At 64.6% G+C, this 56,765-nt stretch carries 52 protein-coding genes, 2 tRNA genes and 1 pseudogene (2 of these 55 cut by a window edge); 29 read left to right on the forward strand and 26 right to left on the reverse strand.

What is annotated here, in order from left to right; all coding sequences use genetic code 11:
• A protein-coding gene (locus tag NDO75_RS26605) for a ribonucleotide-diphosphate reductase subunit beta (protein ID WP_310909561.1) crosses the window boundary here: on the reverse strand, window positions 1-793 show its 5' portion. The gene continues 107 nt to the left of window position 1, outside the view; the window shows 793 of its 900 coding nt (coding positions 1-793); the start codon lies at window positions 791-793; the stop codon falls past the left edge of the window.
• Window positions 794-880: 87 nt separating this feature from the next.
• On the opposite strand from NDO75_RS26605, the gene NDO75_RS26610 reads away from it, so the two are divergent.
• Together NDO75_RS26610 and NDO75_RS26615 are read left to right on the forward strand one after the other, a co-directional pair.
• Window positions 881-1,516 (forward strand): helix-turn-helix domain-containing protein, encoded by a 636-nt coding sequence (locus tag NDO75_RS26610; RefSeq protein WP_310909562.1) that lies wholly within the window; start codon window positions 881-883, stop codon window positions 1,514-1,516.
• Between the two features lie 74 nt (window positions 1,517-1,590).
• Complete coding sequence (locus NDO75_RS26615) at window positions 1,591-3,828, forward strand: AAA family ATPase (RefSeq protein ID WP_310909625.1); 2,238 nt, start codon at window positions 1,591-1,593, stop codon at window positions 3,826-3,828.
• An 82-nt stretch (window positions 3,829-3,910) separates the two neighbouring features.
• Here NDO75_RS26615 and NDO75_RS26620 read toward each other — a convergent pair whose 3' ends face one another.
• Complete coding sequence (locus NDO75_RS26620; RefSeq protein ID WP_310909563.1) at window positions 3,911-6,142, reverse strand: CDC48 family AAA ATPase; 2,232 nt, start codon at window positions 6,140-6,142, stop codon at window positions 3,911-3,913.
• Between the two features lie 210 nt (window positions 6,143-6,352).
• On the opposite strand from NDO75_RS26620, the gene larC reads away from it, so the two are divergent.
• Window positions 6,353-7,708, forward strand: a complete 1,356-nt coding sequence (gene larC, locus NDO75_RS26625; RefSeq protein WP_310909564.1) for a nickel pincer cofactor biosynthesis protein LarC — start codon at window positions 6,353-6,355, stop codon at window positions 7,706-7,708.
• Between the two features lie 134 nt (window positions 7,709-7,842).
• Here larC and NDO75_RS26630 read toward each other — a convergent pair whose 3' ends face one another.
• Window positions 7,843-8,418 carry a hypothetical protein gene (locus tag NDO75_RS26630; protein ID WP_310909565.1) on the reverse strand — a complete coding sequence of 192 codons (576 nt, stop codon included), beginning with the start codon at window positions 8,416-8,418 and terminating at the stop codon, window positions 7,843-7,845.
• A gap of 727 nt (window positions 8,419-9,145) precedes the next feature.
• Here NDO75_RS26630 and NDO75_RS26635 point away from each other — a divergent pair.
• From NDO75_RS26635 to NDO75_RS26645, 3 genes are all read left to right on the forward strand, one after another.
• A complete protein-coding gene (locus NDO75_RS26635) occupies window positions 9,146-10,666 on the forward strand; it encodes a hypothetical protein (protein ID WP_310909566.1) in 1,521 nt (506 codons plus the stop codon).
• A 577-nt stretch (window positions 10,667-11,243) separates the two neighbouring features.
• Window positions 11,244-12,425, forward strand: coding sequence for a CAP domain-containing protein (locus tag NDO75_RS26640; protein WP_310909567.1), 1,182 nt, complete (start codon window positions 11,244-11,246; stop codon window positions 12,423-12,425).
• Between the two features lie 152 nt (window positions 12,426-12,577).
• Entirely contained in the window at window positions 12,578-12,742 is a 165-nt protein-coding gene (locus NDO75_RS26645; protein WP_310909568.1) for a hypothetical protein, read from the forward strand.
• A 54-nt stretch (window positions 12,743-12,796) separates the two neighbouring features.
• Here NDO75_RS26645 and NDO75_RS26650 read toward each other — a convergent pair whose 3' ends face one another.
• Both NDO75_RS26650 and tnpA read right to left on the reverse strand, forming a co-directional pair.
• On the reverse strand, window positions 12,797-14,035 hold the full coding sequence (locus NDO75_RS26650; RefSeq protein ID WP_310909569.1) for a transposase: 1,239 nt from the start codon (window positions 14,033-14,035) through the stop codon (window positions 12,797-12,799).
• On the reverse strand, window positions 14,032-14,421 hold the full coding sequence (gene tnpA / locus NDO75_RS26655; protein ID WP_310909570.1) for an IS200/IS605 family transposase: 390 nt from the start codon (window positions 14,419-14,421) through the stop codon (window positions 14,032-14,034). Before tnpA ends, NDO75_RS26650 begins: the two co-directional genes overlap by 4 nt.
• 144 nt (window positions 14,422-14,565) lie before the next feature.
• Between tnpA and NDO75_RS26660 the strand changes: the two are divergent.
• Window positions 14,566-15,012, forward strand: a pseudogene (locus tag NDO75_RS26660) (hypothetical protein); the annotation flags it as partial.
• Between the two features lie 135 nt (window positions 15,013-15,147).
• On the opposite strand, the gene NDO75_RS26665 reads toward NDO75_RS26660, so the two are convergent.
• The gene (locus NDO75_RS26665; protein ID WP_310909571.1) at window positions 15,148-15,888 is read right to left on the reverse strand and encodes a hypothetical protein; all 741 of its coding nucleotides are present in this window, start codon (window positions 15,886-15,888) and stop codon (window positions 15,148-15,150) included.
• A 703-nt stretch (window positions 15,889-16,591) separates the two neighbouring features.
• Here NDO75_RS26665 and NDO75_RS26670 point away from each other — a divergent pair.
• Window positions 16,592-17,368 carry an AAA family ATPase gene (locus NDO75_RS26670; RefSeq protein WP_345784934.1) on the forward strand — a complete coding sequence of 259 codons (777 nt, stop codon included), beginning with the start codon at window positions 16,592-16,594 and terminating at the stop codon, window positions 17,366-17,368.
• Between the two features lie 54 nt (window positions 17,369-17,422).
• Here the strand turns inward: NDO75_RS26670 and NDO75_RS26675 are convergent, their stop codons facing one another.
• On the reverse strand, window positions 17,423-18,580 hold the full coding sequence (locus tag NDO75_RS26675; protein WP_310909572.1) for a CBS domain-containing protein: 1,158 nt from the start codon (window positions 18,578-18,580) through the stop codon (window positions 17,423-17,425).
• Between the two features lie 106 nt (window positions 18,581-18,686).
• On the opposite strand from NDO75_RS26675, the gene NDO75_RS26680 reads away from it, so the two are divergent.
• Window positions 18,687-19,007: a lycopene cyclase domain-containing protein gene (locus NDO75_RS26680; RefSeq protein ID WP_310909573.1), complete on the forward strand. Its 321-nt coding sequence runs from the start codon at window positions 18,687-18,689 to the stop codon at window positions 19,005-19,007.
• Between the two features lie 81 nt (window positions 19,008-19,088).
• Complete coding sequence (locus NDO75_RS26685) at window positions 19,089-19,838, forward strand: CAP domain-containing protein (protein ID WP_310909574.1); 750 nt, start codon at window positions 19,089-19,091, stop codon at window positions 19,836-19,838.
• 103 nt (window positions 19,839-19,941) lie between these two features.
• Here the strand turns inward: NDO75_RS26685 and NDO75_RS26690 are convergent, their stop codons facing one another.
• The gene (locus NDO75_RS26690) at window positions 19,942-21,159 is read right to left on the reverse strand and encodes a transposase (protein WP_310909575.1); all 1,218 of its coding nucleotides are present in this window, start codon (window positions 21,157-21,159) and stop codon (window positions 19,942-19,944) included.
• A gap of 277 nt (window positions 21,160-21,436) precedes the next feature.
• On the opposite strand from NDO75_RS26690, the gene NDO75_RS26695 reads away from it, so the two are divergent.
• Together NDO75_RS26695 and NDO75_RS26700 are read left to right on the forward strand one after the other, a co-directional pair.
• Window positions 21,437-22,219, forward strand: coding sequence for a YihY/virulence factor BrkB family protein (locus tag NDO75_RS26695; protein WP_310909576.1), 783 nt, complete (start codon window positions 21,437-21,439; stop codon window positions 22,217-22,219).
• Window positions 22,220-22,321: 102 nt separating this feature from the next.
• Window positions 22,322-23,041, forward strand: coding sequence for a hypothetical protein (locus tag NDO75_RS26700; RefSeq protein WP_310909577.1), 720 nt, complete (start codon window positions 22,322-22,324; stop codon window positions 23,039-23,041).
• Window positions 23,042-23,104: 63 nt separating this feature from the next.
• Here the strand turns inward: NDO75_RS26700 and NDO75_RS26705 are convergent, their stop codons facing one another.
• A complete protein-coding gene (locus NDO75_RS26705; protein WP_310909578.1) occupies window positions 23,105-24,013 on the reverse strand; it encodes an AEC family transporter in 909 nt (302 codons plus the stop codon).
• A gap of 153 nt (window positions 24,014-24,166) precedes the next feature.
• On the opposite strand from NDO75_RS26705, the gene NDO75_RS26710 reads away from it, so the two are divergent.
• Window positions 24,167-24,376 (forward strand): hypothetical protein, encoded by a 210-nt coding sequence (locus NDO75_RS26710; protein WP_310909579.1) that lies wholly within the window; start codon window positions 24,167-24,169, stop codon window positions 24,374-24,376.
• A gap of 88 nt (window positions 24,377-24,464) precedes the next feature.
• On the opposite strand, the gene NDO75_RS26715 is transcribed toward NDO75_RS26710, so the two are convergent.
• The 3 genes from NDO75_RS26715 to NDO75_RS26725 form a co-directional block, all read right to left on the reverse strand.
• On the reverse strand, window positions 24,465-25,259 hold the full coding sequence (locus tag NDO75_RS26715) for a hypothetical protein (RefSeq protein WP_310909580.1): 795 nt from the start codon (window positions 25,257-25,259) through the stop codon (window positions 24,465-24,467).
• A 63-nt stretch (window positions 25,260-25,322) separates the two neighbouring features.
• On the reverse strand, window positions 25,323-26,765 hold the full coding sequence (locus tag NDO75_RS26720; RefSeq protein WP_310909581.1) for a selenium-binding protein SBP56-related protein: 1,443 nt from the start codon (window positions 26,763-26,765) through the stop codon (window positions 25,323-25,325).
• Between the two features lie 616 nt (window positions 26,766-27,381).
• A tRNA-Val gene (locus NDO75_RS26725) sits at window positions 27,382-27,456 on the reverse strand.
• A gap of 190 nt (window positions 27,457-27,646) precedes the next feature.
• Between NDO75_RS26725 and trpD the strand changes: the two genes are divergently transcribed.
• From trpD to trpG, 4 genes are read left to right on the forward strand one after another with little or no spacing between them, the layout of a single operon-like run.
• Window positions 27,647-28,666 (forward strand): anthranilate phosphoribosyltransferase, encoded by a 1,020-nt coding sequence (gene trpD / locus NDO75_RS26730; protein ID WP_310909627.1) that lies wholly within the window; start codon window positions 27,647-27,649, stop codon window positions 28,664-28,666.
• On the forward strand, window positions 28,663-29,319 hold the full coding sequence (locus NDO75_RS26735) for a phosphoribosylanthranilate isomerase (RefSeq protein ID WP_310909582.1): 657 nt from the start codon (window positions 28,663-28,665) through the stop codon (window positions 29,317-29,319). Before trpD ends, NDO75_RS26735 begins: the two co-directional genes overlap by 4 nt.
• Window positions 29,320-29,324: 5 nt before the next feature.
• Window positions 29,325-31,019 carry an anthranilate synthase component I gene (trpE, locus tag NDO75_RS26740; RefSeq protein WP_310909583.1) on the forward strand — a complete coding sequence of 565 codons (1,695 nt, stop codon included), beginning with the start codon at window positions 29,325-29,327 and terminating at the stop codon, window positions 31,017-31,019.
• Entirely contained in the window at window positions 31,016-31,675 is a 660-nt protein-coding gene (trpG, locus tag NDO75_RS26745) for an anthranilate synthase component II (protein WP_310909584.1), read from the forward strand. The genes trpE and trpG overlap by 4 nt, the downstream gene beginning before the upstream one ends.
• A gap of 48 nt (window positions 31,676-31,723) precedes the next feature.
• On the opposite strand, the gene NDO75_RS26750 is transcribed toward trpG, so the two are convergent.
• Window positions 31,724-31,909: a hypothetical protein gene (locus NDO75_RS26750; protein WP_310909585.1), complete on the reverse strand. Its 186-nt coding sequence runs from the start codon at window positions 31,907-31,909 to the stop codon at window positions 31,724-31,726.
• Between the two features lie 439 nt (window positions 31,910-32,348).
• Between NDO75_RS26750 and NDO75_RS26755 the strand changes: the two genes are divergently transcribed.
• The 3 genes from NDO75_RS26755 (at window position 32,349) to NDO75_RS26765 (ending at window position 36,395) form a co-directional block, all read left to right on the forward strand.
• Window positions 32,349-35,468, forward strand: coding sequence for an adenosylcobalamin-dependent ribonucleoside-diphosphate reductase (locus tag NDO75_RS26755; RefSeq protein ID WP_310909586.1), 3,120 nt, complete (start codon window positions 32,349-32,351; stop codon window positions 35,466-35,468).
• Between the two features lie 119 nt (window positions 35,469-35,587).
• Window positions 35,588-35,764, forward strand: coding sequence for an HVO_2523 family zinc finger protein (locus tag NDO75_RS26760; protein WP_310909587.1), 177 nt, complete (start codon window positions 35,588-35,590; stop codon window positions 35,762-35,764).
• A 106-nt stretch (window positions 35,765-35,870) separates the two neighbouring features.
• Window positions 35,871-36,395, forward strand: coding sequence for a response regulator (locus NDO75_RS26765; protein ID WP_310909588.1), 525 nt, complete (start codon window positions 35,871-35,873; stop codon window positions 36,393-36,395).
• 62 nt (window positions 36,396-36,457) lie between these two features.
• Here the strand turns inward: NDO75_RS26765 and NDO75_RS26770 are convergent, their stop codons facing one another.
• Window positions 36,458-37,231: a VTT domain-containing protein gene (locus NDO75_RS26770; protein ID WP_310909589.1), complete on the reverse strand. Its 774-nt coding sequence runs from the start codon at window positions 37,229-37,231 to the stop codon at window positions 36,458-36,460.
• 245 nt (window positions 37,232-37,476) lie between these two features.
• Between NDO75_RS26770 and NDO75_RS26775 the strand changes: the two genes are divergently transcribed.
• The 3 genes from NDO75_RS26775 (at window position 37,477) to NDO75_RS26785 (ending at window position 38,647) form a co-directional block, all read left to right on the forward strand.
• Window positions 37,477-37,561 (forward strand) — tRNA-Leu (locus NDO75_RS26775).
• A 224-nt stretch (window positions 37,562-37,785) separates the two neighbouring features.
• On the forward strand, window positions 37,786-37,923 hold the full coding sequence (locus NDO75_RS26780) for a rubrerythrin-like domain-containing protein (RefSeq protein ID WP_310909590.1): 138 nt from the start codon (window positions 37,786-37,788) through the stop codon (window positions 37,921-37,923).
• 160 nt (window positions 37,924-38,083) lie between these two features.
• The gene (locus NDO75_RS26785) at window positions 38,084-38,647 is read left to right on the forward strand and encodes a DUF420 domain-containing protein (protein ID WP_310909591.1); all 564 of its coding nucleotides are present in this window, start codon (window positions 38,084-38,086) and stop codon (window positions 38,645-38,647) included.
• A gap of 19 nt (window positions 38,648-38,666) precedes the next feature.
• On the opposite strand, the gene NDO75_RS26790 is transcribed toward NDO75_RS26785, so the two are convergent.
• Window positions 38,667-38,864 (reverse strand): DUF5800 family protein, encoded by a 198-nt coding sequence (locus NDO75_RS26790; RefSeq protein ID WP_310909592.1) that lies wholly within the window; start codon window positions 38,862-38,864, stop codon window positions 38,667-38,669.
• 147 nt (window positions 38,865-39,011) lie between these two features.
• On the opposite strand from NDO75_RS26790, the gene NDO75_RS26795 reads away from it, so the two are divergent.
• From NDO75_RS26795 to NDO75_RS26820, 6 genes are all read left to right on the forward strand, one after another.
• On the forward strand, window positions 39,012-39,866 hold the full coding sequence (locus tag NDO75_RS26795; protein ID WP_310909593.1) for a polymer-forming cytoskeletal protein: 855 nt from the start codon (window positions 39,012-39,014) through the stop codon (window positions 39,864-39,866).
• A gap of 221 nt (window positions 39,867-40,087) precedes the next feature.
• Entirely contained in the window at window positions 40,088-40,954 is an 867-nt protein-coding gene (locus NDO75_RS26800) for an electron transfer flavoprotein subunit beta/FixA family protein (RefSeq protein WP_310909594.1), read from the forward strand.
• 1 nt (window position 40,955) lies between these two features.
• On the forward strand, window positions 40,956-42,521 hold the full coding sequence (locus NDO75_RS26805; protein WP_310909595.1) for an electron transfer flavoprotein subunit alpha/FixB family protein: 1,566 nt from the start codon (window positions 40,956-40,958) through the stop codon (window positions 42,519-42,521).
• Window positions 42,514-44,187: an FAD-dependent monooxygenase gene (locus NDO75_RS26810; RefSeq protein ID WP_310909596.1), complete on the forward strand. Its 1,674-nt coding sequence runs from the start codon at window positions 42,514-42,516 to the stop codon at window positions 44,185-44,187. Before NDO75_RS26805 ends, NDO75_RS26810 begins: the two co-directional genes overlap by 8 nt.
• A gap of 1 nt (window position 44,188) precedes the next feature.
• A complete protein-coding gene (locus NDO75_RS26815) occupies window positions 44,189-44,626 on the forward strand; it encodes a hypothetical protein (RefSeq protein ID WP_310909597.1) in 438 nt (145 codons plus the stop codon).
• Between the two features lie 171 nt (window positions 44,627-44,797).
• Window positions 44,798-45,367 (forward strand): hypothetical protein, encoded by a 570-nt coding sequence (locus NDO75_RS26820; RefSeq protein ID WP_310909628.1) that lies wholly within the window; start codon window positions 44,798-44,800, stop codon window positions 45,365-45,367.
• Between the two features lie 45 nt (window positions 45,368-45,412).
• On the opposite strand, the gene phoU (NDO75_RS26825) is transcribed toward NDO75_RS26820, so the two are convergent.
• The 11 genes from phoU (NDO75_RS26825) to pstC (NDO75_RS26875) all read right to left on the reverse strand — a co-directional run.
• Window positions 45,413-46,084 carry a phosphate signaling complex protein PhoU gene (gene phoU, locus NDO75_RS26825; RefSeq protein WP_310909598.1) on the reverse strand — a complete coding sequence of 224 codons (672 nt, stop codon included), beginning with the start codon at window positions 46,082-46,084 and terminating at the stop codon, window positions 45,413-45,415.
• A 113-nt stretch (window positions 46,085-46,197) separates the two neighbouring features.
• Window positions 46,198-46,689 carry a metal-dependent hydrolase gene (locus tag NDO75_RS26830; RefSeq protein ID WP_310909599.1) on the reverse strand — a complete coding sequence of 164 codons (492 nt, stop codon included), beginning with the start codon at window positions 46,687-46,689 and terminating at the stop codon, window positions 46,198-46,200.
• 168 nt (window positions 46,690-46,857) lie between these two features.
• Window positions 46,858-47,766, reverse strand: coding sequence for a phosphate ABC transporter ATP-binding protein PstB (gene pstB / locus NDO75_RS26835; protein WP_310909629.1), 909 nt, complete (start codon window positions 47,764-47,766; stop codon window positions 46,858-46,860).
• 18 nt (window positions 47,767-47,784) lie between these two features.
• Window positions 47,785-49,398 carry a phosphate ABC transporter permease PstA gene (pstA, locus tag NDO75_RS26840; RefSeq protein WP_310909600.1) on the reverse strand — a complete coding sequence of 538 codons (1,614 nt, stop codon included), beginning with the start codon at window positions 49,396-49,398 and terminating at the stop codon, window positions 47,785-47,787.
• A 34-nt stretch (window positions 49,399-49,432) separates the two neighbouring features.
• Entirely contained in the window at window positions 49,433-50,374 is a 942-nt protein-coding gene (gene pstC / locus NDO75_RS26845; RefSeq protein ID WP_310909601.1) for a phosphate ABC transporter permease subunit PstC, read from the reverse strand.
• Between the two features lie 49 nt (window positions 50,375-50,423).
• Window positions 50,424-51,407: a phosphate ABC transporter substrate-binding protein PstS family protein gene (locus NDO75_RS26850; protein WP_310909602.1), complete on the reverse strand. Its 984-nt coding sequence runs from the start codon at window positions 51,405-51,407 to the stop codon at window positions 50,424-50,426.
• Between the two features lie 498 nt (window positions 51,408-51,905).
• Window positions 51,906-52,931, reverse strand: coding sequence for a PstS family phosphate ABC transporter substrate-binding protein (locus NDO75_RS26855; RefSeq protein WP_310909603.1), 1,026 nt, complete (start codon window positions 52,929-52,931; stop codon window positions 51,906-51,908).
• A 168-nt stretch (window positions 52,932-53,099) separates the two neighbouring features.
• Entirely contained in the window at window positions 53,100-53,822 is a 723-nt protein-coding gene (gene phoU, locus NDO75_RS26860; RefSeq protein ID WP_310909604.1) for a phosphate signaling complex protein PhoU, read from the reverse strand.
• Window positions 53,823-53,826: 4 nt separating this feature from the next.
• A complete protein-coding gene (gene pstB, locus NDO75_RS26865; RefSeq protein WP_310909605.1) occupies window positions 53,827-54,759 on the reverse strand; it encodes a phosphate ABC transporter ATP-binding protein PstB in 933 nt (310 codons plus the stop codon).
• Complete coding sequence (gene pstA / locus NDO75_RS26870; protein ID WP_310909606.1) at window positions 54,756-56,309, reverse strand: phosphate ABC transporter permease PstA; 1,554 nt, start codon at window positions 56,307-56,309, stop codon at window positions 54,756-54,758. The genes pstB (NDO75_RS26865) and pstA (NDO75_RS26870) overlap by 4 nt, the downstream gene beginning before the upstream one ends.
• Window positions 56,306-56,765, reverse strand: the end of a protein-coding gene (pstC, locus tag NDO75_RS26875; protein WP_310909607.1) for a phosphate ABC transporter permease subunit PstC. The gene runs 617 nt beyond the window's last position; 460 of the gene's 1,077 nt are visible here — the last part of the coding sequence; its start codon lies beyond the right edge, outside the window; its stop codon occupies window positions 56,306-56,308. The genes pstA (NDO75_RS26870) and pstC (NDO75_RS26875) overlap by 4 nt, the downstream gene beginning before the upstream one ends.

A 56,765-nucleotide genomic window follows, 5' to 3' on the forward strand; every position in this document is an offset into this window, starting at 1 on the left:
CGGACGGGCTCGCACCGGGGCCGCCCTCGGAACTGGCGCTCTCGTCGCTCGTCAGACTCTCCTGAACGAGCGGGACCAGTTCGTCGACCGTCTCGCGGAGGAGGTCGGCGTCGACCTCGCCGCTGGCGACGAGTTCCTTGAGTTTCGCCATTCCGAAGCCGACGTGGCGCCCCTCGTCGCTGCGGACCAGCTTGAGCCCCTCGACCAGTCCCGGCAGGTCGGGCAGGTCGGGTTCGTTCTCGCCGTAGGCGAGGGTGAGTCCGTAGTAGCCGGTCTGGGCCAGGATTCCCTCGATCGTCAGGTGGTAGTGGCAGTGGGCCTTCGCGCGGTTTTCCGGCGTATCCTCCTCGAGCAGCAGCGCCATCGCCCGCTCGTTGCGCTCGAACAGTTCGTCGTACGGCTCGTTGAACCACTTCTCGTCGGTCGGCGACGACAGCTCTTGACCGCGTCGCTCCTCTTCCGGACGGACGACTTCGCGCCAGTAGCGATCGAAGAAGTCGGTGTGTTTGGACTCCTCGTACAGTTGCGTCGTGAGGAACATCTGGTCCTCGATGTCCTCGAGGACGACCGCCAGCGGTGCGAGGTCCTCCGTCACCGACTCCTCGCCCGCGCCGAACAGTGCGAGCGACTGCTTGAGGCCCTCGAACGCCGGGTCGGGCAGTTCGGCGGCTCCCTCGCGGTCCGCCTCGAGGTCGATCTCGTGGGGGTCCCAGTGTTTCTCGACCGCGTTTCGGTAGTAGTTGTGCGATCGGATTCCCGTCTCGAGTTGCATCGCCGGCTCGTTAGTGGCCATTCTCACCCGAACATATGCGCCGGCGGCCGATGGTCTTGTATCTCATAGATTAGGGTGTTTAAGTGAAAGGAGGATCGAAGGGGACGCATGGGACTCATCGCCGAGTATCAGGTCAACTCCGCCGACCTGCCGCTGACGGACGCGGTGGCGGCCGTTCCGGAGATCACGGTCTACATCGACCGCATTCTGGTCGACGACCCCGATCGACCGGTCGTGCTCTGCCGAGCGGTCGACGACGCCGACCACGAGTTCGGGGACGCGCTCGAGGACGACCCGACCGTCGACACGCAGACACCGATCGACGGTGCGGACGGCGGGGCGACGTACCGAATCAGGCTGCGCGATCCGCCGCTACCGATCTACCGGAAGTTCGTCGAACTCGGAACGACGCCGTTGGGCGGAATCGTGACCGTGGACGGCTGGTGGGGGCGGGCCCGGTTTCCCGACCGAGCGGCGCTCGCGGAGTACCGTTCGTTCGTCACTGACCGCGGCGGCACCTTCAAACTCGAGCGGCTCACCCCGGAGTCGTCGACCGACGATCCGCCGTTCGGGCTCACTCGCGAACAGTACGAGGCGCTGGTCGCGGCCCGCGAGGCAGGCTACTTCGCGATCCCGCGGGAGGCCTCGACCGAGGAGATCGGCGATCGGCTGGGGATCTCTGCCCCCTCGGCCTCCGAGCGACTCCGTCGCGGGATCGATCGGTTGCTCGAGAACGCGCTGTAGTGAGCGACCGCGTCTCGGTTCCGCCGGCCGGCGATGGGACAATTCTCAAGACGGCTCGCCCGAAAGGAACGGATATGAGTTCGTCGGAATCGGGCGGCGTCACGCTGTCGGTGCGCGCCGCGGAGAAAGGGGACGCGGGTCGAGGCGTCGCACGGATCCCGGAGCCGGCGCGGCGACGGCTCGGCATCTTGAGCGGCGACGCTGTCGTAATCGAGGGCGACGAGACGACGATCGCCAAGATGTGGCCGGCCGATCCGTCGGTCCCCGACGACGCGATCCAGATCGATGGAGACACCCGCGCCAACGCCGGCGCGCACGTCGGCGATACCGTGACCGTCCGGCCGAAGGACAACTCGAGCATCGCCGACGCCGTTCGGATTACGCTGACCGCGCCGCCGGGGCTCACCGAGAACCAGTTGCGGGCCGCCGAGAACGGGACGGCTGAGAAATTGCGAAACCGGCCGGTACGCGCCGGCGAGCAAGTCCGAATCGAGGGCATCGACCAGCAGCCGTTCCGGGTCACCGACACGGATCCCGGCGGCGACGTTCGAATCACGAGTTCGACGACGGTTCGGCTCGTCGACCCCGATGGGAAGGCCGACGGCATTCCGGGCTCGAGCGGGACCCAGGGCGGATCCGCCGACCGCGGCCGGCAGTCCGACGAATCGACGGGCGTGTCGACTACCGCCGACGCCGGCCGCGAAGGTGGGGAAGCGCCCGCGCCGAGTTCCGGCGTTACCTACGAAGACATCGGCGGTCTGGACGAGGAACTCGAGCTCGTCCGCGAGATGATCGAGCTTCCGCTGTCGGAGCCGGAGCTGTTCCGACGGCTCGGCGTCGAGCCGCCGTCGGGCGTTCTACTGCACGGCCCGCCGGGGACCGGGAAGACGCTAATCGCGCGCGCCGTTGCCAACGAGGTCGACGCCAACTTCGAGACGATCTCGGGGCCGGAGATCATGTCGAAGTACAAGGGCGAAAGCGAAGAGCGGCTCCGCGAAGTGTTCGAAACGGCCGAAGCGAACGCGCCGACGATCATCTTCTTCGACGAGATCGACTCGATCGCCGGCACGCGCGACGACGAGGGCGACGCCGAAAACCGGATCGTCGGCCAGTTGCTGACCCTGATGGACGGCCTCGACGCCCGCGGCGAAGTGATCGTCATCGGCGCGACCAACCGCGTTAACACGATCGATCCGGCGCTTCGCAGGGGCGGCCGGTTCGACCGCGAGATCGGGATCGGCGTTCCCGACGAGGAGGGCCGGCGCGAGATTCTCGAGGTCCACACCCGCGGGATGCCACTCGCAGAAGACGTCGACGTCGACGCGATCGCACGCCGGACACACGGTTTCGTCGGGGCGGACCTGGACGCCGTCGCGAGCGAGGCCGCGATGGCCGCCATCCGCGACCGCCCCTCGGATACCGACGAGCGCCGCGAGTGGAACCGAAATCCGACGGTCCGAAAGTCCCACTTCGACGCGGCGCTGGCCTCCGTCGAGCCGTCCGCGATGCGCGAGTACGTCGCCGAGTCGCCGACGATCGACTTCTCGGACGTGGGCGGACTCGAGACGGCGAAGGACACGCTCCAGGAGTCCGTCGAGTGGCCGCTGGTCTACGACCGACTCTTCGAGGAGACCAACACCGAGCCGCCCTCCGGCGTCCTCCTCCACGGCCCGCCGGGGACGGGGAAGACGCTGCTCGCCCGTGCGCTGGCGGGCGAGACCGACGTGAACTTCGTCCGCGTCGACGGCCCCGAGATCATCGACCGCTACGTCGGCGAGAGCGAGAAGGCGATCCGCGAGGTGTTCGAGCGCGCCCGCCAGTCGGCCCCGTCGATCGTCTTCTTCGACGAGATCGACGCGATCACGGCCGCCCGCGGCGAGGGCCACGAGGTCACCGAGCGGGTCGTCTCGCAACTGCTGACCGAACTCGACGGGATGCGCGAGAACCCCAACCTCGTCGTACTGGCCGCGACAAACCGCAAGGACCAGATCGACCCCGCACTGCTGCGCCCCGGCCGACTCGACACCCACGTCTTCGTCGGCGAACCCGACCGGGAGGCCCGCGAGAAGATCCTCGCGGTCCACACCGAGGGGAAACCGCTCGACGACGACGTCGATCTCGACGACCTCGCGGCGGAACTCGAGGGCTACACCGGGGCCGACCTCGAGGCGCTGATCAGGGACGCCTCCATGCGGGCGATCCGGGAGGTCGCCGACGAGCACGACCCCGAGACGGCGAACGAAAAGGCGTCCGAGGTCCTGATCGAGCGCCGGCACCTCGAGGCCGCTCGAGAAGCGACTGACGGGCGGTAGACGCGCTCCGCTGCGGAACGGGCGCGCGAAATCGGTCCAAAGCGAGAACGAAACGCGAAAACGGGTCGAGGCGGCGCTCGAGTTACTGGAAGCCGATCCGGCTCCCGCGGCGGCCGGTCGGGTCGGGGCCGCCCGCCGTGCCGCCCTGGAACTCCTCTTCGATCTGCTCGTAGTAATCGAGGATGTCGTCGGTGATCGTCGGCCGGACGTTCTCCATGGCCTGCCGGAAGTGGCGCATCTCGACGACGTCCGCCTCCTCGTCCTCGCGCAGGGCCTCGATGGCCGCCTCGCGGGCGATCGACTCGAGGTCGCTGCCGACGTAGCCGTCCGTGATCTCGGCGATCTCTCGGAGCGTGACGTCGGCGGCCAGCGGCGTGTCCTGCGTGTGGATCTCGAGGATCCGTTCGCGGCCGTCGACGTCGGGCTCGCCGATCATGACCAGCCGATCGAACCGCCCCGAGCGCAGCAGCGCGGGATCGATCATGTCCGGCCGGTTGGTCGCGCCGATGACCATCACGTTGCCCATCTCCTCTAACCCGTCGAGTTCGGTGAGGAGCTGGTTGACGACCCGCTCGGAGACGTTCGAGCCGGTCTCACCGCCCCGGCCCGGCGCGAGCGCGTCGAGTTCGTCGAAGAAGATCACCGTCGGGGAGACCTGCCGCGCCTTGCGGAAGGTCTGCCGGATGGCCTTCTCCGATTCACCGACCCACTTCGAGAGCAGCTGCGGGCCGCGCACCGAGATGAAGTTCGCGTTGGTCTCGTTGGCGACGGCCTTGGCCATCAGCGTCTTCCCGGTCCCGGGCGGGCCGTAGAGCAACACGCCGGCCGGCGGATCGACGCCCAGCCGGTCGAACCGCTCGGGGTTCGAGAGGGGCCACTCGACGGACTCCTGGACCTGCTCTTTGGCGTCGTGGAGGCCGCCCACGTCGTCCCACGAAATCTTCGGCAGTTCGACGAGGACCTCGCGCATCGCCGAGGGCTCGACCTCGTTCAGCGCACCGCGGAAGTCCTCGCGCTTGACGATCATCCGGTCGATGAGGCTCGGCGGGATGTCCTCCTCGTCGAGATCGATCTCGGGGAGGTAGCGCCGCAGTGCCTTCATCGCGGCCTCTTTCGTGAGACTCTCGATGTCGGCACCGACGAAGCCGTGGGTCTCGTCGGCCAGGTGACCGAGGCTCACGTCGTCGGACAGCGGCATCCCGCGGGTGTGGATCTGGAGGATCTCCTCGCGACCCGTCTCGTCGGGGACGCCGATCTCGATCTCACGGTCGAACCGGCCGGGGCGACGCAGTGCAGGGTCGACCGAGTCGACACGGTTTGTCGCCGCGATGACGATCACCTGGCCGCGGGACTCGAGGCCGTCCATCATCGTCAGCAGCTGGGCGACGACGCGGCGCTCGACCTCGCCGGTGACGTCCTCGCGCTTGGGCGCGATGGAGTCGAGTTCGTCGATGAAGATGATCGAGGGCGACTCCTCGGTGGCGTCCTCGAAGATCTCCCTGAGCTGCTGTTCGGACTCGCCGTAGTACTTCGAGATGATCTCCGGGCCGGCGATAGAGAAGAAACTGGCGGAGGTCTCGTTGGCGACCGCTTTCGCGAGCAGCGTCTTCCCGGTCCCGGGCGGGCCGTGGAGGAGAACCCCCTGTGGCGGCTCGATGCCGAGCTTCTTGAAGATCTGCGGATGCTTCATCGGGAGTTCGACCATCTCCCGGACGCGCTGGATCTCGTTTTGCAGGCCGCCGATGTCCTCGTAGGTGATCCCGCCCCCGGTCTTCTCGAAGCCCGAGATGGGTTCCTCGCGGAGTTCGACGTCGGTGTCCTCGGTGATGAGGACGACGCCCTCGGGTTCGGTCTCGACGGCGATCAGCGGGATCGCCTGCCCCGGCGAGCGCATGAACGGGTGGTTCGTCGAGGACATCACGGGAACGATGTCGCGGCCGACGACCGGCCGTTTGAGGATCTGTCGTTTCACCATGCCGGCGGCGTCGGAACCGAACTGAACCGACGCCTCCTCCGGCGGCGCGAGGGTGAGCTTGTCGGCTTTCGTCGCTTCGGCCTTGCGGATCGTTACTCGCTCGCCGATGCCGACGTCAGCGTTCTGGCGGGTGAAGCCGTCGATGCGGACGGTATCCGTGTTCCAGTCCTGCCGGTCTGCGCGCCAGACCTTCGCGGCAGTAGTGTCTGCGCCCTCGATTTCGATGATGTCGCCCGGACTGAGCTTCAGATGCAACAGCGTGTCCGGGTCGAGTCGGGCGATACCACGACCCGAGTCGTTCGGGTACGCCTTGGCAACCTCAAGTTGGACTTCGTTCATGATTTAGGGATGGACGGCGATGTCAATGACTCCGATTCGTGAGCGGATATGTTTTGTGTTAGCCCACATTTCTGTGCTAGTTGGTACCACAGTCACTTAAGTCGGGACGCTACAAAGATGTACCGGACTCGGACGGTTTTGGCCCTATCGACAGCCGCTCGAGCGGGCGAGAGGGGAGGGTTTTTGCGGCTTCCACGCCCCATCGTACGTATGCGAATTCTGGCCTTCGACGGCCGCATGGGTGCCAGCGGCGACATGCTCCTCGCTGCCCTCATCGACGCCGGAGCCGATCCCGACGCTCTCGAGCCCGTCGCGGACGCCCTCGACCTCGAGTATCGGATCGGCGACGCCGAGAAGAGCGGCATCGCCGCGACGACAGTCGACGTGTTCCTGTCGGGCGAACGCCCTGGCGACGGTGGACACGACCACGGTACCGACGAGCGGGACGACGAAGACGACCGCAGCCACGACCACGGTGACGACGGACACGGCCACCATCACGAAGACCACGACCACGGTGGGCACGATCACGGTCACAGCCACGGCCACGACGACGGCGTCCGCGCCGAGGGACACGGACCCCACCGCAGTTACACCGAGGTCCGCGAGATCGTCGCCGACATGGGCCTCGAGCCGGGGGTCGAACGCGACGCGCTCGCGATCTTCGAACTGCTCGGCGAGGCGGAAGCCGGCGTCCACGGCGAGGACCTCGAGTCGATCCACTTCCACGAGGTCGGTGCCGACGACGCCATCGCAGACGTGGTCGGGGCCGCGGCGTTGCTCCACGACCTCGAACCCGACCGCGTCGTCACGACGCCGCTCGCGACCGGCGGCGGAACGGTGTCGATGAGCCACGGCGAGTACCCCGTCCCGACGCCGGCGGTCGTCGAAATCGCCCAGCGGGCCGACTGGTCGCTGCGGGGTGGCCCCGTCGACGCCGAACTGCTGACACCCACCGGCGCGGCGATCCTGGGCCACGTCGCCGACGGCGTCGACTCCCTGCCCGCGCTTTCCCTCGAGGCGTCGGGCTACGGCGCCGGGGGCTACGACCTCGATCCGCACCCGAACGTGCTGCGCGCACTGATCGGAACCGGTGAGGGTGCGCTGGTGAAAGACGATATCGCGGTGCTCGAGACCAATCTGGACGACGCGACGCCCGAGGTATTGGGCGGACTACAGGAGTCGCTCTCGCGTGCGGGCGCGCGAGACGTGTCGGTCCTCCCCGCGACGATGAAGAAGTCCCGTCCCGGCCACCTCGTGAAGGTCATCTGCAAGCCCGAAGATCGGGAACGCGTCGCTCGAGCGCTGGCCGAGGAGACCGGGACGCTCGGCGTTCGCGATGCCGGTGTGACCCATCGGTGGATCGCCCAGCGGGAGTTCGAGACGGTGACGCTCGAGATAGACGGCGAGGAGTACGAGGTCACCGTGAAAATCGCGAGCGATGCCGACGGCGAGGTCTACGACGTGAGCGCGGAGTACGACGAGGCGGCGGCGGTCGCGAGTGAGACAGAATATCCGATTCGAGAAGTGATACAACGAGCCAAGCGAGCGTCATCCCAGAAATAGAACTATAGCATTCAATTTCCTGGTGATTAGAGTACGCTCAACTCTACAATTTCGGTCTGACTTCGGCTGCGAAATGATGACTGCCTTATATAGTCCGAAAAAGGAAATATTTTGAGGTTCGGCTCTACTCGATATTAGAACCCAAGGTTCTGGTTACTCTGATCGAACGAGCTGAAGCTGTTGGCGGTTCCGCCGTCACCGCCGTAGATGTCTTCGAGTTCCATCTCCTGATCGACTTCATTCTCATTTTCACCGCCTTCGGCCTCGCTCTCGGCCTCGCTTTCGGACTCGCTCTCAGCCTCGTTCTCAGTCGAGGCTTCGCTCTCACCTTCGGCTTCGTTCTCACCTTCGGCTTCGTTCTCAGCCTCAGCGTCCTCGCCTTCAGCGTCGCCCTCGGCCGTGGTGTCGCCCTCAGCCGTGGGGTTACTCTCAGACGTGGCGTCACCGTCGGCCTCGGCATTGGAGGCGCTGCTAGACCAAGCAGAAGATGCAGCGTCGGCACTCTGCGTGGTATCAGCGTGTTGGCCACCGATCACGATAGCTCCCCCGGATGCATCAGAGAGTGTCGGTGAATCGCTGACGGAGTTAACTTGGACGACAGCATCCGTCTGACCGTAGTTACTAGACGCTGCCGCGGCCCCTGCACCCATCGTGAGCATTAGGCCGAGAGCCAGTGCGACCGTGATTGCCGATCTGATTGTTCGTTTCATGGTTTGTGTTTGTTTCGCGAGTGGGCATACACGCGCGGACCACCGGAACTGTCTCTACGTACCGGCCGGCTGCACGATACCTTCACAGCTCGTCCGACCGATCCGAGCGGATGCCACGGCGCGTTGCCCAAGCAAGCCTGTCGATCATATCTCGTATTAAACCAAATCATGGTTTCAGCACCTATACGAGATTGTGATCGAAATAGAGCGCCTCAAAAAGGATTAGAACCGACCTTTGCGCGTCGTTTTGCTTGACTTACACTAGAATTGGTATCGAAACTGGTATAAAATGAGTTATAGGATCGGATTGATTGGCATATTATCCCCATGCCGTCCCCGTAATTTCCTTACAAAACGATATCTCTTCTTGAATGGTTCTAAAAATTATTATTCCGTTTTAATCTGAATACCTCACACAGTCATTAAATCAGATCTGAAGTACTCTTTCTGCTACCGTTGGTGGTTCTGTCGGCTAAATCCGGGCGAAACAGTCGAGAAATTCGGCACTTCCCTCGCTCGCTTGCTGACTAATGCCAGTTACTAGCTTCCCGGGACAGTAGGACGGACCTTCTCACTCACAAAGCGTTGATAACAAAGACTGTATCCAAGATAGGATGGTTCGCGTCGCAGAGATTCAGCAAGAAAGACCGTCACAGGTCATTCGACACTAATCACGACCTACAAAATGCCCGAACGATCACAGATTACGACGATTTTCGTCGCTGTTATGGTCACCATCTCCATGGTGGGGATGGTCGGCCCGGCAGCTGCCGGCGGCGACCGAGACGTACAGGACAAACCAGTATACACGCTTCAGGACGGCGAGGACCTCTACTTAGTGTTCGGCGCCGATCTCAGCACTCAGGATCTGGACGACTTCATTGATGCGCATGCGGCTGGCTCGGCGGATGCCGAAGAGCAAGAGGCGATCGCCGATGTCATCTCGTACCAGAACGTTAACCAGGTAAATATCCAAGAAAGGGGTGGCGCTGTCTCCATCGCGATAGACAACGGAACAGCGACGGCCGTTCAGGACGTGGACCAGCAGAACATGAACGTCCAGCAAGGCGAGGCGTCTGCTAAGAATCGGATGTTCGACTCCAGAACGACAGACTTCGAGAACGTCGGCGACGTCCACCTCCTCATGGCGAACAGTAGCGGTGGTGGCCAGCAGTTCAGCGGCTGGGGGATCGCCGACGAAGAGGGTGAGCCGACGGCTACCCAGACGGCGACTGCAGCGGTAGCCCAAGCGCAGAATGTCGCCCAGCTCAACTACAATAGGGAGAGCACCGCCTTCGCACTCGCAGTGAACGATAGTGAGGCGACTGCCTTCCAACAGACGAAACAGGCCAACCAGAATATTCAGCAGGGGGCTGCCAACGCATCCAATGTGTACCTCGGGGACGGCAAATTCGGAGAGTACGACGATCACAAGAAGGGCAAGAAGGACGACGAAACGCAGGACGCGTCCGCATTCGTTGCCCAAGACCAGAACGTTAGTCAGAATAACGTCAACCAAGGAGTCGCCGCTGTCGCCATCGCTGTCGGCGAGGGCAGCACCGCGACGGCGATCCAGCTCACGGATCAGAGCAACTTCAACCAGCAGATCGGAAGCGCGAACGCGATGAACGTTATCTCGTCGATGGCCGGCATGAACGTCGCGAACATCGGCGAAAGCGATGTCGTCGGCACTGACAAGCCGAAGAAGAGTACCGACGAGAACCCGAAGAAAGGTCAAGAAGGCGACGGTGAGCAAACTGCGACTGCCATGGTCGCACAGGGACAGTCCGTCGAGCAGTTGAACGTCAATCTGAACAACACGGCGATGGCCATCGCGATCAACGGCAGCGAAGCGACCGCCTTCCAGATCGCCGACCAGAAGAACCTCAACGCTCAAGTTGGATACGCGGAAGCACTCAACGTGTACGCGAGTCCGGGATACGTTACCGACAGCGCCACGCAAACGAGGAGTACGACCGTGACAGTCGGTGGAAATGACGTCCAGAGCGACCCCGGAATCTCGTACGACTACGATACCAGCGCACACCACAAAAACGACATCAGCCAGGGGACGACTGTTGCTATCGAGCAACAGCAGTTCGTTACTCAACAGAACCTCAACCAGCACTCGGCCGTGGCAGTGGCCGAAGATAACGGGAGCGCAAACGCGGCACAGGTGAGCATGCAAGAGAACGAAAACGTCCAGTTCACGTCCGTCGCAGCGACGAGCATCTGGGCCGAGGCGTAATTAGATCCCGTCACACGGTCGATTTTCGACCGACGTGACTGATAGTATCCGTTTCTTTTCCATTGATACTCCAGAGAGACATCCCATCAATCCGTTTCGGAACATTGCTCGCTAGCCGTATATAGGCTACCAACTGCTGAACGAGTCGCGGACAGTACGGCTAGAACTCGTCAAAACGGTCCAATTTAGCCGACCCTGTGGCTTTGTCATCGTCGTCTCGATGTTCAGTGAGCGCCTCGTCGATCGTCAACTCGCCGGCGACGACCGCGATCGCGAACGCGACGACGATTACGTTCCGACCGTCGGCCCCGCAAACGAATAAACGTGTACTGATAGGCCACCCCAGGATAGCCATCGACGATTCGACGCGGAGTCCGATCGTGTCCTCTGGCAACACTCGGGGACTGATTCGATCGGTCCGGCGCTGTACATTCTCCCTCGACGTTATCGTCTTTCCCCAGTGGATTAGGCACATTTGGTGAAAACAAACCTTATAAAAGGATCTTTGATCGAATATAAAGAAAAGACATATTCAGCCGATTATTAATCGATGTTTCTTTCGTAGGGATATGTGTCGATGAGCAGAATATCGAAGCCGGGAATAATCCTCGCGATGGTCGCGGTTCTCGTACTGAGCTCGGCTGGGACGGGAGTCGCGATGGCCGCGACGCCCTCCGCGGCGACCGGCACGACTGACGATTCCTCCACGAGCGTCGAACAGGTTACGGTCACCGCAACCGAAACAACTCAGCAGGAGCGGGATAGAGTCTGTGCGTTGTTCGAGACGCGCTTCGCTAGCCTTTTCGAGGCGTTCGGACTCGAGACAGCAGATATACGATCGAGTTGCGTAGATTCCCACCCCGATGACGGTGTCGACAACGCTACGACCGGTACCGACGGTACTGCCGATCCGGACACCGATAGCGACGACGGATCCGGAGATACTGAAGCGGATAATTCCGGCGGAAAGTCTGACGATGCTGATACGAACGAGAGCTCGACAGACGATTCGGAAGCGGAATCGAACGAAACCCCTTCGGACACCGATACGGAAGCGGATGAGAGCGAGACGGACGAGTCGGCAGACGAGGACTCGAGCGTCGACGGTAACGACGGAAGTAGTGACTCCGTCGATGCACCGATGGAAGGCGACGGCCAAACAGACGATTCCGCCGACACGGGGAGCGACTCTGACAGGACGGACGGCCAAGCAGAAAACGACAGCGAATCGTCTGACACCAGCGAGGATAACACCACCGCTGACGAGACGGACGAGACCGAATCGAACGGCCTCGATATCGCTACGGTTGAACGCCACATCCACGATGCCGTAAACGAAGAACGGACCGCACGCGGGCTGAAGAAACTGCAGTTCGACGCGGAACTCCGCGACATCGCACGCGAACACAGTCGGGATATGGCGGAGCGAGGATATTTTTCGCACACGGACCCCGAAGGCGATAATTTCGCCGACCGATATGCGGAGGCGGGCTACGAGTGCCGCGTCGGCGGTAGCGGCGGAACGTACTACACCGGCGGAGAGAACATCGCGCAGACGTGGTACGACAGGGCGGTTCGTACCGACGGCGGTACCGCCACCTACACCACGGAACGGGGGCTCGCAGACGCGATCGTGACCCAGTGGATGAACTCCCCGGGACACAGGGAGAACATCCTCGCATCGCAGTGGGAACACGAAGGGATCGGTGTCTACGTGACTGACGACGGGAAAGTATACGCCACGCAAAACTTCTGTTAACCGCCTGCCCTTTTTACTGCTTTTCTGTACCGTTCGCTAAGTCGATGATTCATGTGGACTTCGTTCACCTCGTCCAACAGCCGGTATAGATCGCGGGGCCCGACTCGAACACAGGACATCGATCAGGTAACATCCCTGAGCAGGGCTCGGCGGTGTCGATCGCGATCGACGGCGGCGAAGCGACCTCCGTCCAGGAAGCAAACCAGTACAACGACAACGAGCAGCGCGGATCGGCCACCGCGGAGAGCCACCTGCAGAGCGCGGAGACCCAGTTCGAGAACGTCGGCAACGTCAACTTGACCTCCTCCCACGCCTGAAGACGTGGGAATCCCGCCACGGGATTTCAGGCCGAGTGGAACGGCCCTGTGGTTTCAAGACGCATACGTTCCACGCGTCGCCTGCTGGGTTTCAGCATCGGCGTGGCTGTCTTGTGGCGCGGTCAAACGCGCCCCATCCTCAGCCGAGTCATCGTCGTTCGTGTGTTCTCTGGAACGACTCTCTCCGCTGAGGTAGCGGTCTGCGATGTTTATCGCCCCGTTCACGTCCGCTTGGTACTCGCCCATCCAGCAGTCGTCGTTCGTACACTTGAACGTCGCCTGCTTCGGACGATACCCCACTTCACCACACGCATGGCACTCCTTCGACGTGTTACGCGGATTCACCGTTTCGACAGGAATCCCCTTCTCGATAGCCTTGTACCGTATCTGCGCGTGGAGTTTAGCGAACCCCCACCCGTGGAGACGGCGGTTCATGTACTCGCCGTAGTCCATCGACTCCCGAATGTACGTCAGGTCTTCGAGAACCAGCACGGGATTCTCGACGGATTCCGCGTACTCCACAACTTCGCGGGTGACACGGTGGAACACGTCGGCTATCTGGGTCCACAAACCGTCGCCGAACGACTCAGCGATACGGTCGCTTCCGCGTTCTTGAAGCCGTCGCGTGGCGGTGAAGTAGGTTTTGCGAAGCCGACGAACGGTTTTGCCTTCGTCGGCCCACAGTTCGGGGCGGGTCGGAGAACCGTGGTCGTCGCGGTGACACACCGTGACGAGTGACGCTTCCCCGATGTCCACTCCGATAGGCGTCCGTTCATCGTCGGTCGCCTCGGAACGCTCCTCCACGTCGCGGGTCGTGGTGACGTGGAGATACCATGCTCCGTCTCGCTGGAATAGCCGACTCTCACCCATCTCGGCGTCACCAGCGTTCAACGCTTCTAACCAGTCCCGTTGGTCGGGATTCGGCTGTGCTGGCATCCAGAGGTGGTAGTCTTCGTGGTGCGGGATTTTGACGTACCACTCGATAGCGTTCTCGGGCTTGTGGTTGAGGCGTAGCCCCTCGTTGGTGAACCGAACAGGGTGGTCGTCGTGCAGGTCGCCCGCGTTGTACGTCGTCGTCAACTGCGGGACGTACTTCTTGAGCGCGTTCTTCGCGTACCCTGACAGGTCGTAGTTGACTACCACGTCGTTCGCTTCGGCTTGGGTGGTGCAACCAGCGTCGAACGCATCCCAAAGGGCCTGCTGGTAGGCAGCCCGCGTCTCACGGAGTTTCCGCTGTTTGTGCGCGTTCGGGTCTACCAGTTTCAGTTCCAGCGTCTTGGTGAGATCGGTCATATCTCGCCCTCCTCGTGGCGCCGGATGTAGTCCTGAACCGTCTCGCTGGACACGTGGCCCGCCGTCCCTGCGTAGTAGCCCCTCGCCCATCGAATCTTCTCACCGTCGTTGTCCGCGTAGCGGTGGTTGTATTTCCGCGAGGAAATACCCTTGAACCAGTTGGCGAGAAGCGAAGGGGCATGTTTCGGCGGACTACTGACGAACAGGTGGATGTGGTCGGGCTGAACGGTCAGGTCGATTATCTCTAAGCCCTTGCCGTCGGCGATCTCGTGGAGGATGTCACGCACACGGTCGGCGACCTCGTTGACGAGTGCCGAGTTGCGGTACTTCGGCAGCCACACTATGTGGTAGTTGAGGTTGTAGGTCGCGTGCCGTGTGGTCTTCATCCGTGTTGCACACTATGGGTAGTCGGCGTCTTAATACCTCCGGTGGTGCATGGAAAATCCAGTAATGGTGGGACTCGTGAACTAGCGCACTATGCCTGTCGCTTGACCTCCGCCTGAAGACGGAGGTATGCGCTATCGGTCTGGATCAACCTGCAGAACAGCGCGATGGCCATCGCACAGAACGGCAGCGAGGCTACCGCCGTCCAGATGGCCTTCCAGCAGAATTACAACGCCCAGATCGGATACGCCAACGCGCTGAACGTCTACGCGAGCCCGGGCTACGTCTCCGAAGACGTCACCCGCACCTCGAGTACGACGCTCACCGTCGACGGCAACTCGGGTACGTCCACCCCCGGCATGTCGTACGACTACGCCGCCAACGCCACACAGACGAACGACGTCGACCAGACGGCGAGCGCGGCGATCGAACAGCACCAGTTCGTCACCCAGCAGAACCTGAACCAGCAGCACACCTCCGTTGCGGTCGCCGAAAACGGCGGGAGTGCCGGCAGCTCGCAGATCACCATGCAGGAGAACGAGAACGTCCAGTTCGCGTCCGTCTCCTCGACGAACGTCTGGGTCGGCGCGTAATCGCATTCGGTCACACGGTCGATTTTCGACCGACGTGACGGCTAATTTCGATTCTTTCGTTTTCGCGCCTCCAGAGCGGCGGCACTCGGTAGTGCCTTCATGACACACTGTAATCGATCTCTTACTGCGGCGCAGTTACGGCTCGTCACCACCGTTCCGATGCTCGTCGAGCGCCTCGTCGATCGTCAACTCGCCGGCGGCGACCCGGCGCGCGAGGACCTCGTCGATCGCCCGGTTGTGTTCGCTCTGCTCGCGCGAGCGGTCCTTGATGACCTGGATCTCCCCGTCGGTCGGCTCGATCTGGCGCGCGTCGACGACCTCCCCCTCGAGTCGGGCGATGTTGACCGCGGCCAGCATGTCGCCCATCCCCCGCGCGCCCGTGCCGAGATACGGGGTCGTCCCCGTCTCGTCGACGAGTTCGACCTGTACGTCCTCGAGGTCCGTGACGAGTTTCGCGCTCTCGAGGCGGGAGCCGTCGCCGATGCGGACGATCGGGGACGGTGCCTCGGCGGCCTCGCGCTGGATTACCTCGACGGCGTCGCCGAGCGGGACCTGAAACGCCGCGACGATCGTTTCGCCGGTGAGGACGGCGATGCCGGGTTTGCGGCCGGGGTCGACGCCGATGATAGTTCGACCGCCGTCGCCCCGGACCGCGGCCAGCGCCTGATCGACCGCACGTCGGGGGTCGTCGGGATCGGCGACGATCGTCGGCACGGCGTCGAAGTCGTCGGCGTGATCGGCTCCCGTGACGACCACGGTCGTCTGCTCGGGGAGTTCCTCCTCGGGCTCGACGGTCGTAAACGTCGTTCCGCGGTCGCGGAGTTCGTTGACGACGCCGTGGTACACTTCGAAGTCTGCCGTGGCGACGACGATCACGTTTTGACCGTCGATTCCGCAAATCAATAAACGTGTGCTGACGGGCCGTCTCGATTAGCTATCGACACCAGACTGAAACCCCGACACCGCCGCTACTAGCGGTCCTCGACGGGGCCTATCCGTCTGGCGGCGCCGATGCAGACGACGGCACAGCGGGTGATCCGAGAACGGGCTCGGGCGAATCGACTCGCGTCGGCGCTGTCCACCGTTCCTACCGGCCGAAGTAGACCACGATCCAGAGAATAAATTAACAAATGTCTAGTTCTAGTCCCTTATATTTTCGAATTATCACAAAGCATTTACTGTCCGGACGAGCAACAGAACTCGTTGCTCAGAAATGGCTCTCCGTGATTATTTGCTTCAGCTTCTCGGAAACGGTACCGACAAACGACGACGGTTGTCTATTCACTACGAATGTCGACGCTGCGGGAAAACGCTCTCGAACGGCCACACCGATTGCCCGTCGTGTGGTTCGGCTGAGATCGCGGCGATACCGTTGTGAACATATGTAGGCTTTTACCGGACGTCGCTCTCGCGAGCAGATCGCGACTTATCGTCCGGAAACCGCTTGCTGTCTGAAACGAAGAGATCCGTCTCTGGACCGAAGACCGTCCGAGTCGAAACGTCGTTGTCTGATCTGCGGGAGGAGCGCTCTTCTGCTATCCCACTCGCAGATCCGTTCCGGGGCCTTTTTGCGCGTACCCTGCCAACTCGAACCGTGACCGACGAGGCGATTCAAACCGGCTGTGGCCCGGTCGACGAGTTGCTCGGTGGGGGGTTCGAACGCGGCACCGTCACGCAGTTGTACGGCCCGCCGGCCGCGGGGAAGACGAACCTCGCGCTGTCGGCGGCCGTCCGAACCGCGGCCGACGGCGGCACCGTCGTCTACATCGATACCGAGGGAGTGTCGGTCGACCGCTTCCAGCAGTTGCTCGAGGCCACGGTCGACGATGCGGCTCCTCGAGACAACGGCGGGGCGGTCGAAACCGATGACGGCGAGACCGCCGACGACATCGAGGCCGTGGCCTCGCGGATCGTCATCGAGGACGCGCTGGACTTCGAGGAGCAGGCGGAAGCCGTCCGCGACGCAGAGGAGTTCGCCGAGCGAGCGGACCTGATCGTCCTCGACAGCGCGACCGGGTTCTACCGCCTCGAACGCACCGGCGACGGCGACGAAGGGGAGGCGTTACGCAGCGTCACCCGGCAGGTTACCCACCTGCTCTCGCTCGCCCGCAAACACGATCTGGCCGTGGTCCTGACGAATCAGGTGTTCGCCGACCCCGACTCGGATCGGACGAAGGGACTGGGCGGGAACACCTTGGAACACTGGACCGGTGCGATCGTCCGCCTCGAGCGCTTCCGGGGCGGTAACCGGCGCGCGACCCTCGAGAAACACCGCTCGAAACCCGCCGGCGAGTCGGTACAGTTCCGAATCACGGACACGGGACTCGAGGGTGGGGACGAGGCGGCCCGGCCCTGACGCGAGACGAGCGGAAAAACGAGACGAATCGACGGCGACGCGTCGACGGCCCGATTAGATTTCGTTCAGCTTCCGCAGGAGCTGACCGCGGTACTCCTCGTCGCTGGTGACGCCCTTGAGTTCGAGGACGTTGCGCTCGAGTTTGTCCAGCGCGACGCGGAACGAGTTCTCGGCGCCGTAGCCTTCGCCGGTGCCGGCGACCTGCCCCTGATTGGTTCGCAGGCGGATCTGGCACTGGACCAGCGGGGTGCCACGGAGCTTCTCGTTGTGCTCGTGGAAGCGGACGTGGGCGTGCATTACCTGCATATCGGCGTACTTGTCCGCGACGTCCTCGACGCTCTGAACGATCGACTCCCGGGTGATGGTGTCGAGCATCGAGATGTTCGTGATCTGCACGTCCATGTGCTCTTCCTCGGTGAACGTCAGCGCACGCAGGACGTCCGTCTTGGTGATGACGCCGATGACGACCCGGTCGTCGTCCGCAGGCGTGACCATCAGCCCCGCGAAGTCCTGCTCGAGCATCGCCTCGACGGCCTCTTTCGCGGTCGCGTCGAGCGTCGTCGTCTCGACGGGACTGTTCATGATGTCGTAGACCGGCACGTCGAGCATCCGCTGGCTGTCGCCGACCCGGTCGCCGGTCGTCGTCGAGTTACTCTTCCGGATGACGAAGTCGGCGATGTCGTGGGTCGTCACGACCCCGGAGAGGTAGCCGTTCTCGTTCATGACCGGCAGTCGGGAGATTCCGTGCTCACGCAGGAGATTGATCGCCTTGCCGATCCCGTCGTCCTCGTCCAGGGTGACCGGATCGGCCGTGTAGATGTCCTCGACGGTGAGCGCGTCGAGGTTCTCGAGGACCGCCTCGAGGATCGCGTCGTCGGTGATGACGCCCCAGAGCTCACCGTTTTCGAAGACCGGCGCGACCTTCGCGTTGCTCTCGACGAGCACGCGTGCGGTCTCCCGGACGTCCTCCTGGCGGTCGACCTTGGGAGCCGGCGCGTTTCGGCTGGGTTTGGTGAGTGCCGCTACCTTGGCGTCGTCCTCGACGTGGGACTGGAGCACCTCCCGTTCGCTGATGACGCCCTCGTACTCCCCGTCGTTGGTGACGATTATTCCCTTGGGGTTGCCGTCCTCGAACATAGAACGAACCTTCCCCATTCGCGTCCCGACGTCGACTTCGATAAACTCCGTGGTGGCGATATCAGCGATATTCATCCTTCTACCGAGACGTACCGTCGCCGAGGTATTTAACGTACTGCCCCGTTTTGGCCGGGTGGTTCCGGCCGCGGGGTTTTTGTACGGGCCGTTGAAGCACCCCGTGATGCGCGACATCAGCGTCTTCGGTCGATACACGTACCTCGTCACGGAGATTCTCTGGGGAACCGTCGCCGCCGTGCTCCTTCGGCGGGCGAACGCCTGTCGGAAAGCGGCTGTTACCATCCTCGCACTGTACCCAATCGCCTACGTCTGGGACCGGTACACCCTCGCCGTCGGCGTCTTCGATATCAAACTCCGGACCGGGATCGACGTCGCCGGCATCCCGCTCGAGGAACACCTGTTCATGGCGGTCGTACCCGGCCTCGTCATCGGAATCCACGAGACGATCTTCGGCGATGCTGGCGGTGCGGAAACGACTGCATAACTGTCACTGGCGACACACTCGCGTCTCACTGACTGTGAGCGGCCGCGACCGTCTTGTACCGCCGGTCCGAGAGACGACCAAATGGATCGTCGGCGGCCCGGAACAGTGCGAACGGATGCGGGCGAAAGTGTCGACCGCGCGCTGCTGCGGGGGCTGGTCAACTTCCTCGTCGTCGTCGCCCTCGTCTGTTCGCTCGCTCTCGGGGCCGCACTGATCGCACCGCAGTTCGTCGACGGCCCCGGAGTCGGTCTCGAGGAGCCGCCGTCGCCCAGCGCCGATCCGCCGCCGGCCGGCGATCGCGATCCCGCGGTAACCGACCCCGACGACCCCGGCGGCTCGAGCTACGAGACCGACGTCGAGGTGATCCGATCCGCGACCGTCGAGGACTTCGTTCACGCGAAAGTCAACGAGCGGCGGGCCGAACACGGCCTCGAGCCGCTCGAGTGGGACGGGACGGTCGCGTCCGTCGCGCGCGCACACAGCTACGATATGGCCCGGCGGAACTACTTCGCCCACAGGAACCCCGACGGCGAGGGTCCCTACGATCGGTTCAGCGACGTCGATAACTACTGTCGAGGGTACGGCGAGAACATCGCGAAGACGTGGGTCGGCCGGCCCGTCGGGCGACCCGGCGGCGACGGCACCGTCCGCCACCGGACTGCCGAGGGACTCGCGACCGGCCTCGTCAACCAGTGGATGAACTCGACGCCCCACCGGCAGGCGATCCTCGAGGAGGGCGACACGCCCCGCTGGGACCGAGCGGGCGTCGGCGTCTACGTCACCGAAGACGGCGCGGTCTACGCGGGTCAGAACTTCTGTCAGACGTGGTAAATCGCCTCGGGGTCAAGTGGTTCGAGACGGCTTCGCCGTCTCATCATCACGGAAGATCGAAGATCTTCCGAATGGCCCCGAGACTTTCGCGTGGACTCCCGTTCTATGCCTCAGCCGAGGCAGGGGGTACGTACTCCCCGCTCACGTTCAACGTCCCGCGATTCAAGCGCACATCTACGGGTGCGCCTCCGTCGCCTGCGTTTTGCCTGCGACGGAGATACTGCAAACCGATGTTCTTGGAAGCGTTGTAGTCGGCGTGGTTCTCATACCCACACTGCTGGCACTCGAACGATTCTTGATGGCGATTGTCGCCGTGGGTAAACCCACACGTCGAGCAACGCTTCGACGTGTTGTGTGGGTCTACCTGTACGGCTTCGATGCCGTGTTCTTTGACCTTGTATTCGACGTACTCGTAGAGGCGTCGGAACGCCCAGACGTGTTGCCACGTCGCCTCGGGAATGTTCTCCCGGATGTAGGTCAAATCCTCGAACACGATATGCGAACAATCGTTCTCGACGGACTCTTCGATAAGTTCGTTCGCCACCGTGTGTAAGTGTATCTCGAACCGCCCGTACTCTTTCTGCCCGACTGATTCGATGTCCTTGTGGGCGTGTCGAGAACCACACTGCTGAAGCGATGCACGGCGTTTCCCGTATTCTCGACGCCAGTGGTTGAACTCGTCTGCCGACCAGAATCGGCCCGTCGAAGCGACTGCGAGGTTGTTGACGCCCAAATCTACACCAAGGACTGTTCTGTGCTTGGACTCGGATTCGGGCGTTTTCTTGTTTGCTTCGACTTTCCGCATCGAAGCGTGGAGATACCAGTTACCGTCGCGGTACTGCAAGTGAGCCATCCGAAACTCGAAGTCCTCGTCGGAGACGTACTTTGTGGGCGGTGCCTCCGAGTCATCGGGGAGAATGTAGTCACACTTGGCACGTCCATCCACGGTAGATAGAGAAACGTGGTCGCGGTGGAACGTCGCGCTCCGCTTGTCGTACACCGCGCTGTCTGCCGAGAAGTGCGGTTGCGACGTGTTCTCGCCACGTTCGAGACGGGATACTCCGCTTTTAACGGCTCCGACTGCTCTCCGAATCCCTTTCTGGACAAGATTCGCGGTTAGGTCGGTTTCGTCGCGGAGTTGGTCGTAGAGGGCACGTTCGGTTTTGGCTTTCGAGGTGACGTGGTAGCCGTCGTTGCCGTGCCAGCACCACTCGCTCGCGGTGTTGGCGCAGTGTTTGAACTGCTCGACAGTCTCTCGAAGAGAATCGTCGGCTCCTTCGGGAGTGTCGAGTTTGATGACGGCGGTACGACGATATTCCACTATATTTCGCATAACTAGCTGGCGTTACTTATCGATTTGGGCCGGCCAGCCATTAGAACGTGGTTTGTGTCATCGAGTGTCGGCTTCCTCCCCGACCTCGAGAGTCGGGCCATCCGCCTCGTACCGCCTGTGAACCCGCGGAAGGCCGACTCCCGGTCGATCCGTATCGGCGTTACATCTGAACGGTGACAGACGAGACGAAAACGACGACAGGAGATCGGATGCAGTAGCTGCGAACGACTTACAGGTTCTTGGTCCCGAAGACCGTACGTCGCCTATGAACGTTTCCGGGACGGTTATGTCGATCTATCGGACGTCACGCGATCGAGATCTGACCTTTCTCGCGGCCGGCTTCGCTTACTACGCGTTCGTCTCGCTGATCCCGCTGATCCTGCTCGCGATCGTCGTCGGCTCGCTGCTGGGCGGCGAGCAGGTGGCCCAGCGGCTGATCTCGGTCGCCGGCGACTATCTCCCGGCGGCGGGCGAACAGCTGGTCACGCAGGCGATGACGACCGAATCCGGGCGCGCCGAGGCGACCGTTATCGCGATCGTCGTCGCCGCCTGGGGTGCGCTCAAGGTCTTTCGCGGGCTGAGCCTGGCGTTCGACAAGGTCTACGACGACGTCGCCGAGGATTCGCTCGTCGATCAGATCAGGGACGGCCTCACCGTGATCGCCGCCGGCGCGGGCGCGCTCGCGCTGATGATCGTGATCGGCACGGTGCTGGCGATCGTCGCCGACAACCTCCCGTTCGTCGGCGCGCTGGGGTGGCTCGCGCTACTGATCGGACTCGTGCTCGTCTTCCTCCCGGTGTATTACGTCCTCCCGCCGATTCCCGTCGATCTGCGCGAGATCCTGCCGGGTGCGATCTTCGCCGCCGTCGGCTGGACGGTCCTGCAGGTCGGCTTTCAGCTCTACGCCTCCAACGCCGCCCAGTACCAGGCCTACGGGGCCGTCGGTGCCGTGCTCCTGTTCGTCACCTGGCTCTATTTCGCCGGGATCATCATCCTCGTCGGCGCCGTCCTCAACGTCGTCCGATCCCACCCGCTGATCGCGGAATAGCGCCCCCGATCCGGTCCCCCGTTCGACGCCCATCACACGTTCGTTTCCTGAACCGTCCGGACAGGGGAAAGATTATGTCCCCGGCAGCGACAGACCACCATCATGAGCGACGAGCGATCACCCGCCGCCGCACCCGACGAAACCGGCGCGGACGACGACGCCGACACGGCGGGGCCGAACGGCTCAAGCGACAGTCTCGAGCCCGGCGGCGGCCCCGAGCGCGTCGTCTCCGAACAGAGCGTCGACGACATCCTCGACTCGCTCGACGCGACGGAATCGGAGCCGACGGCGTCGAACGACGCGAACGCAACGACGACCGAAACGCGCGACGGCGTCACCACCGAATTCGACGAGGGCGATATCCCCGACGCCGACGAGGCCACGACCGACGCGGAAGCTGCAGCCGGCGCGGACGATTCTGAGCGATCCGCGCCGAGCGACGACGCCGCCGAGAGCGAACCGGCGTCGGATACCGGTGCAGCGGTCGACGGTTCGCCGTCGCTCCCCGACGATCCGTCGGACGCCTCGCTCGAGGAACTGGCCGCCCGCGTCGAGGACGGCACCGTCACCGGCGCGGACGTGCGGGCGGCCGAGGCCGGCGAGGGCCGCGAATCGACCCCCGAGATCGACGACGTCGACCTCTCGATGGACGACCTCGAGACGACCGGATCGGGAGCCAGTGCGACCGGAGACGACTGGCCGGACGACGCCGGTCCGCTCGCCGGCTCGGTCGACGGCGATGCGGGCGGGTCGGACGGTCGCGAGCCCGCGGACGAAAATCCCGGTCTGCTCGGGCGGCTCAAACGGTTCTTTTCCCGGTAGATACTCGACGCGGTAGTTCGTTTACGATGCGATCGTCGCTCGAGCGCCACGGTCTCGTTCCGATCAGCCCACCAGCGAGATGAGGACGAACAGGGTCGCGACTGAGGAGAGCGTCGTAACGAAAACGTTCAACGACGCGAACTGTCGGTCGCCGCCGAGTTCGCTCGCGAAGACGAACGTCGAGACCGCGGTCGGCGTTCCGAGCATTACTACGGCAGCGGTAAACGCCGCGGAGTCGACGGGGAGTATCGAGAAGACGAGCCACGCCAGCGCGGGCATCAGACCGATCTTGAGCGCGACGACGGCGGCGGTCGCGCCCACGTCGACCGACGGCAGGTCGACCTGCAGGGACGCCCCAACGCATAGCAACGCGACGGGGAGGGCCAACGAGCCGACGCCCTCGAGGCCGGTCGCGACCGGCGACGGGAGTGCGAGACCGAGCGAGCCGACGACGAGGCCGGCGACCAGCGTCCCCAGGACGGGGTTGGTCGCCAGGCCGCGGAGTTCCGCCGCGACCGAGGCGTCGGTCCCGTTGAGCGTCGAGAGCACGAGGATCGTCACCGGCAGCTGGGTCAGCGTCACGGCCCCCAGCACGACGCTCGCGATCGCGGTCACCGACGCGTCGAACGTCGCCGCGACCAGCGGCAGGCCGAGATAGCCCAGATTCGAGTGGTACGACTGCACGATCGCGACGCTCCGGCGCGCGCTCGAGTCCCGGCCACGGTGAACCAGCCACGCGATCCCCGCAGTCGTGATCACGACGAAGACGAGTCCGCCGAGCAACGCGGGCGAGAGGAGTTCGCCGATCGAGCGGTCGTACGTCGAGACGAAGATCAGTGCCGGCAGCGCGACGTAGTAGGCGACGGCGTTCAGCAGTTCGGTCCGCCGCCCGTCGAGAACACCCGTCGCCCGCAGGCCCGCGCCGAACAGGAGTACGACGAGCAGCGCCAGCAGCCGGCCCACGACCTCCATGTCACGCTCGAGTCGACTCGACGGTTTGTACCGTTCGGTTCCGATCGACAGTCGCGCGGGCCAGGCCGTCGCTCGAGAGCGCGACGGGAACGACCGTCGATCTCCGACTACGTATCGGAACGCTAACAACACTCGGAGGGAAACGGCCGTCCGATGCCGTCGGACTCGACGCGTCCGTGGAGTGCGAGACGAACGACGACGAACGGACTTCTCGGACTGAACGTCGTCGTGCTCGCCGCCGGGTTTATCGCGGTCGGTAACGTCGGCCCACGGTCGATCCAGTGGCTGTCAGAGCTCCTGCTCGTTCTCGTCGTATTCGTCGCCGCAGTTCTCGGTCTCGGATGGCTGGTTCGGTCCGAGTGAACGCGGCGCAGTTGACGGATTCGCATCCCGTCTCGAGTCCCGGTGGCGGCCGTACTGCTCGACGGCGGAGGCGCTACCGCGGCTCCCGCTACGTCTCGAGATGCGCCGGCGCTCGGCTCGCTACCGAACGGATTTCCGTCGTCCCGGCGAGAAAGAGGACGCCTCCGACGCTCGCCAGAAGGACGGTGACGATCGTCGGGGTGAGGAACCCCAGCAGGAGCCCACCACCGACGGCACCGACGACGAAAGCGGACTGGACCGCGACGACGCTCGCGACACCCCAGTTCCGGCCGACGGGCCCGTACAGTCCGCCGACGGCGACCGACTCGGCGACCGCGTGCACCGTCAGGAGGGCCAGCGCCATCAATCCGAACGAGACGCTCGTCGCGTAAATGCCCGCGATGAGCGCCCCCTCGACGACTCGATGGGTCAGTATCGCGCCGAGCGCCGCGTCGGCACAGCCGGCGTGCGGTGAGACGCCGCGAGTGCGGGCTGCCAACGCGAGTGCAGCACCGAGCGTCCCGCCGCCGATCGTGGGAAGCACGTCTCTCGAGAGGGCCGCGAAGAGCGCGGCCAGCCCCAAGACGATCAGCAGCGCCGTCACTTCGGTCCGCGTCGCGCCGCGAGCGCTCCCGACCGTGGAATCGGACCGATAGCGCGAGACGGCACCGAGCCCGAACGTCAGGCCGAGCAGCGCCGAGAGCCCGATCGCGACGGCGAACGGAATCACCGGTCCCGCCGAGCCCTGACTCCCCGCGTGCGCGCCGGTGCCGTGGGCGCTGACGGAGACGGACCAGAGCGAGAGCCCGACCAGCGCGGTCGCTATCGATCGACTCGTCCGCTCCGTCTCGTCGCCGATTCCGGCGACCGAATATCGTCTCATCTCTCGTCACCTCGTCCGTCTCCGCACAGCAGCCCCGGCTCGAGTCCCTCGAGCGCTCGCCCGTTACATCCAGACGTCGCTCGTGCAGTCGCCGTCGGGCCATCGGATCTCGTGGGCGCGGGCCGGACCCGCTGGCAGCGTCCCGAAGTCGACGAGGAACGCCTCGTCCAGGGTCATCGTTCCCCGGCGGGGATCCACGTCAGCCTCGAGCATCACCGAGCCTCGCTTCCCCTCCTCGGGGAAGAACTGGTCGTCCCACGTGGAGTACAGCGACGTCGTGAAGTAGAGCCGCTCGCCGTCCAGCGAGAGCTGGAGCATCTGCGGCCCGGCGTGGATCGGTCGGCCCTGCACCTCGCTGACGTCACCGAAGAGCCCGCCCACCGAGAGCGTATCGACCAGTCGCGGGTGGGACGGATCGGAGATGTCGTACATACGGACCTCGCCGTGGAGCCAGTTCGCGAAGAACAGGTAGCGGTCGTCCATCGAGACCACGAGGTCCGTGATCAGGCCAGGCACCGGCATGTCCCAGTCCTCGTGCTCGCGCGGCTCGACGTCGATAACGTTGTCCGCGTGCCACTCGCCGCCGGTTCGCGGTTCGCCACCGCTCGCCTCGTTCGCGGCGCTGCGCGCCGCGCTCTCTTCCCTGTACAGGTGGAACATGTTCGACGAGAGCGCCGCGCCGACGTAGGCGTGTTCGGACTCGGAGCTGTGGAGGAACCGCACCTCGAGCGGCACCAGCCCCTCCTCACCGAGGTCGATCGTCTGCTCGACCGTCCGGTCCTCCCAGTTCCAGACGTGGAGCCGCTGGCCGTACTTCCCGGCCTCGACGTCCTCGAGGTCGAACCCCGACTGGTAGGTCGAGGGGGCGGCCCACTCGGAGGAGACCATCACGTTGCGGCGGGGCTGATACCAGAAGTCGTAGTTCATCTGGATGTCGCCCGGCGTGTCCCAGCGGCCCTCGATCTCGAAGTCCTCGTTCAGGAGGAGGAACCCGCCCGGCAGATCGCCGTCGGCGTCGCCGAGCATGCTGATCATGATCATTCCGTCCGGGATGCAGTGGACCGTGTGCGGAGCCGAGAGGTCGTACTCGAAGACCTCCTCGGGTTCGATGACCTTCACGAGTTCGGGGTTCTGACGGTCCTCGGCGACGATAATGTGGAGGCGGGACGAACGGTTACCGGGAACGACGAGGTACCGTCGCTCCGCGCCCTCGACGTGGCAGGACGAGGAGCAGGCGTTCCAGCCGAAGTGGTGTAACTCGTCACCCCTGGTGGGCATCTCGACCCGATCGATGATCTCGCAGTAGGTCGACGAGTCTGGATCGACGTCGACGACGGTCAGCATGTCCGGGGCGTCGGTTTCCGTCCCGACGTAGAGAGCCGGCACGTAGGCGACGGTCTCTCGAGGCGACTCCTCGATGGCGGCCCGCGGCGTCTCGTATCCCACCGCACTGGCGTGGTGTTCGTGAACGTGACTCTCGTCGGCATGCTCGGTGTGCGAACTCATATCATATACTACGATGGATAACTGTATAAACAAACATCGTGGAAAACAGTGACAGTTTTTCGGTCACGTGTTCCGGTAGAGCGGTGCCCAGGTTAAAGAACAGCTACTCGAAGGAGCCACAGTTTCACGGGGGCGTTTCGGGAATACGTCTCGTCTCCGAGTCGGCCGCTCTCGAACGTAACAGTCGTCAGCCAGCGGTCGACCGGTCACGAATTTGCACGCGGTAGAAGAATAGCGGACAGACCGGAACCGTGCCGAGACGTTCCGAACTCCCGGCCGCCGATCTACCGGGTTCGAAATCGAGAGACACTAGAGGAGTTTGCTCGCGACAGCAGTAGTGGGTTGGGGTGGATTTGAACGACGCCGAGACGTGCTCGCTTCGCTGCGCGCGCCCCGTCTAGTTCAAATCCGCCGTAACAATTTTTAACGGGACGGATGACTCGCGTCGCGTGGCAGTATCGCAACGCTCCGCTCGTCGGCTATTGTTCCGTTAAAAATGGGTTGGGGCAGATTTGAACCACGGTCGCAGCGAAGTTGCTCCCTGATTCAAATCTCCCGTAACGACTTTTCAGCGACGAGCGTCTCGCTTCGCTCGTCGCATCTGGTCGCTGAAAAGTGGGTTGGGGCAGATTTGAACTGCCGGCCTCCTCCATGTCAAGGAGGTGTCATAACCAGACTAGACCACCAACCCGCCTGGTTTCGCGTTCACGCAGCCTGGCGCACGTCGTCACGCCCTCTGCACTCGTTCGTTGCCCGCCACCACAATTGAAGGTTTCGAATCGACCGCCGTACGCGAGTCGACCCCACGCGGGCGGTCGATACGCTTAAGTCGATGTACGGATTTGGGCATTACAAGACAACAACGTACATTGGTGACCACAATGAAGGAGTACGTCGAACGAGTCACGGACGGGCAGGATCTCACGCAGGAAGACGCTCGAGCGGCCTCGACGGCCGTCTTCGAGGACGCGACGGAGGCACAGATCGGCGCACTGCTGACGGGGTTGCGCGCGAAAGGTGAAACAGAGGCCGAGATCGCCGGCTTCGCCGAAGGGATGCGCGCCGCGGCGCGGACGATCTCGCCCGACCGGGAGCCGCTGGTCGACACCTGCGGGACCGGCGGCGACGACTACAACACGATCAACGTCTCGACGACGAGTGCGATCGTCACGGCCGGGGCTGGCGTTCCGGTCGCCAAACACGGCAACTACTCGGTCTCCTCGTCGTCGGGCAGCGCGGACGTGCTCGAGGAGGTCGGCGTCGACGTCGAGGCCGAGCCGCCGGCCGTCGAGGAGGCCATCGAGACCGACGGCATCGGCTTCATGCTCGCGCCGGTGTTCCACCCGGCGATGAAGGCCGTCATCGGCCCGCGCAAGGAACTCGGTATGCGGACGATTTTCAACGTCCTCGGCCCGCTCACGAATCCCGCCGGGGCCGACGCGCAGGTCGTCGGGGTCTACGAGCCCGATCTGGTCCCCGTCCTCGCGGAGGCGCTGTCCAGAATGGACGTCGAGCGCGCCCTGGTCGTCCACGGATCGGGCACCGACGAGATCGCGATCCACGGCGAGACGCGGGTCGCGGAGGTCGACGGCGAGGCCGTCGAGGAGTACACCCTCGAGCCGGCCGATCTCGGTCTCTCGGAACACGACATCGACGATATCTCGGGCGGCGCGCCCGCGGAGAACGCGGCCGACATGCGCGGCATCGTCGCGGGCGACGTGACCGGCGCGAAACGGGACGTCATCCTCGCGAACGCCGGCGCAGCGATCTACGTCGCCGGCGAAGCGGACTCGCTCGAGGCCGGTGCCGACGCCGCGCGGGACGCCATCGACTCCGGGGCGGCGGCGACGAAACTCGAGCGACTCCGCGACGCCCCAGCAAAGCCGGCAGAGGGACGATGACCCGCGTCAAGATCTGTGGGCTCACGAGCGAGGACGACCTCGCAGCGGCCGTCGACGCCGGCGCGGACGCGGTCGGCATCATCTGCGACGTTCCGGTCGACACGCCCCGGGAGGTCTCGAGCGAGCGGGCCGCGGAACTCGCGGCGGCCACCCCGCCGTTCGTGACGAGCGTGCTGGTGACGATGCCCGACGATCCCGCGGCGGCGATCGAACTGGTCGAGGAGATCGAGCCCGACGCCCTCCAGATTCACGGCGGCATTCGGCCGGGCGACCTCGCCTACCTGCGTGCGAAACTCGACGTCGAACTCCTGCTCGCGGTCGACGCCGACGACGCAGCAACCGCCGAGACCTACGACGACGTAGTCGACGGGCTGGTCGTCGACACGGCCGGGGAAGACGGCGGCGGCGGGACCGGCCGAACCCACGACTGGGACCGGACCCGAATGGCCGCCGCTGATCTCGAGTCGCCGCTGGTCCTCGCGGGTGGGCTCACGCCCGAGAACGTCGGCGACGCGGTGGAGGCCGTCGGCCCGTTCGCGGTCGACGTGGCCAGCGGCGTCGAGGACCGCGGCGGCGTCAAGGACGTCGACGCCGTCCGATCGTTCGTCGACCGAGCCAAGCGCGCCCGCCGTCCGCCGGAGGTCGAACCGTGACGGATATGTCCGACCAAGACGCCGCCGAACTCGAGCCGCCAGCGTTCGACATCGGCCGCGAGGCGTTCCGCGAGTACGCGGGCACGAGCGACGACCGCGAGGACCGACCGGCAGTGGTCCGCACCGTCGCGACGCTCGAGACCGAGACGACCCCGCTGGCCGCCTACACCGCCCTCACGGGACGTGCGGAGGCGAGCGACCGCGAGCGATCGCCGTACGCCTTCCTGCTCGAGAGCGCCGAAAAGACCGCCTCGAGCGATCCCGACGGGGCCTTCCGGCCGAGCAACGCGGACGCCGAGCGCCACGCGCGCTACTCCTACGTGGGCTACGACCCCGAGGCCGTCGTAACCGTCCAGTCGGGCGAGGCCACCGTCGAGGCGCTCTCGGACGACGCGCCGCTCACCGAGATGGGCGCGGAGCCGCAGGCCGACGACGACGGCGACACCGTCGACGCGCTGCGAGCCGCGATGCCCGATGTCCGGCTCGAGAACGTGCCCGACCACGACCGCCAGCATCTCGAGGGCGGCCTGGTCGGCTTCCTCGCGTACGACGCGGTCTACGACCTCTGGCTCGAGGAAGTCGGCCTCGAGCGGCCCGACTCCCGGTTCCCCGACGCGCAGTTCCTCCTGACGACCAAGACGCTGGCGTTCGACGAGCGCGACGGCACCGTCTCGCTCGTCTTCACGCCCGTGCTCGAGGCCGACGACGATCCCGATACGGTGTACGACGCGCTTCAGGAGGAGGCCGCCCGCGTCGCGGCGACGCTTCGCGACGCCGAAACGCCGGAGACGGGCGGATTCGTTCGCGAAGACGAAGTCGCCGGGCCGAAAGCCGAGTACGAGGAGAGCGTTCGCCGGGCCAAAGAACACGTCCTCGACGGCGACATCTATCAGGGCGTCATCTCGCGGACGCGAGAGCTCTACGGCGAGATCGATCCCCTCGGGTTCTACGAGGCGATGCGGGACGTGAACCCCTCGCCGTACATGTACCTGCTCGACCACGACGACCTGACCGTCGTCGGAGCCAGCCCCGAGACCCTGATCTCCGTGCGCGGACGCGAAGTCATGTCCAATCCGATCGCCGGCACCTGTGACCGGGGCTCGAGCCCCGTCGAGGACCGCCGGCTCGCGGGCGAGATGCTGGCCGACGGCAAGGAACGCGCCGAACACACGATGCTGGTCGACCTCGCGCGCAACGACGTGCGCCGCGTCTCCGAACCGGGATCGGTCCGCGTCGACGAGTTCATGAACGTCCTCAAGTACAGCCACGTCCAGCACATCGAGTCGACGGTGACCGGGACGTTGGCCGCGGACTCGGACGCGTTCGACGCGACGCGGGCGGCGTTCCCCGCCGGCACGCTCTCGGGCGCGCCGAAGATCCGCGCGATGGAGATCATCGACGACCTCGAGTCCGAGCCCCGCGGCCTCTACGGCGGGGGCGTCGGCTACTACTCGTGGACCGGCGACACGGACTTCGCGATCGTGATCCGGACCGCGACCGTAGAAAACGAAGCGGATCGACAGCGGATCACGGTCCAGGCCGGCGCGGGGCTGGTCGCCGACAGCGACCCCGCCGCCGAGTACGAGGAGACCGAGCAGAAGATGGGCGGCGTGCTGGCGGCGCTCGAGGAGATCGAACTGCCCGCCAACGAAGCGACTCCCGACCGAGAACCCGAAGCGACCCCGGAGGTGAGCCGATGAGCGAGCAAGCGACTGTCCGCGAGGGGCACAGTGACGGACTCGAGAGGGCCGACGACGGCGACGCGGAGCCGCTCACCGTCCTGTTCGTCGACAACTACGACTCGTTCACCTACAACCTCGTCGAGTACGTCAGCCAGTTGCCCGGCACCGAGACCGAGGTCCTGAAGAACACCGCCTCGCTCGCCGACGTCCGGGCCGTCGATCCCGACGCGATCATCATCAGTCCCGGCCCCGGCCACCCGAAGAACGACCGCGACGTCGGCGTCACGATGGACGTCCTTCGAGAACTCACACCCGAGGTACCGACGCTCGGCGTCTGTCTCGGCCTCGAGGCCGCCGTCTACGAGTACGGTGGGACCGTCGGCCGAGCGCCCGAGCCGATCCACGGCAAGGCCTCGTCCGTCGACCACGACGGCGAGGGCGTCTTCGCGGGCCTCGAGGAGGGCTTTCGCGCGGGGCGATACCACTCACTTATCGCGACCGAGGTGCCGGACTGTCTCGAGGTGACCGCAACGGCAGAACACGATGGCGAGACGCTCGTCATGGGCGTCCGCCACGATGCGTATCCTCTCGAGTGCGTCCAGTTCCATCCCGAGAGCGTGCTCACGGCGGTCGGCCACGACGTGATCGAGAACTTCCTCGCGACGCTCGAGTGAGACGCGTTCGGGTTCGAAAACGTGCAGCGTACTCGACCAGTACTGTCCTTAGACGCCGGGAATGAGCTCGAGTTTGCCGACCGCGTAGAGGGCTGCGAGGACGACAGCCGCGACGATACCGACTCGAACGGCCAGTTTGATCGCGATCCGGATCGCGATAACGGCGACCGCGAAGACGGCGAGTGCGGCCAGGACCAGCAGGATCGGCGGTGCCGACGTTATTGCATCGATCATACGTACCGTCCCGCACTGCACGGACGTAATCTTTCTGGATATCGTGATTCTCAGTCGTCGGTGACTGACACGGCGTTCGTCCATCGGCAGCGACGGGAAAACGGAGTAGTGAAAGAGAAAATCGCCGGCATGCGACGGGTTTCCCGTCTCTTCCGGTCACTTTCAGTCCGGTCTGAAAATCGTTAAGATGGTCGGCGACGTAGGACTCAGTAACCGCACAGGCGACCGCCTCGCCGGTCGCGGGGGAACGAGAGACGATAGGCTACAGAGGCATCTTTGAAAGCACATTTGTACTACTACAAGAAAAGTGGGACGACAACACCACGTTTTATGATGGATGCATGAATACCGAACCTTCGTCACGAATGATGAGAGCAAGGACTCGGATGTACGCCAGAATGGCCGTTCGACGGCGGGACAGCGACGAGGTGGCTCGCGCATGAGCGACGCGGAACTCTCTGCGGCGGATCTCACCCTGCCGATCAAGCGCACCGACGGGGAGACTCTCGAGGAGCGGTTGACCGACAACGCATACCACGACATTTTGCCGGCCCGCTATCTCCGCAAGGACGCCGACGGCGACCTGATCGAGGAACAGGAGGACCTCTTCGACCGCGTCGGCAAGAACATCGCGCTGGCCGAAGCCGTCTTCGAGGCACGCAATCGCGACGTCGAAATCACGGTCACGCCCGACCAGCTCAAGCCCGATCACCCGCGGCGCGACGAACTCGCTGAAGAGGTGTTCGGAGCGGGGACTACTGCAGAGGACGACGACGAAACGACGCTGTCTATCTACAACGTCAACAAGTTCGCCTACGACACCGTCGTCCCCGAGCTCCCCGACGAGGTCCGCTCACACGTCGAGGACGTCGCCGACGAGTTCCAGGACATGATGGAGAACCTCGACTTCATGCCGAACTCGCCGACCCTGATGAACGCGGGCGACGAGCTCCAGCAGCTCTCCGCGTGTTTCGTCGACTCCCCCGAGGACGACATCGACGACATCCACCAGACCGCCAAGGAGGCCGCGCAGGTCTTCCAGAGCGGCGGCGGCATGGGCTATGCCTTCTGGCGCCTGCGCCCCTACGGCGACGCGGTCGGCTCGACCGGCGGCATCGCGTCGGGCCCGATCACGTTCATGCGCACCTACGACCAGATGTGCGAGACGATCGCCCAGGGCGGCGCGCGCCGCGGCGCACAGATGGGCGTCATGCGCGTCTCCCACCCCGACGTCATCCAGTTCATCCACGCCAAGAACAAGGACGTCTCGCTGGCCGAGACGCTGCGTCTGAACGACCCCGACGACTTCACGCACAACTCCTTCCAGGACGCGCTCGAGGAGGCCCGCGAACTCATCGACGACGAGGGGCGAGTCCCCGAGCACCTCCGGAACGCCGTCGAGGGTCACCTCTCTAACTTCAACATCTCCGTCGGCATCACCGACGACTTCATGCAGGCCCTGCAGAACGACGAGGAGTTCACCTTCACGAACCCGCGCACGGGTGAACCGCACATCGCCACCGAGGAGACGAAGGAACTCTACGAGATGTTCGGCCTCGGCGAGCACGTCGAGGTCGGCGAGGAGCTGTCGATCCCGGCCGAGGAGCTCTGGGACGACATCGTCGAGGGCGCCCACGAGAACGGCGAACCCGGCGTCATCTACCTCGAGCGCGTCAACAAACAGCACTCCTTCGACGTCGAGAAACACCCCGACCACCGCATCCTCGCGACGAACCCCTGCGGCGAGCAGCCCTTGGAGGAGTACGAGGCCTGTAACCTCGGCCACATCAACCTCTCGACGGTCGCGGACCTCGAGGCGCCCGACTGGCGCGTCTGGTACGACGAGCGCGGCGACGAGTACGACTCGCTCGAGGACGCCGTCGACGCCTTCATCGACGAAGCGATCGATCTAGAGGAGTTCGACCGCCGCATCGAGATGGGCACGCGGTTCCTCGAGAACGTCGTCACGATGTCGGATTTCCCGGTCGACAAGATCGAGGAGAAAGTCCGGGAGATGCGCAAGATCGGCCTGGGCATCATGGGGCTGGCACAGCTGTACATCCAGCTCGGCATGGAGTACGGTAGCGACGCCTCCAACGAGGTCGCGCGCCAGCTGATGACCCACATCAACCACACCGCGAAGTGGACGTCCCACGAGCTCGCCGAGGAGCGCGGGAGCTTCGACGAGTGGGACAAGTCCAAGTACGCGAACCCGACCGAGTACCGCGAGTGGTTCGAGAAACAGACCGGGCTCGACGCCGACGACTGGGAAGACGGCTTCCCCATCCGCAACCACAACGTGACGACCATCGCGCCGACCGGCACGACCTCGATGGTCGGCAACACCACCGGCGGCTGCGAGCCGATCTACAACGTCGCCTACTACAAGAACGTCTCCGACGACGTGCAGGGCGACGAGATGTTGGTCGAGTTCGACGACTACTTCCTCCGAACGCTGGAGGCCAACGATATCGACGTCGACGCGGTCAAGGAGGAGGCCCAGGAACAGATGGCGACCAATCAGTTCAACGGCGTCGAGGGCCTCTCGACGGTGCCCGACGCCATCGGCGAACTGTTCGTCACGACCGGCGCTCTCTCGGCGAAAGAACACGCCGGCGTGCAGGTCGCCTGCCAGGAGGGCGTCGACTCGGCGATCTCGAAGACCGTCAACGCGCCGAACGACTCGACGCTCGAGGACGCCAAGGACGTCTTCGAGTACATCTACGAGCACGGCGGCAAGGGCGTCACTTACTACCGCGACGGCACTCGCTCGAAGCAGGTGCTGACGACGCGCGCGAAGAACGCCGACTTCGCCGACGAGACCGAAGCCGCACAGGCGCTGGTCGAACAGATCGACGAGATCTTCGGCGGGCTCGAGCAGTTCCTCGAGAGCGAGGAGGTCGCGGACGTCCTCGAGGCGGACGTCGACTCGCTGCTCGGCGAGGCCGAACCCACGCAGATCGATTTCACCGAGAAACGGGAACGGCCCGACGCCCTGCAGGGCGTCAGCCAGCGCATCGACACCGGCTACGGGAAGATCTACGTGACGATCAACGAGGACCCCGAGACCGGCCAGCCGTTCGAGCTGTTCGCCAACATCGGCCACTCCGGCGGCTTCACCAACTCCTTCACCGAGGCGCTGGCGAAGGTCATCTCGACCTCGCTGCGCTCGGGCGTCGACCCCGAGGAGATCGTCGACGAACTCTGCGGGACGCGGAGCCCGAAGGTCGCCTGGGACAAGGGCGAACAGATCCAGTCGATCCCGGACGCCATCGGAACCGCGATGCGCCGGTACCTCGAGAACGAGATCGACAAGCCGTACCCGCGCCAGCAGACGCTCGAGGAGTCGGCCGACGCGGAGATCGCCGACTACGACGGCCCCAAGACCGACGGCGGCGCGGCCGCCGCAGAGAGCGGGGCGTCCGCAGACGCCGACGACACGACCCAGGACCTCATCGACGCCGGCGAATCGCCCGAGTGTCCCGACTGCGGCTCGATGTCGCTGTACTTCTCCGAAGGCTGCAAGACCTGCGAGTCCTGTGGCTGGAGCGAGTGCTGAGCGCTGACTGAGGCCGTTTCGCGACATCTCTATCTCTCTCGTGCCGTTTTTCTCGGCCGTGTTCGTATCGGACCGCCGGAAACGCCACACTTAGAATCCATCGGCGGGAACATCGTGGTATGAGCGCCGACGGTGGGGACGGCTCCGCTGGTGATCCCGAGACGGAGGACTCGAGCGACCGTGCGGCCGCCGGCCCGCGCTGTCCGCACTGCGACGCGGCGATGTACAAACGCCACTGTAAGTACGTCTGTCCTCAACACGGAGTCATCATCGACTGCAGCGACCCCTTCCGCTGAGCGGCGATTTTCGAGCCGAACGGCACCGATTCGGCGCCCGACTCGAGTCGTGAGTCACCCGGAACCCCTACAAGACGACGGTCGGTGGTTGCTATCAACGATCTCTATGTCTGCGCAACCGACGATCCTCGTCGTCGAGGACGAACGGGACCTGGCCGACCTCTACGCGATGTGGGTCGGCGAAGATTACGAGGTCATCACCGCCTACGACGGACAGACCGCGCTCGATCGCGTGAGCGAGGATATCGACGTCGTCTTGCTCGACAGACACATGCCCGACATCACCGGCGATCGCGTTCTCGAGGAGATCCGCGTAGCGGGCTACGACTGCTGGGTGATCATGGTGACCGCGGTCGATCCCGGACTCGACATCGTCGAGCTGGATATCGACGATTACATCACGAAACCCGTGACGCGAGCGCAACTGACTCGGATCATCGAGAACCTCCGCGTGCAATCGCGCTACGGCGACGACGGACGGCGGGAGCTGCAGTCGCTCTCGAACAAGATGGAGACACTGGAGGACGAACACGCCGTCGAAGACCTGACCGACACCGAGGCCTACCGGGACCTCGAGTCGGATCTGAAGGAGTTGAGCGACTCGCTGGTCGACGGCATCGACGACGGGTGAGCCACCGAGAAGTGGCTCGCCGTCCCAGGCGTCGCTGAATCCGTCGCTCTCGTTCCTCGATTTTAGCCGTCGGTCGATCGGCCGGCGTCGTCCGCTCGCTCCGGCGTCGTCCGGCTCCGTGCTCTGAGCGTTCGGTACGCAGGACCGGCGAGCAAGAGCCCTGCAGCGACGGCGCAGGCGGCCGAGAGAACGAGTCCGAACTCGCCGAACCCGCTCGAGGTGAGCGTCGCCGCCGACGCGCCGACGACGACCGCAGCGGTCGTCCACGGCAGTTCGCCGATGGCCGTCCCGATCACCAGATGGCGAGGTTTGACATCGCTGACTGCGGCGGCACAGGTCGCGACGTCCGACGGGATCGGAGCCAACCGCGAGGCGGTAACGCCACGCAGCGGCCCCGTCGCGTCGTAGTAGCGCGTCACGGCATCGCCGGCCCGCTCGAGGAGCCCGCCGTCACCGTCACCTTCGAGGGTAGTGGCCGGCGCGACACAGTCGGTCTCGGTCGCTCGAGCACGCTCGTCGTCGTCCGTGACGAGCCAGCGGACCGCGACAAAGACTGGCAGGACGGTCACGACGACGCCGACGAGCGCGATCGGAATGCCGGCCGCGACGCCGAAGCCGTAGCCGACGATCGCCGCGAGCGGCGTGGTCGGCCAGGCCAGCAACGGACGCACGAGGTAGAGCCCCGCGACGACGAGCCCGAACAGGGCCGGATCCGCCGCCAGCGAGTCGACGGTCCCGAGCAGCGTCGACGGCGAGACGAGCACCCCGGCAGCGATCATCCCGGCGACCACGATCGCTCCTGCGAACGCGCGCGTCCGGACCGCCGGCAGTGTCATCGGTCGGAACTGTCTCTCGAGCGTTGAAACCTTTGTGTCTCTCGCGGGCGGCGGTCGGACTCGAGGCAGTGAGGCGAGGGGGCAACCGCCACCACAGCGCCAGGCGCGTGTCGGCGGTGCGAGCAGTCGCGCCACCTGTCACGCGGAGACCGGATCCGACGTGTGACCCGGCCGCAGTCGCCGACCCAAAGGAAAGGGCTTTTATAATCACACTGGATACGATTGAGTGCAGACAGAGACCGCGAGCGTGGGTAGCCAAGCCAGGCCAACGGCGCAGCGTTGAGGGCGCTGTCCCGTAGGGGTCCGCCGGTTCGAATCCGGTCCCACGCATCGCACAGGTGGCTGAGCTCCACCACAACCGATGCAGGTGATTTCCCTTCGTGGACATCACCCACGCATAATCCTTTCCGACGCTACACCGACGAGCGATAGCGTCGTCGCTCGGATCGGGCCGATAGAATCACGTCCCACCGACAGCGACCGCAGTAACCGGACTCGCTCGGTCCGTCCGTATCGTGGTAAACTTTAACACACTGTTCGGTGGAGGCGCGACCATGGTTCGCAGAGATCCGTTCACGCCTGACCAGAGACGGTTCGAGTGCCGCGACTGCGACTACGGAACGACCGCGGCCAGCCACCAGCCGACGTGTCCGAGTTGCGGCGGCGAGGTGCGAAACGTCGTCGCCTCGTAGAGATCGGGGGCGACACCTGCACTCGCTATTGGCGGCCCGCCCGGACGCACCGACGGTTCGTCGACGGGCGGCGAGCAGCGGACGCGTCGACGCGCGATTCGCTCCCGTGCGGTGCGGCCGAGACGGCAACCACTTTCCCGCTGCGCTCGAACGAGCACACATGGAATACGTCCCTCGAGAGCGCGTACGCCTCCTCACCGGGGTATTGAGCGTGGTGTCGCTGGCGGTCGTCTTCGCGGCCGCGGGCGGTCGGATTCCGCCCTCGAGCGTGCCGGCCGCGCCGGAGTGGGTGCTCGAGACGATTCCGCTGGTCAACGCCATCATCAGTGCAGTCGCGATCGGAACGATCACGGTGGGCTGGCGGGCGATTCGCCGCGGTAACGTCGAGCGCCACCGGGTCGCGATGCTGTCCTCGTTCGGCCTGTTCGTGGGCTTTCTCGCGCTGTACCTCTACCGGCTGACGGCGACCGGCGGCCCGGAGCCGTTCCCCGGTCCGGAAACGGTCTACCAGTTCGTCTACCTGCCGCTGCTCGCGATTCACATCCTGCTGGCGATCGTCTGTATCCCGCTGCTCTACTACGCCCTCCTGCTGGCGTTCTCGCGTCCGATCGCGGAGCTCCGCGAGACGAGCCACGCCCGAATCGGCCGGTTCGCGGCGACGCTGTGGCTGATTTCCTTTTCGCTGGGCATCGTCGTCTTCGTGTTACTGCACGTCGTCTACTGAGAGGGAGACGAGAGCGTGCTCAGTCCAGAATGTCACCGATGCGGCGCGGCTCGCCCTGCAGGTTCGGCTGCTCGGCGACGATCTTCAGCACCTCGTGGTCGGTCACGTCGTAGTAGGACTTCTCGGTGGCCTCCTCGACGAGATCCTTCTCGAGGCGGAACTCGGTGCCTTCGTAGACGACGTCGACGCCGTCGTCGTCGAACGCGAGCGTGGTCATGGCCGGTGGTATGCGGTGGGGGTGTAAAAGGGAGGCGGGTCCGGCCGACGGAGGACCGATGCGAGCGTGGAAAGCGGCAGCCGAGCGTCAGACGGACGACTGACGACGCGCGAGGTTTATTAGGCGGTGTTCCCTTTGGATGCGAGTGTGGCCTTCAGCAGGGATCCGCTCGACGAACTCGTCGTTCCCGACGGGACGGAAGCGCAGGAACGCGACCTCGTGACCGATGGGGACGTCCTCGTCGGTGGCCGTGCGACCGTCGAGTTCGGCGTCCGCGGCCGAAACGTGCTGGCCGGTGAATCGGCCGAGTTCGGCGGCGCCATCGAAGCCGACGGCGACTGCCGGCTCGACATGTGGTGTGACGTCGCCGAAAACGTACTGGTCGGTCAGGACGCCTACATCGGCGAGCGGGTCCACATCGGCGGGAAACTGAAAGTCGCGGGTGACCTCGACATCGGCGACGACGTCGAGATCGAGGAGGGGTTCGAGGCCAACGGCTGGATCGTCATCCGCAATCCGATGCCGACGATCGTCTTCCTGTTCGTCTACCTCAAGCACCTCCTCCTGATCGGCGAGGAAGACGCCGCCCAGCGGCTCATCTCCGAACTCGTCGACGACGAGGACGAGCCGGAAGCGGAGCCCCTCGTGATCCCCCGCAACGCGACCGTCGGCGACGACGCCTGGCGCGTCTCGACGCCGGCGACGATCGGAAGCGACTGCCGGCTGCACGGCAACGTCCGCGCAGAGACGATCGATATCGGCGAAAACTGCAACATCTTCGGCAGTCTCCGGGCCCGCGGCGACATCACCGTCGGCGAGGGAACCCGCATCCACGGCGATCTGACCACCCGCGACGGTGACGTGACCATCGCACGCGACGCGCGCATTCTCGGTGACGTCTCCTGTGACGACCTCGAGCTCGGTCCCGACGCCGAGATCGACGGCACGATCCGGGCCGACGGCGAGATTACGATGGGGACGACCGAGCGCGAACGCGAGTGACGCGGTTCCTCCCCCACTGTCGGCTTTCAGTCCTCGAGTAACCGCTCGAGTGAATCCGAAACGTTCTGAGACAGCCTCTCGAGCCGATGGAAGAGTGAAATCGCTCTCCCCGCGAGCGGCGGATTCTGTCGGCCATTTTCACCCCTATTCTTAATACTGATAATATGATAGGGGACCACAGGCATGTTAAAGTCAACCACACAGGGCCGACGGAGGTATCCATGCGATCGATCGTACTGACGAAAGGCGTCCCGGACTTCTCGGAGGGGGCCGTTTCGTTCGACGAGGACGGCCATCTCGAGCGGGGGAAGACGCCGACGGTAATGAACCCGAACGACGCGTTCGCGCTCGAAGCAGCGCTCCAGACGAAGGTACGCCACGGGGGTCACGTCAGCGGGATGAGTATGGGACCGCCGGGGTACGCCGACGTGCTGAACGGAGCGATGGAGTCGGTCTACACCGACGACAGCTACCTGCTGTCGGACCGCGAGCTGGCCGCCTCCGACACCTGGGCGACGGCGATCACGCTTTCCGCCGGCCTCGAGAAGTACCAGGAGGAGGTCGCCGACGTCGACGTCGTCTTCGCGGGGTTCAAGACGGCCGACGGTGAGACCGGCCAGACCGGACCCCAGACCTGCTGGGCGATGGACTGGCCGATCGTCACCCACGTCATCGCGCTCGACATCGATCCCGACGAGCGGACACTGCGGGCGAAACGTCTCGTCGAGGGCGATATCGACGAGATCGAGACGGTCGAAGCGCCGCTACCGTGTTTCGTCGTCACGGATCCGGAGTTCGAGCCGACCTACCGGAAGGCCTCCCACCGGCTGACGCACAAGCGCCTCCGGGCCGAGACCGAAGAGCGGGCCGCAGAACACGACGAGCACCTGACGACGTGGGACCACGTCGACCTGAATCTCGATCCCGACTACATCGGGCTCGACGGCTCGCCGACGATCGTCTCGTCGGTCGATCCGATCCCCAAAGCGCCGTCGGAACGGGAGGCGACGATGATCGATCCCGACGACGACGGCATGGACGAAGTGCTCGAGGAAATGCAACCGTACGCCGCGGAGGCGGGTGATTGAAATGACGGCGCTGGATCCGGACGACCACACAGTCGACGAACTGACAGAGGAACTCGACGACGTAGACGACGAAGAGGAGCTGACTTCGGTCCTCGAGGCGGAGCGGGCCGGGCAAGATCGGACGACGGCCCGCGAGGCGATCCGCGACCGGCTCGAGGAGATCGGTTCCGACCTCGAGGGGATCGAGGAGGGCACCGAGACCGAAGGCGAGTACGAGGAGACGAAAGAAGACGTGGGCGACGAAGCGGAGGGCGAGGAAGCGTCCGAAGCGGAATCGACCGACGGAGACGAGGCGGACGCGGCCGACGACGAGGTGGACGACGACCTCTCCCATCCCACCCGCGACAAGCGACACGTGCGGGCGCTCGCGGACGGCGAGTACGCCGACATGTGGGTGTTCTGCGAGACACAGGGCGGCGAGTTGCTCGAGGTTTCCAAAGAGATGCTCGGCAAGGCCCGCGAACTGATGGACCAGTTCGCGGAGGACTACGGCGACGAGGAGCGGGTCGTCGCGTTCCTCATGGGCGACGACTGCGAGGGGCTGGCCGAGGAGTGCATCGCCTACGGGGCCGACGTTGCGGTCTATCACGACGACCGCAGGTTGGACCGGTTCCTGCACAAGCCCTACACCGAAATCTCGGCGCACATGGCCCGCGGCGAAGGCACCGTCGAGAGCACCGACTGGCGGGACTACGACAAACCCCGGTACGTCCTGTTCCCGGCGACGAACAACGGGCGGGACCTCTCGGCGAAGGTGCAAGCCGAACTCGACTCCGGACTCGCCTCGGACTGCTCGGACCTCTTCATCGAGGAAAACGAGGTCTCGAACCCGGTCAAGACCGGCGAGCCCGGCGTCAAGAAGACCTTCGAGAAGGTCCTGCACATGAAGCGCCCGGACTTCTCGGGCTTCGAGTACTCGACGATCCTCTGTCTCGACAATCCGGGTCGGGAGTTCCACCCGCAGGGCTGTTCGGTCATTCCCGGCAGCTTCGAGCCGATGGAGCCCGATTACGATCGGGAGGGGCTCGTCGTCGAACACGACATGGAACTGGACGACGACTGGTTCCGCGTCGAGATCAGCGAGTACGACCAACTCGAGGCCGGGATCGACCTCACCGGCCACGACGTGATCGTCTGTCTCGGTCGCGGGATCGCGGACGATCCCACCGAGGGGATGGAGCTCGGCCTCGATCTCGTCGACGCGTTCGAGAACGCCGAACTGGGCATCACGCGGGGGATCGTCACCTCCTCGTATCAGTTCGAGGGCCACGTCGAGGAGTACTCGAAGGAAGAGCGCCAGATCGGCGAGACCGGCCAGGTCGTCGCGCCCGACCTCTACATCGCGGCGGGCGTCTCCGGGGCGGTCCAGCACAAGGTCGGGATGGACGAATCGGACACCATCGTCGCGATCAACACCGACACCGACGCCCGTATCCGGGACTTCTCGGACTACTTCGTCGAGGGCGACCTCTTCGAGGTCGTGCCGCGGCTCACCGAGGCAGTCGAATCCGGTGAGACGGCCCTCGAGCCCGAGGCCGTCGCCGACGGAGGTGGTGACGATGACTGACGACCACGAGCACTACGAGGCCGTCGTGGTCGGCTGTGGCCCCGGCGGAGCCGCGGCCGCGTCCCGGCTGGCCGACCACGGCATCGAGACGCTCGTGCTCGAACGCGGGACCGAGGCGGGCTCGAAGAACGTCTCCGGCGGATTGATCTACGCCGAGGACTCCGCGCCCTACACGATCGACGACCTCTTCGACGGCTTCCGCGAGGAAGCCGCCGAGCGGCCCGTCACGGACTACTACATCCACAACGTCGCCGGAAACTCGGTCAAGACCTACGACCTGGTCGATCTCCACGAACACGACACCGACTGGTGTGACGCCGTGCTACGCCGAGAGATGGATTCGTGGCTCGAGCGCCGCGTCCACGAGAAGACCAGCGAGACGGGCGGCGGCGTCCTGACGAACGTTCGGGTGAACGGCCTCCTTCGCGAAGAGGGCGAGATAGTCGGCGTCACCTGCGACGAACTCGACCCCATTGAAGCGGATCTGGTCGTCGCGGCCGACGGCGTCAACTCCGAACTCGCCCGCGAGGCCGGCCTGATGGACTGGGAGGAACCCGACGAGTGGTTCCAGGGCGTCAAGGCCGTCGTCGACATGGAGCCCGACGCGATCGACGACCGGTTCGATCTCGAGCCCGACGAGGGGGCCGCCCACCTGTTCTCGGGCGACCTCTTCGAGGACGTCCGGGGCGGCGGCTTCCTCTACACGAACGAGGACTCGCTGTCGATCGGGACCGTCTTCCACCTCGACAGTCTCATGGAACGGGAGGCAGAGCCCCACGAACTGCTCGACGCCCTGCTGACCCATCCGCTGCTGGCGGGCTGGTTCAAAAACGAGTACCACGAGCGCGAGTACGCGGCGAAGCTCGTCCCCGACTCGAAGAAGGTCGCCCACCGCGAACCCTACCGCGACCGGCTCGTCCTCGTCGGCGACGCCGCCGGCCAGATGCAGGCCCAGGGACCGATCATCAAGGGTATGAACCACGCCGTTACCGCCGGGGCGCTCGCGGCCGACGCCTTCGCCGTCACCCGCGGGAACAGCGATCCCGAAGCCGCCGGCCGCCGGTACGCGAAGATGCTCGCGGACTCCGGCACGATGGACAAGCTTCGGCCCCGGCGCTACGAACTCAGCCGGACCGTCGGCGAGCACGACGCCGTGACCGGGGCCGTCGAGCGGGTGCTCGACTCGCCGATCGGCTCGCTCGCGGTCGGGAACCCGATCGCCGACCGGCTGCTCGAGCGCGCCTACAACTCGCCGTTCCTCGTGTCGATGCTGCCCGATACGAAGACCGGTTACGTCTCCCTGCCGACGCTGATCGCCGAGGAACACGGCAAGGCGATCCACTGGGAGAACGAGATCGAGCCGCCGAGCCTCGAGGAACGGATCGGGGACCTGACCTACGACACCGACGTCGGGAACCCCCACATCGAACTCCTCGACGAATCCTTCGACGCGAGCGGCGCGGCGGTGACCGCGTGCCCGGTCAGCGCCGAGGACTTCGGCGGCGGCTGCTACCGCTCGGAGACGGTCAAGACGAACGGCACCGAGGAAACGCTGGTCAGCCTCGACACCCAGCCCTGCGTCGAGTGTGGCACCTGTGCCGTCGTCGCCGACACCGAGTGGGAACACCCCCGCGGCGGCAAGGGCGTCGAGTATCGCGAGGGATAGCGTGAGCCGGTACGGCCCACAGATCGCCGCGCTGGCTCGCCGCGCCGAGCGCGAGCGGACGGCGCTCGAGGAGAGCGAGGCGCGAAGCGCCTCGGACGAGCGAGCGGGGAGCGAAGCGACCCGCGAGACGGACGCGTCCGCTCCGTGCGACGCCGACGAATATCTGCGCGAGGGGGCCGGACGAGCCGTCTGGCTCTACGTCGAGGCCCGCACCGGCGGCCGGCTGGTCCCGTTCAGCGAGGCCGAGTTCGACGCGCTCGAGACCGCGATGAACCGCTGGCTCGAGTGTTACGCCACCTGTCACGGAGTTGACATGGACGCCGAGTTCACGGTGCGCGAGGCGGCGGAGCTGTTGCTCGAGACGCGAAACATCGTCGACACGGCGCAGCTGTTGACCTGCGTTCCCGAGCGCCGACCGGCGTCGAACCCGACGCAGTAGCATCGGCGCTTCCCTCGCTGTCGCCCGCGCGCCACGGGCCGAAAATAGCGCGGAATACGGGCCTCAGATCGGCCCGCACTTGACTCCCACGCAGTAGACGGGTATTCGACTATTCCGATTGAGAACAAAGTCAGCTTGATGGCACGAGACGATCGGTTATCTCGACGGCGGATGCTCAAGTTGACAGGTGTCGCGACATCGACGGCGTTCGTCGCCGGTTGCGGCGGTGGCGGTAACGGAAACGGCGGCAACGGCGGCGGCGGCAACGGCGGCGGCGGTAACGGCGGTGGCGGCAGCGGATACGAGATCGAGCCCGGAACGGAGATCGATTTCAGCGGCCAGACCAGTTACTGGGAAGGCCTCGCACCGTCCCCGATCGAGGGCGAGCAGAACCCGACGCTGATACTCCAGAGCGGCGAGACCTACACGATCGGCTGGTCGGAAGGCGACGGCGCCGCACACAACATGGAACTGCGCAACTCGAGCGGCGAAGTCGTCGACGAGTACACGACCGGCGATCCCGTCTCGGAACCCCAGGACGCGTTCTTCGAGTTCGAGGCGACCGACGAGATCGCCGTCTACCGGTGCCAGCCCCACCCGAGCATGGAAGGCGAGATCCAGATTCAGGGCGGCGGTGGCGGCGGCAACGAAACCGGCAACGAGACTGGCGGCAACGAAACCGGGAACATGACCGGCAACGAGACCGGCAACGAAACTGGCGGCAACAACACGACCGGGTAGAGCACCGCCCTCAGACGGTCGCTTGTTCTAGTGCAAACGTGACGGTCAGTAGATGAGTTCGTCGTCGTTTTCGACCATGTACAGGGTCCGCGCGGCGATATTGACCGTGTGATCGCCGACGCGCTCTAGGTCGCGAATCGTCAACAGCAGCCGCGACACGTCCTGGAGTAACTGTTCGACCTCGTCGGGCGACTCGAGTTCGCGCTCGATGAGGTCACGAACGACGATCTCGCTAGCCCGCTCGGCGAACTGGTCGAGTTCGTCGTCGCGGCCGGCGAGCGCTCGGCACCGTTCGGTGTCTTCGGTGTCGTAGGCGACCATCGCCTCCTCTAACATGTCGAGAGTGAGTTCGCCCATCTCCTGGACGTCGACGTCGGGGAACAGATCCTGCTCGGCGTCGATCGTGTACTCGCCGAGGTTGGTCGCGAGGTCGGCGATCCGCTCGAGATCGGTGATGATCTTGAACGAGGCCGCGATGAATCGCAGATCGCTCGCAACCGGCTGTTGCAGTGCGAGCAGGTCGATACAGTCCTTCTCCAGGTCGAGGTACATCCGGTTGATCTCGCCGTCGCCCTCGATCACTTCGTGGGCGAGTTCCTCGTCTTTCTGCTCCAAGGCGTCGAGCCCCATGCGAAGGCGTTCCATGACGACTTCGCTCATGTAGAGCACGTCCTCGCGAAGCTCCGTGAGCTTCTCTTGATAGGATTTTCTGGCCATGATTCACGCACCTTTCCGGGCGGAGATATAACTTGTGCTCAACGCAGTGCCGAGACGTATTCACACGCTGCGGGAGCTGACGTCGAGCGGTAGGCTTGACGACCGAGGCGACGTTACTGGAACCGCTCGAGCACCGCTTGTGCGACCGGTGACGGAAGTTGATACTCGCATTCCTCTTTCATCCCCAATAGGCCGCCGAGAATCACGGCGACGGTGAAGACCGACACGAAGAGGTTCATGAGGAGCCAATCGAACGAGAGTCCGTAGAGGGTGTGATCGAAGGGAGCGAACAGCCGGACACCACCGGTCAGGTAATCGAACAGGATGTGCGATCCGTACCCGATGGCGGCGGCTCGCCAGGGACCGAAGTACGAGAGCAGGGCGACTACCACCACCGCAATCGGCAGCGAGTGCGTCAATCCCCGGTGTGTCCACAGGACGCCCTCCACGTACCCGAGTTCGACTAACGGATGGAAGACGATGATGTCGATATCGGGGAAAACGGCGGCCAGCGCCGTCACGAGGTACGGTTCGGGTCGCCGCGACCGGAACACGATCAGAACCAGTGCGAGACCGATCAGGATGTGCGCCCCGTCGGCTACCATGGGGACTAATAACACGGTCTGTCGGCGGATAAGCGACATGGTCAATACTCGGCACTAACCGGCATTACAGACAGTATCGCGGGAGATGAAGAGGCGAAGAAAACAGTGTCGACAGGGCGACCGAGAGCGCGGGTGCCGACATCTGCGTCGACCACACCGCGATCGGACTCACCCGAACTTGCCGGTGATGTAGTCTTCGACGCGGTCGTGCTCGGGGTTCTCGAAGATTTTCTCGGTGTCGTCGAACTCGACGAGTTCGCCGCCGGTCAGGAAGACCGCCGTCTTGTCGGAGATGCGGGCGGCCTGTTGCATGTTGTGGGTGACGATGACGACCGTGTACTCCTCGGAGAGGTCGTCGATCAGGTCTTCCACCTGAGAGGTCGCGACGGGATCCAGCGCCGACGCCGGTTCGTCCATCAACAGCACGTCGGGGTCGACGGCGATCGCTCGAGCGATGCACAGCCGCTGTTGCTGACCGCCGGAGAGTCCGAGCGCGCTCTCGTCTAAGCGATCTTTCACTTCGTCCCAGAGGGCGGCGCGACGAAGTGCGTCCTCGACGATCGCGTCGTAGTCGCCGTCGATGCCCTGAACTTCCAGCCCGTACGCGACGTTGTCGTAGATGCTCTTGGGGAACGGGTTCGGTGCCTGGAACACCATTCCGATCTTGCGCCGGAGCACGACCGGATCGACGTCGTCGTCGTAGACGTTTTTCCCTTCGAACAGCAACTCCCCGTCGATACGCGCGGCGTCGACGAGGTCGTTCATCCGGTTGATACACCGGAGGAAGGTCGATTTCCCGCAGCCGGACGGCCCGATGATCGCCGTGACCTGCTTGGACGGGATCTGAATATCGATCGACTGCAGCGCCTGCACGTCGTCGTAGTAGACGTCGAGCGATTTCGACTCGATGACGGTCTGACTCGCGCTCGTCGGCGCACCCGAACGACCGTCGACGTCGATCGACGAGTCGACCAGAGGCTCGCTCGTCGGATCGGCTCCCTCGAGATCGTCGCTCGCGAGGCCCGCTCGCCCCTCGTCGGTCGTTTGGGTATCGGTACGGCTGTTCGGGTCAGTCATAGGATCTTGTGACATGGGTCAGTCTCGGCGTTGATACTTGTTACGAATGATGATGGCAGCGCCGTTCATCAGCAGCAACACGACGAGCAGCGTGACGACACCGGCCGCCAGCACGCCGTGCCGGAACGCCGGATCGATCTCGCTCGACCAGGTGTAGATCTGGCGCGGCATCGCGCTGAACTTGCTCGTGAACGAAGCCGGGGCGAGGCGGACGACCGCCGGTGCGCCGATGATGAGCAGCGGCGCCGTCTCGCCGATCGCACGCCCCATGGCGAGGATGTTCCCGGTCATGATCCCCGGCAGCGCTTCGGGGAGAACGACGTTGCGGGTCGTCTGCCACTTGGTCGCGCCCATCCCGTAGGACGCACGGCGCATCGAATCGGGGACGGCGCGGATCGCCTCCTGCGAGGAGATGATGACGATCGGCAGGATGAGCAGTCCGACGGTGAACCCGCCCACCAGCGCGGTCCCGGAACCGAGGCTGCCCCAGCGGATGAACAGCGCGAGCCCGAGCACGCCGTAGACGACCGACGGCACGCCGGCGAGGTTCCCGATGTTGACCTCGATCAGGTCGACGAGCCGCCCCCATCGCCCCCGTTCGGGCGCGTACTCCTCGAGGTAGATGGCGGCGCCGACGCCGACGGGGAACGCGGAGACGATGATCACGAGCAGCATCATCACCGAACCGACCAGCGGCGGGTAGAAGCCGGCGTCCTGCGGGTTTCTCGAGGGTGCGCTGGTGAGGAAGCTCCAGTCGAGCCACGAGTTCGGCCCGGCGAAGGCGAGCGCGTCCGTTACGAAGATCGCGGCGACGATACCGCCCACCACGAGCAGCGGGAACGCGAGCCCGCTGACGCCGACTCCGCGACGGACGACGCTCTCGACGTAGAGCCCGAGGGGAACGGCGGTGACCGCGACGAGCAACATCCAGACGAACGGAGCGATGCCGACGATCGGCGCGGCCACGACCCCGATCGCCGCCGCGATCAGCGTCATCACCGCCGCGGTAACGCCGTCGCGGTCGTTCTCGCGCTGTCGACGAACGAACCAGCCGGCGACGACCGCGACCGGCAGGACGAACGAGACGAACAGCGCGATCGACTCCGTAGGCAAGACGGGCAGCGAGAGGATTACCCTCGGAATCAGATAGAGCGCGAGAACCGGAACGGCGACCACGACGAGCAACCGCTCGAGGTCGGCCGTCGGTCGAGCGCGGCTGTGCGCGTAGACGACGGTGCCGGCCACGATGAGCGCGACGAGGATCGCGAGCCATCGATAGACGCTAACGATGTGCTCGAACGTGATGAACACGCCGCTGGTGAGCAACAGCGAGACGAACGGAAGGCCGAGGGCGATCGCCGCGGTCTCGCCGGCCCGCGTATCCTTCGTATAGTAGTAGCCAGCGGCACCGAGAACCGGGAGCACGACCGTCGCGCCGAACGTGAGTAGCCAACCGAAGTCGGCCGACAACGGTTGGAACGCGTCGACGACGACGTACATGAGCAGAACGAAGACGGCCAGCAGGGCGAGCAGCGTCGCGCCGAGACAGAGCGCCTTGAACGCCTGACCGCGGACGCGGCTGACCGCTTCGTCCGTGCCGTACCAGTCGCCGGTGCGTTGTTCGGTCGCCATTATCCGTCCACCTCCGTCGTCGCGTCGGTTTCAATCATTGGTACTCCTCCTTATAGCGTGATGCGACGTAGTCGCTCGCGAGATTCATCGCGAACGTGATCGCGAACAGGGTCAGACCGAGCGCGAACATGCTCAGATACGTCGGCGATCCGCCGGTCGCGTCGCTCGTGACGGCGTTGACCATGGCGGCGGTCATCGGCTGCCCGGAGCTGAGCAGGTTGTCGAGCGGGTTCGCGAAGTTGAACATCCGCGGTCGGAGCCCGGCGGCCATGACGACGATCATCGTTTCGCCGATCGCACGCGAGAGCGCGAGGATGAACGACGAGAAGATGCCGGAGACTGCCGCGGGGATGACGATCCCGGTCGACACCTCGTACTTCGTCGCGCCCATCCCGTAGCCCGCCTGCCGGAGCGAGTCCGGCACGGAACTCATCGCGTCCTCGGAGAGCGACGACACCATCGGAATGATCATGATCCCGACCATGATCGACGCGGACAGCAGGTTGAACGTGCTGACCGGAATGCCAACCCACTGGAGCGCGGGGGTCAGGTAGACGAGCGCGAGGTAGCCGTAAACGACCGTCGGAATTCCGGCGAGCACCTCGAGCGCCGGTTTCAGGACCGACCGCATCCGATCGCTCGCGTACTCGCTCAAGTAGACGGCCGCGGCGACGCCGGTCGGCACCGCGACGAGCGCCGAGACGACGGTGATGATCAGCGTTGCGGTCACCAGCGGCCAGACGCCGTAGATCCCACCGTCCGACTGGGCGTACCACGTCGTGCCGGTGAAGAACTCGGCGGGCGAGACCTCCGTGAAAAAGGCGATCGCGTCCCACGCGAGCGTGAAGATGATACTCACCGTGACCAACACCGTCAGCGCGGCGCAAGCGAACAGCAGCCACTTGTAAATGCGTTCTCTGACGACCTGACTCGACGAGGATCGCGTCAGGTCGACGTCTATCGATCGCTCACTCATTGCCGTGGTGTGGGTGTCGTCGCATGGTGAATCGTTCGGTTCGCCGCGCTCAGTTCACCGCGTTCTCGAGCTTTTCGAGGTTCGACTGCGCCTGCTCTTCGCTGACGGGGACGTAGCCGACGTCGCTGATAGTGTTAGTCGACGACTGCTCGATGTAGAACTCGACGAAGTTGTAGACCGGATCGCGCTGGAGCGCTTCCTCGCTGGCGTAGATGTACAGCGGTCGCGCCATCGGGTAGTCGCCCGACTGCGCTGCGTCGATGCTCGGGGCGACACACTCGCCGCCCTCGCTCTGGCTGATCTCGAGCGCCTTGAGCTTGTCTTCGTTCTGCTGATAGTACGCGTAGCCGAAGTAGCCGATCGCGTTCTCGGTCGACGAGATTCCCGTAATGAGCTCGTTGTCGTTTTCCGTCTTCTCGTACTGCTGAACGTGGCTACCAGCGTCGCCGATCACGTTGTTCCGGAACCAGTCGAAGGTCCCCGACGTCGACGGCGGGCCGTAGCGCTGAATCTGTGCGTCGGGCCACTCGGAGTTGACGTCGGACCAGGTCTGTGCACCGTTCTGGCTCCAGATCTGGGCGAGCTGGTCGTAGCTGAGACAGTCGACCGGTGAGTCGTTGTTAACGGCCATGGTGACGGCGTCTTTTCCGATCTGGAACTCGATCGGTTCGACACCGTTGTCACGACAGTTCTGCAGTTCCGCGTCCTGAATCGGTCGCGACGCACCGTTGATGTCGGAGTTACCCGGACAGAAGTTGTTACTGAACCCGCCACCGGTCCCCGTCGAATCGGTGGTGACGCTCACGTCGTCGTTCTGCTCCATGAACTGCTCGGCGAGCGTGTCGGAAACCGGGAAGACCGTACTGCTCCCGGTGACGACGACTCGTTCTCGGTCCCCGTTCCCGCTTCCGGCCCCGTTTCCGGTGTTCTCGGTACACCCGGCCAGAGAGAGCGCGCCGACTGCGCCCGTCGCGGCCAGCACCTTCCGTCGAGAAAACGAGCGAACCGAACGATCCGTCTTGGTATCAGTCATCAGGTGAACGTTCGACTGTATATAGAAATACGATGCTATGTTAGCTATATAGTCCTACATACCGAGCCATAGCCGCAATCGAAGCGGAGCGGAATCGAAATAATCGGGTTCAAAACCCCTCTGCGGCACGAATAGTCGATTGTGGCGACGGGAGGCACTGTCACAATTGATTACATAGCTGACTATAGCCAAACGAGACTATAGATACACTCGAACTATAGTGGTTGGCTCGTGTGAGCAATTCTCAATGGCGTGCGTCCCCGCTCGCGCCACCAAAGCCGTCGAAACGGGACGGTTCACAACGGCAGGTCGTCTATAGATCCGGCGCAAATGCCCCGACTAGTGGAGTACCCACCTCGAGGAACCGGCTCTCGTCGATGCCGCGTCGACGGACAGCAGAACCGAATCGGTCGAGCCGACGGCTCGTCGACGGGAACCCACCGACGAACGGACGACGACCGCTCGAGGGCGATCGACGTAGTCCGGAGGATACCGAGACTACGCGCCCGCGATCTCCTCGAGCGCGCTCAGGTTCTCGCCCGCCTGCTCCTCGCTCGAGGGGACGTAGTTGACCTCCTCGGCGATCCAGTCGGCGGTCGAGTTCTCGAGGTAGAATCGGACGAACTCGGAGACGACCTCGCGCTGCAGCGCTTCTTCGGACGGATAGATGAACAGCGGCCGTGCCATCGGATAGGATCCCGTCTTGGCCGCTTCGAGGGTCGGCTCTGCGCAGGCGTCGCTCGCGTTTGCTTTGATGTCGAGCGCTTTCACGCGATCCGCGTTCTCGGCGTAGTAGCCGTAGCCGAAGTAGCCCATCGCGTACGGGCTGCCCTCGAGTCCCTGCACGATGGTGGTGTCGTCTTCCGTGCCGACGTAGTCGCTGCGGTGGCCGGCGTCGCCGACGACGTTCGCGGAGAACCAGTCGTAGGTTCCAGAGGTCGTGTCGGGACCGTAGAGTTCGAACGGTTCGTCGGGCCAGGACGAATCGATGTCGGCCCAGGTTTCCGCACCTCCCTCGCCCCAGATCTGAGCCAGTTGGTCGAACGACATGCAGTCGACCCAGTCGTTCTCGGTGCTGACGGCCATCGTGAGCGCGTCGCCCGCGATTTGCATTTCGACGGGCGTGACGCCGTTCCCGGTGCAGTGATCCTGTTCGGCGGTTTTGATCGGCCGAGAGGCCGCGTTGATGTCCGAATCACCGGGACAGAAGTGGTTCTCGAACCCGCCGCCGCTGCCGGTCGACTTGACCGTGACGGTGACGTTCGGATGCTTCGCCATGAACCGATCGCGCATCGCCTGCGAAATCGGAAAGGCGGTACTCGAGCCCGTGACGACGACCTCTCCCGACAGTCCATCGTCGCTGCTCTCGTCGCCATCGTCGCTCTCGGGTTCGCTTTCGCTCCCGTCGTCGCTCTCGCTCGAGAGACACCCCGCGAGTGCGGCCGTTCCGCCCCCGCCGACAGTCGTGAGAAGTTTTCGTCGCGATACCCTTTCGACGGACCGCCCGAACCGGTCGTTCTGCATCACGTGAAAGACTCGAAAGGCTATAAAAAAGGGATGCTATGAGAACTGTATATCCGTCAATAGGGGCACATTCGGATACACAGTAGCGTCCATCGACGGAGCCGGTGCCGCCACGGGTCAGTTCCGATCGAATACCACAGTACGACCGCTCGAGTCCGCGCGACCGTCTCAGCGGAGGAGTTCGTCGCTGTTCTCGAGGGCGTACAGCGTCCGGGCGGCGACGTTGACGGCGTGATCGCCGACGCGTTCGATGTCGCGAGCGATCACGAGCGTTCGCGAGACGTCGGCGAGAACGTCGGACACCGGCGGATCGCCGGCCGAATCGGCCGCGATCGTCCGATCGTCGGTCGCGTCGACGCCCTCGACGCGGAGGTCGATACAGGTCCGGACGACGCGCTCGGCAACGCCGGCACAGCGGGCATCGAGTTCGTCGTCGCGCTCCGCAACCGCGAAACAGGCGGTTGGCTCCTCCGTGACGAGCGCCTCGAGCGCTTGCTCGAGCATCTCGAGCGCGAGCGCGGCGATCCGCTCGAAATCGACGTCGGGAAGCGGCGGCGACGATTCGGTCGCGTCCAGCGCGTACTCGGCCAGGTTGGTCGCGAGGTCGCCGACGCGTTCCAGGTCGGTGGCGATCTTGAACGCGGCGACGACGATCCGCAGGTCGCCGGCGACCGGCTGGTGGAGCGCGAGCAGGTCGAGGCACTCGCTCTCGAGCTCGAGCGAGCGGCGGTTGACGGTGCGGTCGCCCTCGATGACCTCGCGTGCGAGCGGCCGATCGCCGGTGAACAGTGCAGTGAAGCCGTCGGCGAGCTGTTCGTAGACGAGATCGCCCATCGCGACGATGGCCTCGCGAAGGCGCTCGAGGCGGTCCCGGTAGTCCTCGCGGGCCATCGCCTCACCCGAACTTGCCGGTGACGTAGTCCTCGACCCGGTCGCTCTCGGGGTCCTCGAAGATCTTGTCGGTGTCGTCGTACTCGACGAGCTGACCGCCAGTGAGGAAGACGGCAGTCTGGTCACTGATCCGCGCGGCCTGTTGCATGTTGTGAGTGACGACGACGACGGTATACTCCTCGGCGAGCTGCTCGATGAGGTCCTCGATCTTGGCGGTCGCGATCGGGTCGAGCGCGCTCGCGGGCTCGTCCATCAGGATCACGTTCGGGTCGACGGCGAGACAGCGCGCGATGCACAGGCGCTGTTGCTGGCCACCGGAGAGCCCGAGCGCGTTGTCCTCGAGGCGATCGGACACTTCGTCCCACAGCGCCGCCTGCTTCAGCGAGCGCTCGACGATCTCCCGCTCGACCTCGCTGTCGTCGTTGCCGAGCAGGCGGCCCAGCAGGCCGACGTTGACGTCGCCGTGCTTGCGCGGTCCGTAGGAGACGTTCTCGCGGATCGACTTCGGGAACGGGTTCGGGCTCTGGAACACCATCCCGACCTTCTTCCGGAGTTCGACCAGATCTGTCTCGTCCTCGTAGATGTTCTCGCCGTCGATCTCGACGGTCCCCTCGACCCGGGCGCTGTCGATCCGGTCGTTCATCCGGTTGAGACACCGAAGGAACGTCGACTTCCCGCAGCCCGACGGGCCGATCAGGGCCGTCACGCTCTGCTCGGGAATGTCCATCGAGATGCTGTCGATGGCGTGGTCGTCTCCGTAGTAGACGTCGAGGTCCTCGACCGTGATCGCGGCCTCGCCCTCGAACTCGTAGTCGGTCCACGAGTCGACGAGTCGCTCGTCGGTTTCGACGTCGACCGTGAGGCTGTTGGAGTGCTGTTCCGTGATGTCGTTCGATTGCTGTTCCTCGTTCATTCGCGTCACTGATTGGTCGCTCATTGGTGTAGCTTCCTCCTGAAGTAGATCCGCGAGGCGATGCCGATGGCGTAGAAGCCGAGCACCACCATCAGCAGTACGAGGGCGGTCCCCCATCCGAACGCCTCCTCTTGGCCGACGCCGGCAGTGATGACGGCGTACAGCTGGTATGGGAGCGCGCTCGAGGCCTGTAGCAACGCCTCGTTCTGGACGAACGGCGGCGTCGCGACGAACCGGAACGAGCCGAGTACGCTCGGTGCGCGGGCCGGGAACGGCTGACCGCTGGTGACCAGCAGGATCGGCGCCGTCTCCCCGGCGATCCGGCCGACGCCGAGGATCACGCCGGTGACGACGCCGGGCATCGCGGCCGGCAGCACGACGCTCCGGATCGTCTGCCACTGGTCGACGCCGAGAGCGGCGCTGGCGTCCCGGTACTCGTCGGGGACGCTCTTGATCGACTCTCGGCTCGTGATCACGACCAGTGGGAGGAGCATGAACCCGAGCACGAACATCCCGGCGAGCAGCGAGTTGCTGTTGCCGAATCGCGGGACGAGAAACGCGTATCCGAAGAGGCCGTAGACGATGCTGGGCGTGCTCCAGAGCGCGTTTGTTGCAGTCTCGATGACCGCGGTGAACCGACCCTGCTCGGCGTACTCGGTGAGGAACACGGCGGCGCCGATCCCCATCGGGACCGCCAGCACCACTGCGCCGATCACGAGCCAGACCGTGCCGACGATGGCCGGAAAGATGCCGTTGTACTGCTGGCCCAGCATGACGCCGTTCGTGAGGAACGGGACCGAGATGCCCAGTCCCGGACCGAACTGTGCGCCCTCGAGGAGCTTCGGCAGCCCCTTTCGGACGACGAAGAGGATTAGCAACAAGAGCACGGCGATCATGCCGAAGGCGTTCAGCCCGATCAGCAGGTAGGCGCCGTTCTGGCGGCCCTGACTGCCGAAGCCTGCCGCGACGATGGCGCCGCTCCAGGCGACGAGCAGACTGAGCGCGATCGTCACCAGGGGAACGACGATCGGCGCGTGGAACGTCGCGTCCAGCGACGGCGGGTTCCAGAACCAGCCGGCGTCGACGACGCCGGAGACGAGCAGTCCTCCCCAGACGAGTCCGAGCAGGCCGACGGGCAAGGTGGTACCGAGGTCCTCCGGGAGGACGGCGACGCCCGCGGTCACGACGAGTGCGACGACGATTCCCGCGAGGGCGCTACCGGTCGCGCCGACTTCGAAGAGGATCGTGGTCGCGAGTCCGCCGGCGGCGAAGCCGACGACGCCGATTCCGAAACCGGTGCCGATGCCGGTGTAGCGGTCGGCCGTCGTCTCGAAGGCACCGACGTACGACGCGATTCCGGAGGCGATCAGCCCGAGCCCGGCGAGCAGGAACACCGCGCCGAACATCGTGAACAGTGATAGTCCCGCCACGGCGGTGTCCGTCCCCGTGCGCTCGAATAGCGTCGTCCAGCCGAGCAGGAACGTCACGATCGAGAGACCGACGACGCCCAGCGCGACGCGGTCGAACAGGTCGACCGCCGGTGCGGCCGTTCGAGTTGCGGTCTGCTCGCTCATGAGTCACCCTGTAGCTGTATCTGCATGCGACGTTCGATGTACTGTGACGCGACCGACAGCACGGTGACGGTGACGAACAGCACGACTCCAGCCGCGAACAGTGCACTCATGTGCGTGCTGCTCGCGACGCCGTACTGGCTCGCGATGAGGCTGGTTAGAGTCTCGGTGTTGCCGAAGACGTCGTACAGCGGCTCCGGCAGGACCTGGGCGTGGCCCAGGATCACCGTCGCCGCCATCGTCTCGCCGATGGCGCGGCCGACGCCGAGCAACACGGCGGCGGAGACGCCCGAGAACGCCGCTGGCAGCGTGATGCTCTTGATCGTCTGCCAGTCAGTCGTCCCCAGCGCGAGCGACCCGCTCTTCATCGACTCGGGGACGCTCGAGATGGCGTCCTCGGCGACGGAGACGACCGTCGGCAGCGCCATCAGCCCGACGACCAGCCCGACGATGACGAGG

This window comes from Natrinema sp. 1APR25-10V2, from assembly GCF_031626495.1.
Taxonomy (GTDB): domain Archaea; phylum Halobacteriota; class Halobacteria; order Halobacteriales; family Natrialbaceae; genus Natrinema.

Excerpts from the sequence above, each read along its gene's own strand:
- NDO75_RS26830 (WP_310909599.1), bottom strand. The coding sequence starts at position 46,689 with ATGGTAGCCGACGGGGCGCACATCCTGATCGGTCTCGCACTGGTTCTG.
- NDO75_RS26685 (WP_310909574.1), top strand. The coding sequence starts at position 19,089 with ATGGATCGTCGGCGGCCCGGAACAGTGCGAACGGATGCGGGCGAAAGT.
- NDO75_RS26785 (WP_310909591.1), top strand. The coding sequence starts at position 38,084 with ATGGAATACGTCCCTCGAGAGCGCGTACGCCTCCTCACCGGGGTATTG.
- pstC (WP_310909601.1), bottom strand. The coding sequence starts at position 50,374 with ATGAGTGAGCGATCGATAGACGTCGACCTGACGCGATCCTCGTCGAGT.
- NDO75_RS26850 (WP_310909602.1), bottom strand. The coding sequence starts at position 51,407 with ATGACTGATACCAAGACGGATCGTTCGGTTCGCTCGTTTTCTCGACGG.
- NDO75_RS26760 (WP_310909587.1), top strand. The coding sequence starts at position 35,588 with ATGAGCGCCGACGGTGGGGACGGCTCCGCTGGTGATCCCGAGACGGAG.
- NDO75_RS26640 (WP_310909567.1), top strand. The coding sequence starts at position 11,244 with ATGAGCAGAATATCGAAGCCGGGAATAATCCTCGCGATGGTCGCGGTT.
- NDO75_RS26705 (WP_310909578.1), bottom strand. The coding sequence starts at position 24,013 with ATGGAGGTCGTGGGCCGGCTGCTGGCGCTGCTCGTCGTACTCCTGTTC.
- pstB (WP_310909605.1), bottom strand. The coding sequence starts at position 54,759 with ATGAGCGACCAATCAGTGACGCGAATGAACGAGGAACAGCAATCGAAC.
- phoU (WP_310909598.1), bottom strand. The coding sequence starts at position 46,084 with ATGGCCAGAAAATCCTATCAAGAGAAGCTCACGGAGCTTCGCGAGGAC.
- larC (WP_310909564.1), top strand. The coding sequence starts at position 6,353 with ATGCGAATTCTGGCCTTCGACGGCCGCATGGGTGCCAGCGGCGACATG.
- NDO75_RS26820 (WP_310909628.1), top strand. The coding sequence starts at position 44,798 with ATGCTCAAGTTGACAGGTGTCGCGACATCGACGGCGTTCGTCGCCGGT.
- pstA (WP_310909600.1), bottom strand. The coding sequence starts at position 49,398 with ATGGCGACCGAACAACGCACCGGCGACTGGTACGGCACGGACGAAGCG.
- NDO75_RS26710 (WP_310909579.1), top strand. The coding sequence starts at position 24,167 with ATGCCGTCGGACTCGACGCGTCCGTGGAGTGCGAGACGAACGACGACG.
- phoU (WP_310909604.1), bottom strand. The coding sequence starts at position 53,822 with ATGGCCCGCGAGGACTACCGGGACCGCCTCGAGCGCCTTCGCGAGGCC.
- pstB (WP_310909629.1), bottom strand. The coding sequence starts at position 47,766 with ATGACTGACCCGAACAGCCGTACCGATACCCAAACGACCGACGAGGGG.
- NDO75_RS26805 (WP_310909595.1), top strand. The coding sequence starts at position 40,956 with ATGACGGCGCTGGATCCGGACGACCACACAGTCGACGAACTGACAGAG.
- NDO75_RS26700 (WP_310909577.1), top strand. The coding sequence starts at position 22,322 with ATGAGCGACGAGCGATCACCCGCCGCCGCACCCGACGAAACCGGCGCG.
- NDO75_RS26715 (WP_310909580.1), bottom strand. The coding sequence starts at position 25,259 with ATGAGACGATATTCGGTCGCCGGAATCGGCGACGAGACGGAGCGGACG.
- NDO75_RS26755 (WP_310909586.1), top strand. The coding sequence starts at position 32,349 with ATGAGCGACGCGGAACTCTCTGCGGCGGATCTCACCCTGCCGATCAAG.
- pstA (WP_310909606.1), bottom strand. The coding sequence starts at position 56,309 with ATGAGCGAGCAGACCGCAACTCGAACGGCCGCACCGGCGGTCGACCTG.
- tnpA (WP_310909570.1), bottom strand. The coding sequence starts at position 14,421 with ATGAAGACCACACGGCACGCGACCTACAACCTCAACTACCACATAGTG.
- NDO75_RS26780 (WP_310909590.1), top strand. The coding sequence starts at position 37,786 with ATGGTTCGCAGAGATCCGTTCACGCCTGACCAGAGACGGTTCGAGTGC.
- NDO75_RS26675 (WP_310909572.1), bottom strand. The coding sequence starts at position 18,580 with ATGAATATCGCTGATATCGCCACCACGGAGTTTATCGAAGTCGACGTC.
- NDO75_RS26695 (WP_310909576.1), top strand. The coding sequence starts at position 21,437 with ATGAACGTTTCCGGGACGGTTATGTCGATCTATCGGACGTCACGCGAT.
- trpD (WP_310909627.1), top strand. The coding sequence starts at position 27,647 with ATGAAGGAGTACGTCGAACGAGTCACGGACGGGCAGGATCTCACGCAG.
- NDO75_RS26620 (WP_310909563.1), bottom strand. The coding sequence starts at position 6,142 with ATGAACGAAGTCCAACTTGAGGTTGCCAAGGCGTACCCGAACGACTCG.
- NDO75_RS26855 (WP_310909603.1), bottom strand. The coding sequence starts at position 52,931 with ATGCAGAACGACCGGTTCGGGCGGTCCGTCGAAAGGGTATCGCGACGA.
- NDO75_RS26810 (WP_310909596.1), top strand. The coding sequence starts at position 42,514 with ATGACTGACGACCACGAGCACTACGAGGCCGTCGTGGTCGGCTGTGGC.
- NDO75_RS26650 (WP_310909569.1), bottom strand. The coding sequence starts at position 14,035 with ATGACCGATCTCACCAAGACGCTGGAACTGAAACTGGTAGACCCGAAC.
- NDO75_RS26770 (WP_310909589.1), bottom strand. The coding sequence starts at position 37,231 with ATGACACTGCCGGCGGTCCGGACGCGCGCGTTCGCAGGAGCGATCGTG.
- NDO75_RS26635 (WP_310909566.1), top strand. The coding sequence starts at position 9,146 with ATGGTCACCATCTCCATGGTGGGGATGGTCGGCCCGGCAGCTGCCGGC.
- NDO75_RS26615 (WP_310909625.1), top strand. The coding sequence starts at position 1,591 with ATGAGTTCGTCGGAATCGGGCGGCGTCACGCTGTCGGTGCGCGCCGCG.
- NDO75_RS26750 (WP_310909585.1), bottom strand. The coding sequence starts at position 31,909 with ATGATCGATGCAATAACGTCGGCACCGCCGATCCTGCTGGTCCTGGCC.
- NDO75_RS26680 (WP_310909573.1), top strand. The coding sequence starts at position 18,687 with ATGCGCGACATCAGCGTCTTCGGTCGATACACGTACCTCGTCACGGAG.
- NDO75_RS26735 (WP_310909582.1), top strand. The coding sequence starts at position 28,663 with ATGACCCGCGTCAAGATCTGTGGGCTCACGAGCGAGGACGACCTCGCA.
- NDO75_RS26720 (WP_310909581.1), bottom strand. The coding sequence starts at position 26,765 with ATGAGTTCGCACACCGAGCATGCCGACGAGAGTCACGTTCACGAACAC.
- NDO75_RS26610 (WP_310909562.1), top strand. The coding sequence starts at position 881 with ATGGGACTCATCGCCGAGTATCAGGTCAACTCCGCCGACCTGCCGCTG.
- trpG (WP_310909584.1), top strand. The coding sequence starts at position 31,016 with ATGAGCGAGCAAGCGACTGTCCGCGAGGGGCACAGTGACGGACTCGAG.
- NDO75_RS26790 (WP_310909592.1), bottom strand. The coding sequence starts at position 38,864 with ATGACCACGCTCGCGTTCGACGACGACGGCGTCGACGTCGTCTACGAA.
- NDO75_RS26800 (WP_310909594.1), top strand. The coding sequence starts at position 40,088 with ATGCGATCGATCGTACTGACGAAAGGCGTCCCGGACTTCTCGGAGGGG.
- trpE (WP_310909583.1), top strand. The coding sequence starts at position 29,325 with ATGTCCGACCAAGACGCCGCCGAACTCGAGCCGCCAGCGTTCGACATC.
- NDO75_RS26765 (WP_310909588.1), top strand. The coding sequence starts at position 35,871 with ATGTCTGCGCAACCGACGATCCTCGTCGTCGAGGACGAACGGGACCTG.
- NDO75_RS26630 (WP_310909565.1), bottom strand. The coding sequence starts at position 8,418 with ATGAAACGAACAATCAGATCGGCAATCACGGTCGCACTGGCTCTCGGC.